The sequence below is a fragment of the Streptomonospora mangrovi genome, assembly GCF_027604915.1.
Lineage (GTDB): Bacteria > Actinomycetota > Actinomycetes > Streptosporangiales > Streptosporangiaceae > Streptomonospora > Streptomonospora mangrovi.
Window position 1 is genome coordinate 1 of the sequence record NZ_JAJAQC010000016.1, and the last position, 57671, is coordinate 57671.

48 protein-coding genes (1 of these 48 running past the window's edge) are annotated in these 57671 nt (G+C 73.7%); 27 read left to right on the forward strand and 21 right to left on the reverse strand.

Annotated elements, in window-relative coordinates; translation table 11 throughout:
• The 8 genes from cobT to LG943_RS11190 form a co-directional block, all read left to right on the forward strand.
• On the forward strand, positions 1 to 2149 hold a 2149-nt coding region (gene cobT / locus LG943_RS11155; RefSeq protein ID WP_270072170.1), incomplete at its 5' end, for a nicotinate-nucleotide--dimethylbenzimidazole phosphoribosyltransferase.
• A gap of 236 nt (positions 2150 to 2385) precedes the next feature.
• Positions 2386 to 3675 carry a uroporphyrinogen-III C-methyltransferase gene (cobA, locus tag LG943_RS11160; RefSeq protein WP_270072273.1) on the forward strand — a complete coding sequence of 430 codons (1290 nt, stop codon included), beginning with the start codon at positions 2386 to 2388 and terminating at the stop codon, positions 3673 to 3675.
• Between the two features lie 32 nt (positions 3676 to 3707).
• A complete protein-coding gene (locus tag LG943_RS11165; RefSeq protein ID WP_270072171.1) occupies positions 3708 to 5525 on the forward strand; it encodes a GTPase in 1818 nt (605 codons plus the stop codon).
• The gene (locus LG943_RS11170; protein ID WP_270072172.1) at positions 5522 to 7969 is read left to right on the forward strand and encodes a GTPase; all 2448 of its coding nucleotides are present in this window, start codon (positions 5522 to 5524) and stop codon (positions 7967 to 7969) included. The genes LG943_RS11165 and LG943_RS11170 overlap by 4 nt, the downstream gene beginning before the upstream one ends.
• Positions 7970 to 8602: 633 nt before the next feature.
• Positions 8603 to 10045 carry a sensor domain-containing diguanylate cyclase gene (locus LG943_RS11175; protein WP_270072173.1) on the forward strand — a complete coding sequence of 481 codons (1443 nt, stop codon included), beginning with the start codon at positions 8603 to 8605 and terminating at the stop codon, positions 10043 to 10045.
• A 78-nt stretch (positions 10046 to 10123) separates the two neighbouring features.
• Complete coding sequence (locus LG943_RS11180) at positions 10124 to 11197, forward strand: DUF4192 domain-containing protein (protein WP_270072174.1); 1074 nt, start codon at positions 10124 to 10126, stop codon at positions 11195 to 11197.
• Positions 11198 to 11292: 95 nt separating this feature from the next.
• Positions 11293 to 12957 carry an energy-dependent translational throttle protein EttA gene (gene ettA, locus LG943_RS11185; protein WP_270072175.1) on the forward strand — a complete coding sequence of 555 codons (1665 nt, stop codon included), beginning with the start codon at positions 11293 to 11295 and terminating at the stop codon, positions 12955 to 12957.
• Between the two features lie 145 nt (positions 12958 to 13102).
• On the forward strand, positions 13103 to 13564 hold the full coding sequence (locus tag LG943_RS11190; RefSeq protein WP_270072176.1) for a globin: 462 nt from the start codon (positions 13103 to 13105) through the stop codon (positions 13562 to 13564).
• 30 nt (positions 13565 to 13594) lie between these two features.
• Here the strand turns inward: LG943_RS11190 and LG943_RS11195 are convergent, their stop codons facing one another.
• Positions 13595 to 14875, reverse strand: a complete 1281-nt coding sequence (locus LG943_RS11195) for a hypothetical protein (RefSeq protein ID WP_270072177.1) — start codon at positions 14873 to 14875, stop codon at positions 13595 to 13597.
• 145 nt (positions 14876 to 15020) lie between these two features.
• On the opposite strand from LG943_RS11195, the gene LG943_RS11200 reads away from it, so the two are divergent.
• Entirely contained in the window at positions 15021 to 15749 is a 729-nt protein-coding gene (locus tag LG943_RS11200; RefSeq protein ID WP_270072178.1) for a TetR/AcrR family transcriptional regulator C-terminal domain-containing protein, read from the forward strand.
• A 62-nt stretch (positions 15750 to 15811) separates the two neighbouring features.
• Here the strand turns inward: LG943_RS11200 and LG943_RS11205 are convergent, their stop codons facing one another.
• The 8 genes from LG943_RS11205 to LG943_RS11240 form a co-directional block, all read right to left on the reverse strand.
• Entirely contained in the window at positions 15812 to 17143 is a 1332-nt protein-coding gene (locus LG943_RS11205) for an MFS transporter (RefSeq protein WP_270072179.1), read from the reverse strand.
• Positions 17144 to 17197: 54 nt separating this feature from the next.
• On the reverse strand, positions 17198 to 17407 hold the full coding sequence (locus LG943_RS11210) for a hypothetical protein (protein WP_270072180.1): 210 nt from the start codon (positions 17405 to 17407) through the stop codon (positions 17198 to 17200).
• Positions 17408 to 17444: 37 nt separating this feature from the next.
• Entirely contained in the window at positions 17445 to 17909 is a 465-nt protein-coding gene (locus tag LG943_RS11215) for an acyl-CoA thioesterase (protein ID WP_270072181.1), read from the reverse strand.
• Positions 17910 to 18037: 128 nt separating this feature from the next.
• Positions 18038 to 18511 carry a hypothetical protein gene (locus tag LG943_RS11220; protein ID WP_270072182.1) on the reverse strand — a complete coding sequence of 158 codons (474 nt, stop codon included), beginning with the start codon at positions 18509 to 18511 and terminating at the stop codon, positions 18038 to 18040.
• 30 nt (positions 18512 to 18541) lie between these two features.
• Positions 18542 to 19015 carry a hypothetical protein gene (locus tag LG943_RS11225; protein ID WP_270072183.1) on the reverse strand — a complete coding sequence of 158 codons (474 nt, stop codon included), beginning with the start codon at positions 19013 to 19015 and terminating at the stop codon, positions 18542 to 18544.
• A 30-nt stretch (positions 19016 to 19045) separates the two neighbouring features.
• Positions 19046 to 19519: a hypothetical protein gene (locus LG943_RS11230; RefSeq protein WP_270072184.1), complete on the reverse strand. Its 474-nt coding sequence runs from the start codon at positions 19517 to 19519 to the stop codon at positions 19046 to 19048.
• Positions 19520 to 19543: 24 nt separating this feature from the next.
• Entirely contained in the window at positions 19544 to 22123 is a 2580-nt protein-coding gene (locus LG943_RS11235; RefSeq protein WP_270072185.1) for a DNA/RNA non-specific endonuclease, read from the reverse strand.
• A 259-nt stretch (positions 22124 to 22382) separates the two neighbouring features.
• Positions 22383 to 24479, reverse strand: a complete 2097-nt coding sequence (locus LG943_RS11240) for a prolyl oligopeptidase family serine peptidase (RefSeq protein ID WP_270072186.1) — start codon at positions 24477 to 24479, stop codon at positions 22383 to 22385.
• 344 nt (positions 24480 to 24823) lie between these two features.
• Between LG943_RS11240 and LG943_RS11245 the strand changes: the two genes are divergently transcribed.
• Positions 24824 to 25324 carry an HNH endonuclease gene (locus tag LG943_RS11245; RefSeq protein ID WP_270072274.1) on the forward strand — a complete coding sequence of 167 codons (501 nt, stop codon included), beginning with the start codon at positions 24824 to 24826 and terminating at the stop codon, positions 25322 to 25324.
• 79 nt (positions 25325 to 25403) lie between these two features.
• Positions 25404 to 25607 (forward strand): FmdB family zinc ribbon protein, encoded by a 204-nt coding sequence (locus LG943_RS11250; protein WP_270072187.1) that lies wholly within the window; start codon positions 25404 to 25406, stop codon positions 25605 to 25607.
• Positions 25608 to 25676: 69 nt separating this feature from the next.
• Here LG943_RS11250 and ilvD read toward each other — a convergent pair whose 3' ends face one another.
• Positions 25677 to 27539 carry a dihydroxy-acid dehydratase gene (gene ilvD, locus LG943_RS11255; protein WP_270072188.1) on the reverse strand — a complete coding sequence of 621 codons (1863 nt, stop codon included), beginning with the start codon at positions 27537 to 27539 and terminating at the stop codon, positions 25677 to 25679.
• A 258-nt stretch (positions 27540 to 27797) separates the two neighbouring features.
• Positions 27798 to 28442 (reverse strand): nuclease-related domain-containing protein, encoded by a 645-nt coding sequence (locus tag LG943_RS11260; protein ID WP_270072189.1) that lies wholly within the window; start codon positions 28440 to 28442, stop codon positions 27798 to 27800.
• 362 nt (positions 28443 to 28804) lie between these two features.
• On the opposite strand from LG943_RS11260, the gene LG943_RS11265 reads away from it, so the two are divergent.
• Complete coding sequence (locus LG943_RS11265; RefSeq protein WP_270072190.1) at positions 28805 to 30229, forward strand: amidase; 1425 nt, start codon at positions 28805 to 28807, stop codon at positions 30227 to 30229.
• On the opposite strand, the gene LG943_RS11270 is transcribed toward LG943_RS11265, so the two are convergent.
• Positions 30150 to 31550 carry an MFS transporter gene (locus LG943_RS11270; protein ID WP_270072191.1) on the reverse strand — a complete coding sequence of 467 codons (1401 nt, stop codon included), beginning with the start codon at positions 31548 to 31550 and terminating at the stop codon, positions 30150 to 30152. The genes LG943_RS11265 and LG943_RS11270 overlap by 80 nt on opposite strands.
• 348 nt (positions 31551 to 31898) lie before the next feature.
• Between LG943_RS11270 and malQ the strand changes: the two genes are divergently transcribed.
• Complete coding sequence (gene malQ / locus LG943_RS11275; RefSeq protein ID WP_270072192.1) at positions 31899 to 34106, forward strand: 4-alpha-glucanotransferase; 2208 nt, start codon at positions 31899 to 31901, stop codon at positions 34104 to 34106.
• 64 nt (positions 34107 to 34170) lie between these two features.
• On the opposite strand, the gene LG943_RS11280 is transcribed toward malQ, so the two are convergent.
• Positions 34171 to 34377, reverse strand: a complete 207-nt coding sequence (locus tag LG943_RS11280) for a hypothetical protein (protein WP_270072193.1) — start codon at positions 34375 to 34377, stop codon at positions 34171 to 34173.
• Positions 34378 to 34578: 201 nt separating this feature from the next.
• Positions 34579 to 37125: an aminopeptidase N gene (gene pepN, locus LG943_RS11285; protein ID WP_270072194.1), complete on the reverse strand. Its 2547-nt coding sequence runs from the start codon at positions 37123 to 37125 to the stop codon at positions 34579 to 34581.
• Between the two features lie 280 nt (positions 37126 to 37405).
• Here pepN and LG943_RS11290 point away from each other — a divergent pair, with 280 nt between their 5' ends.
• The 5 genes from LG943_RS11290 (at position 37406) to LG943_RS11310 (ending at position 40820) form a co-directional block, all read left to right on the forward strand.
• On the forward strand, positions 37406 to 38050 hold the full coding sequence (locus tag LG943_RS11290) for a mycothiol-dependent nitroreductase Rv2466c family protein (RefSeq protein ID WP_270072195.1): 645 nt from the start codon (positions 37406 to 37408) through the stop codon (positions 38048 to 38050).
• Between the two features lie 111 nt (positions 38051 to 38161).
• The gene (locus LG943_RS11295) at positions 38162 to 38320 is read left to right on the forward strand and encodes a hypothetical protein (protein ID WP_270072196.1); all 159 of its coding nucleotides are present in this window, start codon (positions 38162 to 38164) and stop codon (positions 38318 to 38320) included.
• A gap of 262 nt (positions 38321 to 38582) precedes the next feature.
• Positions 38583 to 40004, forward strand: coding sequence for an aldehyde dehydrogenase family protein (locus tag LG943_RS11300; protein ID WP_270072197.1), 1422 nt, complete (start codon positions 38583 to 38585; stop codon positions 40002 to 40004).
• Positions 40005 to 40107: 103 nt separating this feature from the next.
• Positions 40108 to 40260 carry a hypothetical protein gene (locus LG943_RS11305; RefSeq protein ID WP_270072198.1) on the forward strand — a complete coding sequence of 51 codons (153 nt, stop codon included), beginning with the start codon at positions 40108 to 40110 and terminating at the stop codon, positions 40258 to 40260.
• 92 nt (positions 40261 to 40352) lie between these two features.
• The gene (locus LG943_RS11310) at positions 40353 to 40820 is read left to right on the forward strand and encodes a ribose-5-phosphate isomerase (protein ID WP_270072199.1); all 468 of its coding nucleotides are present in this window, start codon (positions 40353 to 40355) and stop codon (positions 40818 to 40820) included.
• Between the two features lie 408 nt (positions 40821 to 41228).
• Here LG943_RS11310 and LG943_RS11315 read toward each other — a convergent pair whose 3' ends face one another.
• On the reverse strand, positions 41229 to 42428 hold the full coding sequence (locus tag LG943_RS11315) for a GNAT family N-acetyltransferase (RefSeq protein ID WP_270072200.1): 1200 nt from the start codon (positions 42426 to 42428) through the stop codon (positions 41229 to 41231).
• Between the two features lie 372 nt (positions 42429 to 42800).
• Here LG943_RS11315 and LG943_RS11320 point away from each other — a divergent pair, with 372 nt between their 5' ends.
• From LG943_RS11320 to LG943_RS11335, 4 genes are all read left to right on the forward strand, one after another.
• Positions 42801 to 43904, forward strand: a complete 1104-nt coding sequence (locus LG943_RS11320) for a PP2C family protein-serine/threonine phosphatase (RefSeq protein WP_270072201.1) — start codon at positions 42801 to 42803, stop codon at positions 43902 to 43904.
• A 141-nt stretch (positions 43905 to 44045) separates the two neighbouring features.
• On the forward strand, positions 44046 to 45392 hold the full coding sequence (gene mgtE / locus LG943_RS11325) for a magnesium transporter (protein WP_270072275.1): 1347 nt from the start codon (positions 44046 to 44048) through the stop codon (positions 45390 to 45392).
• A gap of 137 nt (positions 45393 to 45529) precedes the next feature.
• Positions 45530 to 45745, forward strand: coding sequence for an antitoxin (locus LG943_RS11330; RefSeq protein ID WP_408648584.1), 216 nt, complete (start codon positions 45530 to 45532; stop codon positions 45743 to 45745).
• A gap of 84 nt (positions 45746 to 45829) precedes the next feature.
• On the forward strand, positions 45830 to 46663 hold the full coding sequence (locus LG943_RS11335) for a M23 family metallopeptidase (protein ID WP_333486356.1): 834 nt from the start codon (positions 45830 to 45832) through the stop codon (positions 46661 to 46663).
• Here LG943_RS11335 and LG943_RS11340 read toward each other — a convergent pair whose 3' ends face one another.
• Complete coding sequence (locus LG943_RS11340) at positions 46664 to 47482, reverse strand: ABC transporter ATP-binding protein (RefSeq protein ID WP_270072203.1); 819 nt, start codon at positions 47480 to 47482, stop codon at positions 46664 to 46666. It abuts the gene before it with no gap.
• Between the two features lie 158 nt (positions 47483 to 47640).
• Between LG943_RS11340 and LG943_RS11345 the strand changes: the two genes are divergently transcribed.
• Positions 47641 to 48279 (forward strand): (2Fe-2S) ferredoxin domain-containing protein, encoded by a 639-nt coding sequence (locus tag LG943_RS11345; protein ID WP_270072204.1) that lies wholly within the window; start codon positions 47641 to 47643, stop codon positions 48277 to 48279.
• Between the two features lie 162 nt (positions 48280 to 48441).
• On the opposite strand, the gene LG943_RS11350 is transcribed toward LG943_RS11345, so the two are convergent.
• The 4 genes from LG943_RS11350 to LG943_RS11365 form a co-directional block, all read right to left on the reverse strand.
• Positions 48442 to 50082 carry an MDR family MFS transporter gene (locus tag LG943_RS11350; protein ID WP_270072205.1) on the reverse strand — a complete coding sequence of 547 codons (1641 nt, stop codon included), beginning with the start codon at positions 50080 to 50082 and terminating at the stop codon, positions 48442 to 48444.
• Between the two features lie 71 nt (positions 50083 to 50153).
• Positions 50154 to 50810: a TetR/AcrR family transcriptional regulator gene (locus LG943_RS11355; RefSeq protein ID WP_270072206.1), complete on the reverse strand. Its 657-nt coding sequence runs from the start codon at positions 50808 to 50810 to the stop codon at positions 50154 to 50156.
• Positions 50811 to 51064: 254 nt separating this feature from the next.
• Positions 51065 to 52972, reverse strand: a complete 1908-nt coding sequence (locus LG943_RS11360; protein WP_270072277.1) for an ABC transporter ATP-binding protein — start codon at positions 52970 to 52972, stop codon at positions 51065 to 51067.
• A 299-nt stretch (positions 52973 to 53271) separates the two neighbouring features.
• Complete coding sequence (locus LG943_RS11365) at positions 53272 to 53769, reverse strand: adenylyltransferase/cytidyltransferase family protein (RefSeq protein ID WP_270072207.1); 498 nt, start codon at positions 53767 to 53769, stop codon at positions 53272 to 53274.
• A gap of 167 nt (positions 53770 to 53936) precedes the next feature.
• Between LG943_RS11365 and LG943_RS11370 the strand changes: the two genes are divergently transcribed.
• Entirely contained in the window at positions 53937 to 54407 is a 471-nt protein-coding gene (locus tag LG943_RS11370; protein WP_270072208.1) for a DNA-binding protein, read from the forward strand.
• 833 nt (positions 54408 to 55240) lie between these two features.
• On the opposite strand, the gene LG943_RS11375 is transcribed toward LG943_RS11370, so the two are convergent.
• Entirely contained in the window at positions 55241 to 55657 is a 417-nt protein-coding gene (locus tag LG943_RS11375; RefSeq protein WP_270072278.1) for an ATP-binding protein, read from the reverse strand.
• A 156-nt stretch (positions 55658 to 55813) separates the two neighbouring features.
• Between LG943_RS11375 and LG943_RS11380 the strand changes: the two genes are divergently transcribed.
• The 3 genes from LG943_RS11380 to LG943_RS11390 form a co-directional block, all read left to right on the forward strand.
• A complete protein-coding gene (locus tag LG943_RS11380; RefSeq protein WP_270072209.1) occupies positions 55814 to 56122 on the forward strand; it encodes a putative quinol monooxygenase in 309 nt (102 codons plus the stop codon).
• The gene (locus LG943_RS11385) at positions 56119 to 57327 is read left to right on the forward strand and encodes a helix-turn-helix domain-containing protein (RefSeq protein ID WP_270072210.1); all 1209 of its coding nucleotides are present in this window, start codon (positions 56119 to 56121) and stop codon (positions 57325 to 57327) included. Before LG943_RS11380 ends, LG943_RS11385 begins: the two co-directional genes overlap by 4 nt.
• Before the next feature lie 150 nt (positions 57328 to 57477).
• A protein-coding gene (locus LG943_RS11390; RefSeq protein ID WP_270072211.1) for a plasmid replication, integration and excision activator crosses the window boundary here: on the forward strand, positions 57478 to 57671 show its start. The gene runs 223 nt beyond the window's last position; only the first 194 of its 417 coding nucleotides appear in the window; its start codon is at positions 57478 to 57480; the stop codon falls past the right edge of the window.

The following is a 57671-nucleotide window of genomic DNA, read 5'->3' on the forward strand; positions in this document are numbered from 1 at the left end:
GCGCCCCGCCGCCCGCGAGTCGCGCCCGGCGGCGCCCGCCGCGCCGCCGGAGTACCCCCCGCCCGCCGCGGCACCGGCGCCCGCGCCCGCTTCGGCGCAGGCCGCGCCCGCCCGCCCGGCGGCGCCCGAGTACCCGCCGCCGACCGCCCGGCCCGCCGACCCCGAACCGGCCGCCCCCGAGGCGCCCGAGCCCGAGGTGCGGGCCCCCGCCGACGCCGACACCGCCGCCCCGGCGCCCGACACCGAGCGCCCCACTCCGACCCCGACCCTGACCCCGAGCGAAGACGGTTCTCCTGTGAACGCGCACGCAGCCGCCGCCCAGCCCGAGCACCCCGACCACGGCCCCGACACGGCCGGCGACCAGGCCGCCCCCGCGCCCGCCGAACCCGCCCGCACCGCCGAGCGGCCCGGCGCCGCCGCCGAGCACGCCTACGACGAGGCCGAGCGCGCCGCCGTCTACCGCGCCATCCGCGACCGCCGCGACGTGCGCGTGGGCTTCCGCGCCGACCCCGTTCCCGACGACGTGCTCACCCGGGTCCTCGACGCCGCCCACCGCGCCCCCTCGGTCGGCTACTCCCAGCCCTGGGACTTCATCGTCGTCCACGACGAGGACCTGCGCGCCCGCGTGCACGAGCTGGTGCGCGTCCAGCGCGACGAGTACGCCCGCGCCCTGCCCGGCGCCCGCGCCCAGGCGTTCTCCGGCCTCAAGGTCGAGGCCATCCTCGACACCCCGGTCAACGTCGTGGTCACCGTCGACCCCACCCGCGGCGGGCGCCACACCCTGGGCCGCCACGCCCAGCCCCGCACCCCCGGCTACTCCGCCGCCCTGGCCGTGGAGAACCTGTGGCTGGCCGCCCGCTCCGAGGGCCTTGGCGTGGGCTGGGTCAGCTTCTTCGACGAGCGCGAACTCGCCCGCGCCCTGGACCTGCCGCCCCACCTGGAGGTCGTGGCCTACCTGTGCGTCGGCTACGTCGAGGACTTCCCGCCCGAGCCCGAGCTGTCCATGAGCGGCTGGGCCCGCCGCCGCCCCCTCTCCTGGGCCGTCCACCGCGACCACTACGGGCGCCGCGGCCTGCCCGGCGAGGACGCCACCAGCCTGCTGGACGAGACCGTCAGCGCCATCACCCCCCTCAACCAGCGCGCGCTGAAGGAGGCCGAGGAGCGCCAGGCCGCCATGACCAAGCCGGCCGGGTCCCTGGGCGTCCTGGAGGAGGTCTCGGTGCGCCTGGCCGGCCTGGCCGGGGAGTGCCCCCCGCCCGTGCCCGAGCCCGCCGCCGTGGCGGTCTTCGCCGGCGACCACGGCGTGCACGCCCAGGGCGTGAGCGGCTGGCCCCAGGAGGTCACCGCGCAGATGGTGCACAACTTCCTGCGCGGCGGCGCGGTCGTCAACGCCTTCGCCGAGCAGGTGGGCGCCGAGGTCACCGTCGTCGACGTCGGCGTGGCCGCCGACCTGCCCGCCGTGCCCGGTCTGCTGCCGCGCCGGATCGCGCCCGGCACCGCCGACATCACCCAGGGCCCGGCCATGACCCGCACCCAGGCCGACTACGCGGTGGAGGCCGGCATCGAGGCCGCCCGCGACCTCGTCTCGGCCGGCAACCGCTGCCTGGTCACCGGGGACATGGGCATCGCCAACACCACGCCGGCGGCCGCGCTCATCGCCGCCTTCACCGGCGCCGACCCCGCCGAGGTCACCGGGCGCGGCACCGGCGCCGACGACGCCATGCTGGAGCGCAAGATCGAGACGGTCCGCCGGGCGCTGGCGGTCAACGACATCGACACCGCCGACCCCGTCGGCGTCCTCGCCGCCGTGGGCGGGTTCGAGCACGCCGCCCTCACCGGGTTCATTTTGGGCGCCGCCGCGCTGCGGGTGCCCGTCCTGCTCGACGGGGTGAGCGCCGGGGCCGCCGCCGTGGTCGCCGCCGCCATCGAGCCGCGCGCGCTCAACGCCTGCTTCGCCGGCCACCGCTCCGCCGAGCCCGGCCACGCCGCCGCGCTGCGCCACGTGGGCCTGCGCCCCCTCATCGACCTGGAGATGCGGCTGGGCGAGGGCTCGGGCGCGCTCCTGGCGCTGCCGCTGCTCCAGGGGTCGGTGCGGGCGCTGCGCGACGTGGCCACGTTCGGGTCCGCCGGGGTGAGCGAACGGTACTGACCGGCTCCCCGTAGAGTTGTGCGCGGCCCGCCGTGCACGGCGACGGGGGGCCGGGGCGCGCCGGTGGCGACCGCGGTGCGCACGTGCCCCCCGTTTGACACGGTATTTTGGGTTTCGCCGTCGGCACACCGCGCTACGCGGCGAACGCGGCCCGCATCCCCCGCACAACACCCGCCAACGAACGCACGCTCGCGGATACGGAGGCAGCCTCGGTGACGTATCTCCTCGGCCTGCGGATGGAGGGGCGCGCGGCCCTGGTCGTCGGCGGCGGCCGGGTCGCCCAGCGGCGCGTCCCCGTGCTGCTGGAGTCCGGCGCCGACGTCACCCTCGTCGCCCCCGAGGCCACCGCCACCCTGGAGGGCCTGGCCGCCGCCGGGCGCCTGACCTGGCTGCGCCGCGCCTACACCCCCGGCGACATCCGCGACGGCGCCCTGGGCCGCTTCTGGCTGGTGCACGCCGCCACCGACTCCGCCGAGGTCAACGCCGCCGTGGCGGCCGAGGCCGAGGCCGAGCGCGTGTGGTGCGTGCGCGCCGACGACCGCCACGCCTCGGCCGCCTGGACACCGGCCAGCGGCGGCGCCGCCGGCGTCACCGTGGGGGTGGTCGCCAACGGCGACCCGCGCCGCGCCGCCGGCCTGCGCGACGCCGTCCTGGACGGGCTCTCCGACGGCACCCTCGACGCCCGCCGGGGCCGCGAGCGCCACCACGGCGTGGCCCTGGTCGGCGGCGGGCCCGGCGACCCCGGGCTGATCACCGTGCGCGGCCGCCAGCTCCTGGCCCAGGCCGACGTCGTGGTGGTCGACCGGCTGGCCCCCACCTCCCTGCTGGACCGCCTGCCCGCCGACGTCGAGATCGTCGACGCCGCCAAGATCCCCTACGGCCGGTCGATGACCCAGGAGGACATCAACCGCGTCCTCGTCGACCGCGCCCGCCAGGGCAAGTTCGTCGTGCGGCTCAAGGGCGGCGACTCCTTCCTGTTCGGCCGCGGCGGCGAGGAGGCCGCGGCCTGCGCCGCCGCCGGCGTGCCCGTCACCGTCGTGCCCGGCATCACCAGCGCGCTGGCCGCGCCCGCCGCCGCCGGCATCCCCGTCACCCACCGGGGCGTGGCCCAGGACGTCCACGTGGTCTCCGGCCACGTGGCCCCCGGCGACCCCCGCTCCACGGTCGACTGGGCCGCCCTGGCCGCCGGCGGGGGCACCGTCGTGGCGCTGATGGCGGTGGAGCGCCTCGCCGCCATCGCCGACGCGCTGATCGCCCACGGCCGCTCGCCCGACACCCCGGTGGCCGCGGTGCAGGACGCCACCCTCCCCACCCAGCGCACCGTCCGCGCGACCCTGGGCACCGCCGGGCGCGCCGTCCGCGACTCCGCGATCCGGCCGCCCGCCGTGATCGTGATCGGAGAAGTGGTCAACCTGGCCGGGGAACTTGACATACTTCAGACGGGGCGTGAAGGGCCGGGGGCGCGGGGCGCCGCCTCCGCCGATCCCGCCGTCGGCGACCCACCCGAGGGGAACCGGGTCTTGTGACCGCGACGACCGATGAGAAGGGCGGAAGCGCTATGTCCCGGCCGCCTGCGATGCCGGAAGCCACAGGGGCGGGCCAGCACGGGCCCACAGCGGCCGACCGGTCCGAGCCCAGACCGGGCCGCCACGAGCGCGCCGACCCGTCCGCGCCGCAGCGGCGGGGCCGGGCCAAGCACCGGGGGGCCTCCAGCGACACCCGGTTCGAGAAGGTCCTGGAGAACCTCGGCGCGCGCATCCGCGGCCTCCAGTTCGCCGAGGGCCTGCCCGGGGCGAGCGAGGGTGCCAGCGCGCGCACCGACGTCCTGCACCAGCTCGAAGACTACGTCCTGCCGCGCGTGCGCCGCCCCGACACCCCCCTGCTCATCGCGGTCGCCGGCTCCACCGGCGCGGGCAAGTCCACCCTCGTCAACAGCCTCGTGGGCGAGCAGGTCACCACCACCGGGGTGCGCCGGCCCACCACCAACAGCCCCGTCCTGGCGTGCAACCCCGCCGACGTCGACTGGTTCAGCGAGGCGTCGTTCCTGCCCACCCTGCCGCGCGTGCGCCAGCAGGGCCTGGCCATGCCCGGCAAGGACGGCATGCTCGTGCTGGCCCCCAGCGAGTCCATGCCCGAGGGCGTCGCCCTGCTCGACACCCCCGACGTCGACTCCGCCGTCTCGGCCCACCACGAGTTCGCCGCCAAGTTCCTCGACGCCGCCGACCTGTGGGTGTTCGTCACCACCAGCCGGCGCTACGCCGACGCCCGCGTCTGGGAGTTCCTCCAGGTCGCCCGCGACCGCGACACCTCGCTGGCGGTCGTGCTCTCGCGGGTGCCCAAGAAGGGCCGCCGCCAACTGGTCGAGCACTTCGGCGCCATGCTGGAGGCCAACGGCCTGGGCGGCGCCACCCGGTTCGTCATCCCCGAGACCGACCAGATCGTCCGCGAGCGCTTCAAGGGCAACACCGTCGACCCCATCCGCGACTACCTCGCCGACGTCGCCGGCGACCTCGTGCAGCGCGACCGCGTGTCGCTGCGCACCTTCATCGGGGTCATCGACAGCTTCCGCACCCGCGTGCCCGACCTCGCCAAGCAGGTCGAGGTGCAGGTCGAGATCCGCCGCGCCCTGGAGTCGGCGGTGCAGTCGGCCTACGAGTCCGCCGGCGCCGAGGTCGACACCGCCCTCAGCGACGGCTCCCTGCTCAGCGGCAACCTGCTGGCCCGCTGGCACGACATCGCCGCCAGCGGCGAACTCGTCCGCATGCTGCGCTCGCGCGGCAAGCGCAAACCGCGCGGCGGCGGCGACGCGCGCGACCGCGTGCAGGCGCTGGAGACCGCGGTGCGCGACAGCCTGGAGTCGCTGGTGCTGACCTCGGCCGAGCGCGCCGTGGAACGCGTCGCCGACCGCTGGTCCGACATCCCCGGCGGCCAGGACCTCGCCGACCGCGCCGGCGGGCGGCGCCTGCCCGAGTCCTTCGGCCCCCGCACCCGCGACGCCGTCGCCGCCTGGCAGCACACCGTCGGCGAGATGATCGCCGCCGACGGCGCCACAAAGCGCTCGGTGGCCCGCGTGGCCGACTTCGACAAGCAGGCGTTCACCCTCGTGCTCATCGTCGAACTGCTCGGCTTCGACGCCGCACCGGGCGGCGCCGGCGCCCGGACGTCACCGAACCGTTTGCTCAAGGGTGTGTTCGGCGCCGATTCCCTGCGTAACATTGGCAACAGGGCGCGCAACGACCTTCGGCAGCGCATCGGCACCCTGCTGTATGAGGAGCGCACCCGCTTCACCGACACCCTGGCAGCGGTCAAGCTGCCCGACGAATCCGATGCCGTCCAGCTCTACCAGGCGACATACAACCTTGAGATTGCGCGATGACGACTCAGTGGAACCCCGCTCACGCTGACGAGGAACCGGAGGCGGCGGGGAACCAGGCGGCCGACCGCCCCGCACCCCAGCCCGCCGCGGACACCCGCCGCGCGCAGGCGGGCTGGACCGGCTACGTCGTGCCCGAGGCCGACCGGCTGAACGCCGGGTGGGCGCCGCCCGCCGGCGACACCTGGCCCGCCCGCCGCCCGGTGGGGCCGCCGGCCGACTCCTACCCCGCGCTGCGGCGCGCGGTGGACCTCCAGTCGGGGGTGGCCGCCGCGGGCATCGTCCCGCCCGAGTCCGCCGGGCCCAGCGTGCCCGCCGCCCCGCCCGCCCCCGCCGCCCGCCCCGATCCGGCCGAGCCCGCCCCGCCGGAGCGCCCGGCCGACACCGCGCCCCAGCGCGACCCCGGGTCCGCCGCCCCCGCCGGCCGGCCCGAACCCGCCCCCCGCAGCACCCCCGGCCGCCACGCCGCGCCGCCGCGCGGCGCCGCCCGCCGCCGCGACGACGACGACCCCGACGACGACCGCCTCGCCGCCTGGGTGGGCAGCCTCGCCGAGGTCGACGAAGCCGGCATGATCGCCGGCCGCCGCACCGGCCCCATCCCCGTGGTCGGCGCCGCCGCCGACACCCCGCGCGGCGCGGAGTCCGGCCCCGAGCCCGCGCCCGAGGCCCCCGCCGACCCGCCGGCCGACCCCGCCCCGCGGCCGGCGGCCGACCCCGAGCCGGCACCGGCCCCGGCCGCCTCCGCCGGCCCCGCCGACTACGACTCCTACGCCGCCGCCGACGACGACGAGTACGAGCCCACCACCGGCGAGTGGTGGCAGCCCATGCCGGCCACCACCCGCGAGGAGCTGATCACCCGCCTGGACGCGCTGTCGGCGCTGGTGGGCATCGGGCACGACGACTTCGAGCGCGAGCTGATCGAGGACGCCCACCACCTGCTCAACCACGCCGGAGCCCGGCTGCGGCTCTCGGCCGACCACACCGTGGTGGCGCTGGCCGGCGGCACCGGCAGCGGCAAGTCCTCGCTGTTCAACGCGCTGTGCGGGCTGGAGTTCTCCCGCGTGGGCATCACCCGGCCCACCACCTCCTCCGCCCACGCGTGCGTCTGGGGCAACGAGGGCGCCGAGGGCCTGCTGAGCTGGCTGGGCGTGCCGCGCCGCAACCGCCACTCCCGCACCAGCGAACTCGACCGCGCCGGCTCGGAGCTGTCCGGGCTGATCCTGCTGGACCTGCCCGACCACGACTCCGTGCGCGCCATGCACACCGCCGAGGCCGACCGCCTCATCGGCGCCTGCGACCTCATCGTGTGGGTCCTGGACCCCCAGAAGTACGCCGACGCCGCCGTGCACCACCGCTACCTCGCCGAGATGTCGGGCTACGGCGCCGTCACCGTGGCCGTCCTCAACCAGGTCGACCGGGTCGAGCCCGACGAACTCGAGGAGCTGCTGACCGACCTCCGGCGGCTGCTGGAGACCGAGTCCGGGGTGCAGACCCGGGTGCTGACCACCTCCACCGTCACCGGCCAGGGCATCCGCCAGTTGCGGACGCTGCTCGCCGACACCGTCGGCCAGCGCCGCGCGCTCATCGACCGGCTGGTCGCCGACCTCGACCGCGTCGTGGTCGGCTTCGAGCGCTACCACGGCGACGCGGGCGCCGCCGACATCGACCCCGTCCTGCCCGAGCGGGTGCGCGCCCGCCTGGTCGACGACCTGGTGGCGGCGGGTGGCGTCGCCGCGATCGCCGACACCGCCGAAGCCGTCTACGAGCAGCGCGGCGCCAAGCGCGTGGGGTGGCCGCTGGGCCGCTGGGTCCGCGGGCTGCGGCGCGACCCGCTGCGCGCGGTGGGCGCCGACCTCGGCGGCGAGGGCGCCGACCCCGCGCCGGTCGAGCCGCACGCCGCCGGCATCGACAAGGCGGCCGTGGCCGTGGCCGACCACGCCGCCGGGTCGCTGCCCTGGCCCTGGCCGCGCCGGGTGCGGGCCGCCGCGCGCGGCGGCCTGGACGTCCTGCCGCGCGAGCTGAGCCAGGCGGTGGCCGCCACCGTCCCCTCGGCCGATGACACCCCCGCCTGGTGGAACGCCGTGCGGGTGCTCCAGTACCTGCTGACCGTGGTCTCGGGCGCCGGGCTGGTGTGGCTGGTCGCGCTGCTGGTGAGCTGGCTGGGCGGCGGCCTCACCGGGCTGCCGGTGCTGGACGACCCCCGGTTCCTCGGCCTGGCCGCGGCGGTGGTGGTGGCCACACCGCTGGTGGGGTGGCTGATCGGCAACGGGTGCGTCAACCTGGTGTCGGTCGCGGCGGCGCAGCGGCGCGAGCGCATCGAGCAGCGCTCGGCCCAGCGCGCCCGCGAGATCGCCGAGCAGCGGATCCTGGCCCCCGTGGAGCAGGAACTCGCCCGCTACCGGGAGTCCTGCGAGGCGCTGGCCACCGCGCGCGGTCCGCGCCGCTGAGGGCGGTGCGCCGGCCCGCGGGGCGCGGCGGGCACACGCGAAGGGCGGTGGGCCGGGGTTCCTCCCCGGTCCGCCGCCCTTGTTCGTGTGCGTCCGACGCCTTGCCGCGCGGTTGGGCGGCGAAGGCGGGTGACGTGCCAGACGTGCTGGCCGTGCTGGTCGAGGGCCGCCGGCGGCCGGGGGCAGGCGATCCGGGAACCGCTCGCCCCGGCGGTCGGCACCGCGCCTAGACCCACTGGATACCGGAGGACATGGCCCCTCCTACTGGTCGCGACCACGCGGCCGGAGCGCCGGCGCGCGCCCGAGCCGCCCTGCCGGCCGTGGCGGGTGTACCACCCGAACGAGTCTGCCGGCGGCCGACCCGCCGGGGTCGGGACACCGCGCCGCGCCGCCGCCGGTGCCGCGGGCGCGGACTCGGCCGCCGGCCGGGCGCGTCAGTGGACACCAGCACACTTCAATCTAGCTGTTTCCCTCTACCACTGCACAATCAGCGATTAAAATATCACTGACTGTAATCCAAAGACGATCCTGTCGCCGGCACCCGACACGCCGAAACGGACGCGCGATCGGCCGCCGGGCGTCGACCGATCCGTGTCGGGCGGGATGCCCTGATCGCGAGCGGGGGAGATCCACGTGGCGGTGGCCGAGCAAGGGGTGGCTGAGCGGCGGCGGCCGTGGACCCTGTGGTGGAGGGACTGGCCGGTGTTCGCCCAGCCGCGCCGCCTGGTGGTCTTCATGGGCGTGGTCCTGACCTGCGCCGCCCTCATGGGCGTGTGGTCGGGCGTGCTGACCCCCATCCGCGGCGACGAACTCGCCACCTTCGCCGCCCTGGCGATCTGCGCGGGGCTGTGCGTGGAGGCCATGCGCCGCCTGGGCACCCCCGCCGGGCTCACCCGCGACCTGCTGGGGGCGTGGTGGTTCCCCACCCTGCTCCTGCTGCCGCCCATGTACTCCCTGATCCTGCCGGTGCCGGTCTACCTGCTGCTCCAGTTCCGCATCCGGCGCACGGTCATCCACCGGCGGCTGTTCAACGCCGCCTCGGTGGCGGTGTCGGGCTTCGTCGCCTCCCTGCTGTTCCACAGCGCGCTGGTCGACGGCACCGCCTCGGCCCTGCGCGTGCCCATGGCCGTCACCGAGCACCACATCACCTCGGTCGAGGGCGCGTCGCTGGCGGCCCTGTGCTGCGCCGTGTTCACCGTCGTCAACACCCTCATCGTGGCGGTCGCGGTGCACCTCAGCTCCTCCGAGGCCCCCTGGCGGCAGATGCTCTTCGACCGCGAGGCCCTGACCGTCGACTGCGTGGAGCTGTGCGTGGGCGTCACCGCCGCCGTCCTCACCGGCCTGTCGCCCGCGCTGCTGGCCCTGGCGCTGCCGCCGGCGATGCTCCTCCAGCGCAGCCTGCTGTTCCAGCAGTTGCAGACCGCCGCGCGCACCGACCCCAAGACCGGCCTGCTCAACGCCAGCACCTGGGAGGCCGAGGCCGCGGCCGAACTCGCCCGCGCCCGCCAGAGCGGCCGGGCGGCGGCGCTGCTGATCATCGACATCGACCACTTCAAGGCCGTCAACGACACCTACGGCCACCTGTTCGGCGACCACGTGCTGCTGGGCGTGGCCACCACCATCGGGGCGCAGTTGCGCAAGTCCGACGTCATCGGGCGGTTCGGCGGCGAGGAGTTCGTGGTGCTGCTGCCCGACTCCGACATGGCCGAGGCGTGCCGCGCGGCCGAGCGGCTGCGCATGCGGATCGGGCGCATGGCGCTGAGCGCCAACGGCGACGACGTCCGCATCACCGTCTCGCTGGGGGTGGCGGTCCTCAACGTCCACGGCGACGACCTGGTCGACCTTCTCGCGGCGGCCGACCTCGCGCTGTACCGGGCCAAGGGCGCGGGCCGCAACCGGGTGTGCCTGCCGGTCCTGACCCGCTCCGCGGTGCCCGCCCGCCAGCCCGGTCCGGCCGTGGCCGAGGTCCCGCCGGAGCCCTCGGTGGTCCGCCACGTCCCCCGGCCCCGCGCCACCGAGGGCGGACGGCCCGACGCCCCGAGCGGTTCGGGCGCAGCCAGCGGCCAGGAGCCCTGACCGCTCCGCAGCGCCGGGTTATCCACATCCCGCCAGGTTGCCGTTGCTCCGCGTGATCAAATTGATCACGCTGGGTGCATGGAACCCAACCGTCCGCGGCTCCCGGCCCCCGGGCCCACCGCCCCCCTCGCCCCCGCCGTCCTCACCCTCTCCAGCCCCGCCGACATCGTCGCCGCCGTCCCCTACCTCCTCGGCTACCACCCCGCCGACACCCTCGTCGTGCTGGGCCTGCGCGGCGGCACCCCGCGCCTGCACACCCTCTTCCGCTGCGACCTGGGCGAACACGTCCTGGGGCATCCGCTTGAGGCCGCCCGCCACCTCGTCACCGGGCTGCGGGCCGACCACTGCGGCACCGCGCTGATCGTGGGTTACGGCCCCGCCGCCGACATCACCCGCTGCGTCGACGCCCTGCGCCGCCGCGCGGCCGAGGCCGGTATCGCCGTGGGCGAGGCGCTGCGGGTCGCCGACGGCCGCTACTGGTCCTACGTGTGCGACTCACCCGGCTGCTGCCCGCCCGAGGGCGTGCCCGTCGACCCCTCCGCCTCGGCGGTGTCGGCCGCCGCAGTCGCCAACGGCCTCAGCGCCTGGCAGAGCCTGAACCGCATCCGCGCCTACCTCGCGCCGCTGGACGACCCCGCCCGCGCGCCCATGCGCGCCGCCACCCGCCGCGCCGAACGCCGGGGCCGGCGGCTGCGCGCGGCCTCGCCCGGCCGCGACTCCTTCGGCCCCCGGTTCCGGGTGCGGGGCGCCCGGGTGGTGCGGGCCGCCGTCGCGGCGGCGCTGCGGGGCGACCTCCCGCGCGCCCCCGACCACCTGGCGTGGCTGGGCGTGCTGCTGGCGTGCGTGCGGGTGCGCGACGACGCCTGGGTGCGCATCGGCCCCGGCACGGCCGACCCCCACGTGGAGCTGTGGCGGCAGGTGCTGCGCCACGTCGACCCCGCGTACCGGCCCGCGCCCGGGTGCCTGCTGGCGGTGGCGGCCTGGGCCCGGGGCGACATCGCGCTGGCCGACGCCGCCCTCGACCTCGTGCGCGCGGCCGACCCCCGCTACCCCCTGGCCGAACTCCTGTGCCAGGCGCTGCGGGCCGGGCTGCCCTGGCAGGGCGTCCCCGCCGAGCGCCTGGCGGCCGCCTGGCCCCGGGACCGGCCGTGAGCCCCGCGGTCGGCGCCGCGGCGCCCGCCGGCCCGGCCGGGGGCCGCTACCGCGCATGGCCGGGGCACCTGCGCCCACACCCTAGGCTTGGAGGCATGCCGGAGTACATCTACAGCTTGCGAAACGTGCGCAAGGCGCACGGCGACAAGGTCGTGCTTGACGACGTCTCGGGGCAGTTCCTGCTCGGGGCGAAGATCGGCGTGGTGGGGCCGAACGGCGCGGGTAAGTCCACGCTGCTGAAGCTCATGGCCGGGGTCGAGCAGCCGTCGAACGGAGACGCCCGCCTCATGCCGGGCTTCAGCGTCGGCCTGCTCGCCCAGGAACCGCGCCTCGACCCCGAGAAGACCGTCCTCCAGAACGTCGAGGACGGCGTTGCCGAGACCAAGGCGATGCTCCAGCAGTTCAACGACATCGCCGAGAAGATGGCCACCGACTACTCCGACGACCTGCTCGCCGAGATGGGCAAGCTCCAGGAGCAGCTCGACCACCGCAACGCCTGGGATCTGGACAGCCAGCTCGCCCAGGCCATGGACGCCCTGCGCTGCCCGCCGCCCGACTCCGACGTCACCACCCTCTCCGGTGGCGAGAAGCGCCGCGTGGCGCTGTGCAAGCTCCTGCTGGAGCAGCCCGACCTCCTCCTGCTGGACGAGCCCACCAACCACCTCGACGCCGAGAGCGTGCAGTGGCTGGAGACCCACCTCGAGGGCTACCCGGGCACGATCATCGCGATCACCCACGACCGCTACTTCCTCGACAACGTGGCGACCTGGATCCTCGAACTCGACCGCGGCAAGCTCTACCCCTACGAGGGCAACTACACCACCTACCTCGACACCAAGGCCGCCCGCCTCAAGGTCGAGGGCCAGAAGGACGTCAAGCGGCAGAAGCGCCTGGCCGACGAACTGGAGTGGGTGCGCTCCAACGCCAAGGCCCGCCAGACCAAGAGCCGTGCCCGCCTCCAGCGCTACGAGGAGATGGCGGCCGAGGCGGCCAAGACCCGCAAGCTGGACTTCGAGGAGATCCAGATCCCGCCGGGTCCGCGCCTGGGCACCACCGTGGTCGAGGTCAAGAACCTCACCAAGGGCTTCGACGACCGCGTGCTGATCGAGGACCTGTCGTTCTCCCTGCCGCCCAACGGCATCGTCGGCGTCATCGGCCCCAACGGCGTCGGCAAGACCACGCTGTTCAAGATGATCGTGGGCGAGGAGCAGCCCGACTCCGGCACCATCAACGTCGGCGACACCGTGAAGATCTCCTACGTCGACCAGTACCGGGGCCGCATCGACGACAAGAAGAACGTCTGGGAGGTCGTCTCCGACGGCGAGAGCTTCATCCAGGTCGGCAACGTCGAGATCCCCAGTCGCGCCTACGTGGCGGCGTTCGGGTTCAAGGGCTCCGACCAGCAGAAGCCGAGCGGCGTGCTCTCCGGCGGCGAGCGCAACCGGGTGAACCTCGCGCTCACCCTCAAGCAGGGCGGCAACCTCCTGCTGCTGGACGAGCCCACCAACGACCTCGACGTCGACACCCTGGGCTCGCTGGAGAACGCGCTGCTGGACTTCCCCGGCTGCGCCGTGATCACCAGCCACGACCGCTGGTTCCTGGACCGGGTCGCCACCCACATCCTGGCCTGGGAGGGCGGCGCGAACTGGTTCTGGTTCGAGGGCAACTTCGAGTCCTACGAGAAGAACAAGGTGGAGCGCCTCGGCGCCGAGGCCGCCCGCCCGCACGCGGTCACCCACCGCAAGCTCACCCGCGACTGACCCCCGCGGTCTCCGGCACACCGCCGCGCGGGCCGGCGCACCCCCTCCGGGATGCGCCGGCCCGCGCGTCAGGCGGCCAGGCATCGGCGAAGGCGCCGGTGCCGCTCGCGCGCGCGGGCGGCACCGCATAAGCTGACGGGCGACTATGACTTCCCCGCGCGAAGACCAGCAGACGTTCTACGACGCCGTGGGCGGAGAGGACACCTTCGTCCGCCTCGTGCGCCGCTTCTACGAGGGCGTGGCCGCCGACCCGGTCCTGCGTCCCCTCTACCCCGAGGAGGACCTCGGCCCGGCCGAGGACCGGCTGCGCCTGTTCCTCATGCAGTACTGGGGCGGTCCCCGCACCTACAGCGAGCAGCGCGGCCACCCGCGCCTGCGCATGCGGCACTTCCCGTTCCGCATCGGCTCGCGCGAACGCGACCACTGGTTGGCGCACATGCGCGCCGCCGTGGACGACCTCGCGCTGCCCGAGCCGCTGGACCGCCAACTGTGGGAGTACCTGGTCTATGCCGCGCACAGCATGGTGAACGCGCCCGACGACCTCCCTCCGGCGCAGGACTCCGCCGACCTGCCGGTGCAGCCCCCGCCGGAGAACCCCTCGTCCTGACCGCTGGCCGCCCCGACCCGCCCCCGGCCGCTAGCGTGCGCCGGGCGCGGGGTGCAGCGGGGAGTCCGCCGGCAGCAGGTCCACCGGCAGCAGTTGCTCGGTGAGCAACCGCCGCACCCGCCGCGCCCGGTCGGGGCCCGCCAGCCACGGCGCCACGATCCGCCGGCCCAGGTCGTAGCCCAGCACGTAGGTGCCCATGGCGGGGGCGCGCACCAGCGCCAGCGCCGCCGCAAGCCCGGCCTCGTCCAGCAGCGCCCAGCGGGTGAGGTAGGCGGCGACCTCGTCCTCGCCGCGCCCCTCGGCCGCCATCAGCGCGGCGTTGGCCCACACCCCCCACAGGACGTTCTTCGCCCGGTGGACCGCCGCCAGGTCGCAGTCGTCGGGGGCGGCCCCGGCCTCGGCGGGGAGGTGGTCGCACAGCCACCGCTGGGCGTCGTCGCCGGGGAACACCAGCTCCTGGGCGTGCAGGCCGAGCCCCTCGCTGAGGACGAACGACGGCGAGACCATGAACCGCACGCGGTGGTCGAGCAGGCCGCGCCGCTCCACCAGGTGCGACTCCTTGAGCATCGACTCCGCGATGTGCCCCGGATAGACCTCGTGGCTGACCAGGTAGAGCAGGTCGGCCAGGTTGAACGGCACCGAGGTGTTGACGAACAGCGTGCCGCGCGCGCCCCCGGCGTAGTGCCCGGCGCCCTGGAAGCCGCCCTCGGTGACCAGGCGAACCTCGACCGACGCGCCGGCGGGCAGCGCGGCGAACGCGGCCTCGGTGCGCCTGCGGCACTCCGCCACCGCGCGGTCCAGCAGGTCCGGCAGCAGGTCGGTGCGCCGCAGCGCGTGCCGGTCCTGCCAGGCGTGCAGCCGCCCGGCCAGCGTGCCGCCGGTGCGCGGCAGCGCGGCGTCCAGCAGGCCGTGCGCCGCCGCGAAGTCGGACTCGGGCCGGGGGACCGGCTCCACGCCCAGGCAGTCGCGCGCGTGGTCGCCGGGCGCGGCCCGCCGCCCGGCGAGCGCCCGCGCCACCGCCCGCATGGCGCGGACCTGCGCGCCCAGGTAGGCCGCGCGCGGCGGGCCGAACGGGATCTCGCCGAGCAGGCGCCCGGCGTCCTCGGCGAGCCGCGCGGGGTCGGGCGGGGGCTCGGCGGCCGCCGCCGCGCGCCACTTCTCGGGGCCGCGGTAGATCAGCACGGTGGCGCCCCCGCCCTCGGTGGCGAGCCGGTCGATGCGCAGCGCCGTCAGCGCGTATTCGCGCAGCCACCGGTCGGCCGCGCCGCCGGCGTCGTGCGCGCTCTCCGCCGGGGCGTCCAGGTCTGCCATGATCCCTCTCCTCTCCGCCGGTTCTGCCGGTACAGCCGGTGCGGCCGGATCGACGGGCCACCCGGCCGGCGGTTACGTTAGCCGTACGGTTTTCCGTACAGCGCACGGGCGCACAGCAGGCGGCCGGACCGGGATGGAGGACTGCATGGCGGCGGGCGGTGGAGCGGCCGGGGAGCCGGGCGGGGTGTGGCTGCGCGCCGAGGGCGGGCGGCCCCGCCGGGAGCGGCTGTCGCGCGAGCGGATCGTCGCCGCGGCGATCGGCCTGCTGGACGCCGAAGGGGTGGCCGGGTTCTCCATGCGCCGCCTGGCGGCGCGGCTGGCGGCCGGCACCATGTCGCTGTACGAGTACGTCAGCGGCAAGGAGGACGTCCTCGACCTCGCCCTTGACGAGGTGCTCGGCGAGATCCGCCCGGCCGCCGCCGGTACCCCGTGGCGCGCGGCCGTCACCGCCCAGGCCGTCCAGAGCCGCCAAGTGATGCTGCGCCACCCGTGGGTGCCGGCGCTGGTGGGCACCCGGCCCCTGCTGGGACCCAACGCGCTGGCCTCCTCCGAGCGCTTCCACGCCGCCCTGGCCGCCACCGGCCTGGACGACCGCCGGGTCGCGGCGGCGGTCAGCGCCGTGACCGGCTACGTCGACGGCTACGTTGTCAAGGAGGCCCTGTGGCGGGCGCGCCACCGCGACCCGGCGGCAGAGGCCGACCTGCGCGGCCGCGTCTGGGCGCACATCGGCGAACACGCCGACACCTACCCCGCGCTGGGGCTCTACGCCCGGCTGGCCGCCGAGGGCCAGACCGACTTCGACACCCAGTTCCGCATCGGCCTGGACCTCGTGCTCGACGGCGTCGAGGCCCAGATCCGCGCCGGCGGCACCTGAGCGGGGAGGGCGGCCGGCGCCGTCCGAGGCGGGGCGGAACAGGGACAGGACCCGGGGCGGGATCAAAGCGGGGGAGGGCCGGCAGCCCGGTCGCGGGGGACGGCCAGCACCGCCGCCGCGCAGAAGGCCGCCGCCACCGCGAAGACCGTGTGCAGGCCCAGTCCGGTGATCACCAGGCCCATCAGCAGCGGCGTGGCGGTGGTGCTCACCGCCTGCAAGGAGTTCTGCGCCGCCATCGCCCGCCCGGCCCAGGCCAGCCCGGCGGTCTCGGCGACGGCGGTGAAGGTCAGCCCGTTGTGGCTCATCGACAGCACCAGGCAGGCCAGCAGCAGCGGCACCGCCGCCCCCGGCAGCACCGCCGAGGAGGCCGTGAGCCCCAGCAGCGCCGCCCCCGACACCAGCGCCACGGTGCGCACCGGCCGCAGCCGACTGCCCAGCCGGTCCGACCACAGGCCCAGCAGCAGCCGGCTCAGCGCGCCGGGCACCTGCGTGGCCGCGATGACGGCCCCGGCGGTGGGCGCGCTCCAGCCGTGCTCGGACACCAGGTAGACCAGCGCGTAGGTCATCACCGTGAACTGCGGTACGCCCAGCAGCATGCTGACCCCGTGCACCCGCCAGATCGCGGCATGCCGGTAGGGCGAGGCCCCCCGGCGCGCGCCGCCCGGCGCGCCCGGAGCCCGGGGAACGGAGTCAGCGTGTCCGGCCGGGGTGCCAGCGGCGGTGCCGGGCTCCGGACTCGGGGACACGGGTCCCGGCTCAGGAGTCCGGGATTGGGAGCCGGGCGGCCCCGGCTCGCCCGGCTCGCGCCGTTCGCCGGACTCGCGCGGCTCGGCGTCGGGTGCGCCCGCGTACAGCAGCACCGGGGGCACCATGGCAACGGCCAGCGCCGCCGGCAGCAGCATCGCCGCGACGAACCCCCAGTGCTCGGCCACCAGCGGCATCAGCGCGGCCGACGCCCCGATTCCCAGCGGCTGGGCGGCCTGCCGTATCCCCATGGCGAGCCCGCGCTGGCGCGCCGAGAACCACGCCAGCACCAGCCGCCCACTGGCCGCGTTCACCGGCCCGCCCGCCGCTCCGACCAGCGTGAGGACCGCACCCGCGCCCCACGGGCCGTCGACGACGCCGAGCAGCAGCAGCGCCAGCGCGGTCAGGACCAGGCTCGCGGCCATGGTGAAGCGCTCACCGTAGCGGTCGATCACCACCCCCCACCCGAACAAGGTGGCCAGCAGCCCCAGACTGGGCAGCCCGGCGAGGGTCCCGGCCTCGGCGATGGTCAGCCCGTAGGCGGCCCGCAGTTCAGGCAGGACGAAGGGCACCCCGAACAGCGCGGAAACACTCGCGATCTGCGCGGCGATTCCGATACAGAGGATGACCCAACGTCTGTGCTCGCCCACCCGGCCAGGGTAGTCACCGGCGTTGACCAGGGTCGCGGGCAGGGCGGGTCACCGCTACGCCTCGAAGTAGCGCACGTAGGCGTTGCCCTTCGTCTTCCAGTACTCGAACACGCGCTCGTCGGAGTAGCCCAGCTTCGCGCGCAGGCGCGGAACCGCCTTGACCATCTGCGCATCGTCCGTGGTGAGGGAGCCGTCGTCGTGCAGCGTCAGGAACGGCCACGTCTCGCGCGTGCGCCGGTCCTGCATGTACAGCACTCGGGGCATGTCTCCTCCCCGCGCCGGTCCGCGCGGCGGTGCCGGGTCAGGCGGAGCCGGACGGCTCCAGGTGGGCGGTGAGGAAGGCCCGCTCGTCGCCGCTGAGGCGCCGGGGCGCCTGCTTGGCGGTGTCGTAGCCGACGAGCACGCTCATGGCGCGGGCGTAGACGTGGTCGTCGTCGCGAATCTCATAGGCCAGGCGGAAGCTGGCGGTGCGGACCTCGGTCACCCACGTCTCGACCCGCACGGGGTCGCGGCGGAGCAGGATCGGCTTGAGGTAGTCGATCTCGTGCCGGGCCACGACCAGCCCGCCCAGCCGGGTGTGCGACTCCGCGGGGACGTCCCACCGCAGGAACGCGATGCGGGCGTCCTCAAGGTAGGTGAGCATCCGGACGTTGTTGACGTGGTTGAGCGGATCCAGGTCGGCGAACCGCACGTGCGCCCAGTAGACGTGCCGCCCCGACTCCCGCCCCTGCACCCGGGCGCCCTCGGCCGTGGTGACTGCCTCCACCTGGAACCCCTCCCCTTCACAACGCGGACGGCACCACGCTACCGGCCGCGCCCCGAACGGGGTTCGGGAAGCCCAGGCCCAACGGAGCGACCCCGCTCACACCGGGAGCGACGGGCCCGGCGGCGGGGTCAGTTCTCGTCGGCCTTCGCGACGGCTTCGGCCTCCAGTGCGGCGGCGAGCCGGCGGCGCAGCCAGTCGGGTGTGGAGTCACTGTCCCGGGGATAGGCGCGGGAGTCCACGAGGAAATCGTAGTCGTGAGCCGGGATTGAGAATGAGGGTTCCTCGTCGTGGCTGTAGTGAACCGTGAACCGCCCCGGGCGGGTAAGGATGTAGACAGCCTTGAACCACGTGCCCTTGCCCGGTGAGTACATCCCGTCCCGCAACTCCGTCATCTTCGCGATGGCAGCGGGCGGCGTTGACACTGACGTTGACTGTTCGTCGTCCAGCACGGCGGTCGTCTTCGTGGAACAGAAGTCCAGCAATGCGTCGCAGCGCAAAGTGACCTTGTTCCAGTTCCGCGGCGCTGCTTTGGCTAGAGCCCGGCCGACCTCGCGGAGGATGGCCTCCTGCTGCGCGGGAGTGAGGCGACCACGGGCGCTCATGGGGCTACCTGTCTTATGAACGGGGCGCAGTCAATGGTCATTGTCCTTCGCGACGGCCTCGGCCTCCAGCGCGGCGGCGAGCCGTCGGCGCAGCCAGCCGGGGGTGGCGTCGCTGTCCCTCGGGTACGCGCGCGAGTCCACGAGGAAGTCGTAGTCGTTGACCGGTATAGAAAACGAGGGCTCGTCGGTGTAGTTGTAGTCGATTGTGTACCGCCCTGGTTGCATGACCCGGTAGATCGCTGTGTACCAGGTGCCTTTGCCCGGCGTGTACATACCAGTTCGGAGCCGTCCCATCTTCACCGCTGCCTCGGTGGGGACGGACACGCTCGTTGAGGTGCCGTCGTCCAGCACAGCAGTGGCCTCGGTGGACCGGAACTCGACAAGTGCGTCACAGCGCAAGGTCACCTCGCTCCAGTTCCGCGGCGCGGCCTTGGCGAGTGCTTGTCCGATCTCGCGGAGTAGGGATTCTTGCTGTGACGGAGTGAGGCGGTCGCGGGCACTCATGGGGCTACCTGTCTTATAAACGGGTCGCGGTCATTTGTCGTTGGCCTTCGCGACGGCCTCGGCTTCCAAAGCGGCGGCGAGTCGACGGCGTAGCCAGTCGGGTGTGGACGCGCTGTCCCGGGGATAGGCGCGGGAATCCCTGAGGAAGTCGTGGTCGTAAGCCGGGATCGGGAACGAGGGTTCTTCGTCGTAGCTGTAGTGAGCCTTGAACCGACCTGGGCGTGTAACCCTGCAGACCGCTCTGTACCACGTTCCCTTGCCAGGTGTGTACATTCCGGCCCGCAACTTCCCAAGCTTGACCGCGACTTCAACAGGAGTGGACATCTGTTCCGTACTGCCATCATCCAAAACGGCGGTGGCCTCCGTGGTACTGAAATCGAACAGGGCGTCACACTCCAATCTCAATTCTTCCCAGTTTCGCGGCGCCGCTTTTACCAGGGCGCGGCCAATCTCACGAAGCAGGGAGTTCTGCTGCGCGGAGGTGAGGTGGTCGTGGTGTCTCATGGGGCTACCTGCTCTTACGGGCGTTCACTGCCAGTTCGGAATATTTGGGTACCTAAGAGGGCGGGGGTACCTGACTCCGTTGACCTCCCACTCTACGAAAATATCGGTGGGCGGGGGATGCAGCACTCTTCCGTTTGGAGCGGTCAGCGTCGGCATGTTTGGATCGTACACATTGGTGATACGGACCTTGATCTCCGGCTTCGGATCCTGGCGCAGGAGGCGGACCCACTCCTCCTCAAGCCTGCGGAAACTGCCGTCGATACCGGGCAGGTGCGTCCGCTTCTGGTTGACCGTCTCCAGCATCGGGACCACATTGAGGCGTTCCCCACCACCGCCGAACTCGCTGGCGCCCGCCATGTGCCCGCCGTTCCACTCGACGTCCTCGTAGAGCGGAAGCTCGCCGGGGTTGGGCGGGCGCCCGTGCCTGGCCGTGAACTGCTCGGTGAGGTACTCGTTGTAGACCCGGTAGTAGTCGCGGCCCTCCCAGCCGATGGCCCGCTGCTGGGTGTCGTTGCGGGCATTGCTGTCCAGTTCAAGGACGCCCTCCATTGACTCCGTTCGGCCCAGGTGATCGGTGCGGTAGGTGTACCGGTCGTCGACTACGTAGGTGGCGTTCGGCCGGGGGTTCGTCAGTTCGGGGTTCTGCGCGCTGTCTCGATCCGTACGCGTGTGGACCTCGATGACCTCGCCCTTGTCGTTGGTGATAAACACCTCGGCGTGGCCGTTCTCGTAGTCGGCGTCACTCGCGTGGTTCTCCCGATAGTCCCGCAGTTCGTAGCGGGTGTTCGGGTCGAGTCGGCCGCTGTCGCCGAAGCGCTTTCCCTCCTCCGGCCACAGGGGACTGTCTGGGTCGAGCCTTTCCAGCGCGGGCGGCCGAGGTGGGGCGTCCTCACCCTCTTCGCCGTCCCCGCTGCCATCGTCGTCAGGGAGGTCGAAGTCGACCTCGGCGTCCTCGTTCCGTTCGTCCTCAGGAGACCCATTCGGGTCCTCCTGGGCCGGGTTCGCCCGGTCTGCCGGGTCGCCCTCGGGAGCGCCCTCCGGGCGCTGCCCCTCGGGGATGTCGGGTTCCTCGTCCGGTAGGCCGGGATCGTCGTCCCCCGGGCCGCCGGAACCGTCTCTGCCGCCGGTCCCGCCCCCGCCTCCGCCGGACGGGTCGGGACTCGCGACCGTCTCCGACCCCGAACCGGTCCGGGTGCCGCCGGACGGCGGCGGGTCGGTCGGGGTGGTGGTGGGTGGGCGGGTGGGGGAGTCCGAGGGGGTCGGGGTGGACGAGGGCGGGGTGTCGGGGCCGTCGGCGTTGGCCTCGATGTCGGGGGCGCCCACCAGTGCGGGTTGGCGGCGCCAGCCGGCGGCCTCCTCCAGGGCGGCCTCCAGGCCGATCTCGTCGGCGCGGATGTCCAGCACCTCGTTGATGCGCTGCTGGAGTTCGCTCGTGGTGGGGGCGTCCTGGCCGTTGATCCGGCTCAGGTCGAACTCCGTGCCGGTGCGGGTGAACTCCGGGCCGTCCCCGCCGCTGCCGTCGCCGTTGCGACCGGGTCCCAGGTCGCCGAGATTGCCCAGGGTGCGCACGATCCGCGTGCCCCGCCAGGCCATCAGCGGGACGCCCACGATCGCCCCGGCACCGGTGGCGGTCAGGGCCGCGCCGCCCACGATGCTGCCGATGTTGACGAGTCCCTGGGTGATCACGTAACCCGGCCGGTCGTCCCACTCCCGCCACGGGACCATGGAGTGGGCGATCTCCGTCCATGCAGTGCGGGCCGTGGAGAGGCTCCACTCGCCGTCGTGGTAGCCCGCGAGCATTCCGACACCGGCCAGCGTGTCGCCCCAGGCGGTGGTGGCGTTGTCCCACATGGTCCCGGGATCGATCGTCCAGTCGCCCTGGCCGTCGTGGAAGCCGAACATCCCCAGGGTGTCCTGCACCGAGCCCCAGGTCAGGTCCACCAGCGCCGAGCCGACGTCCTCGTACCAGGGGGCGTCGTGCTCCTGGGGGACCGCCCAGGGAGTGGCGACGTCCTCGGGAGGGCGGGTGTAGCCGTAGGCGACCTCGTTGCGGCCCAGGTTGGGTTGGGAGTCGGGGTCGGTGGCGACGAACCGGGTGCCGCCGAACAGGGCGGTGATGGCGTTGGCGCAGGTGCGCTCGGCGGCCATGAAGTCGTTCTGGACCTTGATCAGGTCGTTGTTGAGGGTGCTGAGCTCCTCGACCTTGTCCTCGTCCTTGCGCCAGTCGTCATTGCCGTCGATGTGAGCCTGCATGGCGACGGCGTCGGCCTTGAGGCGGTGCCAGCGCTCCAGGATGGGGCGCACTTCGGCGGCGAACTGGATGAGGGCGTCGCCGGCGGCGGTGGCCGCGTCGTCGATCTCCCCGCCCCAGGTGGGGACCTCGTCCACGGCGCTCAGCAGGGTGTCGGCTTCGGGCGCGGAGTAGATGCCGCTGAGGCCGTTCCACCCGGTCTTGATGTCGTCGCCGATCTCGGCGATGTCGCCGCCGGTGCCCTTGAGGGCGCGCCCGGCCTCTTCGACGTCGTCGGGCTGCACCGGGGGAATCGCGATCGCGGAAGGGTCGATTCCGTCCGAAAGACCCGGGGGAAGGTCGTCCTCGCCCATTCCTGTCACCTCGTCGGCGTTTCACCCAGAGTGGAACGCCAGACACTTTAGCGACGCTTTGCTTGTACTGAAGGGTGATTTGACCTGTTTGTGACTGGTGGTAATTCGGGCCGGACCGAAAAACGAATCCGCCCTGCGGAGTTCTCGCATGTAACAGGCGAAAAAGACAACGCGGCGGGCGCCGGTGCCGTGACCGGGAGTGGTCACGGCGAAACCGGCGCCCGCCGCATTGCGTCGCCGACCGCCTCGGGGCGGCCGGTCAGTCCTCCGCCACCTCCAGGCCGGTGTGGTGGGCCAGGAACGCCAGTTGGTCGGCGCTCAGCCGGACCGTGCGGCTGACCGACCGGGCGCTGTGGCCGACCTCCGCCTCGCGGCGCAGCAGGACGGGGCGCTCCCGCACCGGGGCCGGGGTGGCGTGCTGCATGGCCGCGCACATCTTGCGGGCGTGCAGGGGGTCGACCCGGGTGTCGTTGTCGAAAACCGTGAAGAGCGTCGCCGGGTAGCGCACACCCTCACGCACGTTGTGGTACGGCGAGTACGCCAGGAGCCACCCCAGCGCCTCAGGATCCTCGGCGCTGCCGTACTCCACGTTCCACAGTTCGCCCAGCCCGAACCGCTCGTAGCGCACCATGTCCAGCAGCGGTGCCGAGCACACGGCCGCCGCGAACAGGTCGGGCCGCTGCGTGATCACCGCGCCCACCAGCAGGCCGCCGTTGCTGCCGCCCATCACCGCCAGTCGCCCGGGCGTGGTGCGGCCGGTGGCCACCAGGTGCTCGGCCGCCGCGACGCAGTCGTCGAACACGTTCTGCTTGTCGCCCAGCATCCCGCCGCGGTGCCACTCCTCGCCCTCCTCCAGGCCGCCGCGCAGGTTGGCCACCGCGTAGACGCCGCCCGAGCGCACCCAGGCCAGCGCGGTCGCGGAGTAGTCGGGCGTCATCGAGATCGAGAACCCGCCGTAGCCGTAGAGGATGGCCGGGCGCGGCCGGACCTCCCCGGGGGGCGACACCACCAGCATCCGCACCGGCGTGCCGTCGCGCGAGGTGAAGGTGACCTGCTCGGTGCGCACCTCGGGCACCTCCGGCGCGCCCGGCGCCGACGCCCACAGCGCCACCTCGCCCGTGCGGGCGTCGTAGCGGTACACCGCCCCCGGTGTGGTGCTGTCGCTGTAGCGGAACCACGCCTCGTGGCCGCCCTCGGGGCGCGCCGCCACCCCGCCGATCGAGCCGATGCCGGGCATCTCCACCGAGCCCGTGCGCCGGCCGTCCGCCAGCGCGTGCACGCTGACCTCGCTCACGGCGTGGCGCCGCCACGACACAAGCAGCCGGGGCTCGGCCAGTCCGGGGCCGTCCAGCACGGCGTAGCCGCCGAACACCGCGTCGGGGTCGGCCGCCACCAGCGTGGTCCAGTGCTCGTAGCCGGGCGTGCGCGGGTCGGCCACGCACAGCCGCCCGCGCGGGGCGTCGCGGTCGGTCACCAGGTACAGCCGGCCGTCGCGCCCCACGTGCGGGGCGACCTCGGCGTCCACGCCCTCCTGCACGACGCTGAAGCGGGGCCGCTCCGGCCCCGACTCCGCCAGGTCGGCGATCCAGGCGTCGTTGCGCGAGGAGGTGCCCTTGGTGGCGGTGAGCACCAGCCACCGGCCGTCGCGGCTGACCCCCACCCCGTAGTACTCGGTCTTGTCGCGGCCCTCGCCGAACACCAGCACGTCGTCGTCGGGCGAGGTGCCCACCCGGTGCAGGTAGACCCGCCGGTGGTACTGCTCCTCGCCCTCGGGCACCGCGCCGGGCGCCAGCCGGCGCACGTAGTAGAACGCCTCGCCGCCGGGCAGCCAGGCCACCGGGGAGTAGCGGCAGCGGTCGATGGGGCCGTCCACCACCTCGCCGGTGGCGATGTCCATGACCCGCAGCAGCGACTCCTCGTCGCCGCCCTCGGAGACCTGGTAGGCCAGCAGCCGCCCCTCGTGGTCGGGCCGCCAGGAGTCCAGGGTGGTGCCGCCGGTGGGGTCGAGCGCCACCGGGTCGATCAGCGGGCGCTCGACGCCGCCGGGCTCGGCCAGGTAGAGCACCCCGTGCTCCTGCTCGGGCGCACGCCGCATGAACAGGTACCGCTCGCCCCGCCACACCGGCACCTGGACCGTGCCGGCGCCCAGCAGCGCCTGGACCCGCCGGCCCAGCTCCTCGCGCCCGCTCCAGCGCGCCGACTCCTCCGCGAACAGCGTGTCCTGGGCGTCGGACCACTCCTTGGTCCGGGGCGAGCGCGGGTCCTCCAGCCAGCGGTAGGGGTCGTCGACCAGGTGGCCGTGCAGGTCCTCCCGGCAGTGCACGCGCTCGGCGGCGGGGTAGCGAGGTTCAGGCATGACCAGAACTCTATCCGGCGGTCCCGGCGCGCCTCGGCGCCGCCGCCGGGGCCGCCGACGATCATGAGTTTCCCGCCGGTTTTCGCTGCCTACGCATAATTAGGGTGGCGGCGGAGCCGGTCGACCAAGCAAACTGAATGCGGGACGTTACTCGGCGGGAACCACCCACGGGAGGTCCGTGTGGCAACGCGAACAGTGCCGGTCGTCGTGCGACCGGTTGACAAGGAGGTCTCCTGGCTGGCCGATCGGCTGGCCGGGGATGAGACACGGCCGAGCGCTACGCCGGTCCGGGAGACGCCGTGAGCACCGCGCGCAGTACGGAGGGCGACACAATCCACCGCCACGTGCTGCTGCTCAACGCCAGCTACGAGCCGCTGACCACGCTGCCCATGCGCCGCGCGATCCTGCTGGTGCTGCGCGAGAAGGCCGAGGTCGTGCACGGCGACTCCGCCGGCAAGGCGCTGCACTCCGCGACCACCGCGCTGTCGGTGCCCTCGGTGATCCGGCTGCGCCGCTACATCAGAGTGCCCTACCGGCGCCGGGTGCCGCTGACACGGGTGGCCCTCATGCGCCGCGACGCCCACCGCTGCGCCTACTGCGGGAAGCGGGCCGAGACCATCGACCATGTCATCCCGCGCAGCCGCGGCGGCGGACACGTCTGGGAGAACGTCGTGGCCTCGTGCAAGACGTGCAACCACCGCAAGGCCGACCGCCTGCTCGACGAACTGGGCTGGACGCTGAACGTCACCCCGACCGTCCCGCGCGGCCTGCACTGGCGGCTCATCAACGGTGAGAGCCACGGCGACCCCCAGTGGGCGCCCTACATGGCGCGGGTGGCGGCCTAGCGGCCCCGCCCCCGGCACGGCCGGGCGCCCGGAGGCGGACTCCACGTCCCATCCGCCTCCGGGCGCCTATTCTTGTGCCATGCCTCGTTACGACTACCGGTGCCGCGAGTGCGGCGACACCTTCGAGCTGTCGCGCCCCATGGCGGAGTCCGACGCCCCGGCCGTCTGCCCCGGCGGCCACGACGACACCGTCAAGCTGCTGTCGACCGTGGCCGTGGGCGGGATGGCCGCCGCGCCCGCGCCCGCCGGGGGCGGCTGCTGCGGCGGGGGCTGCTGCGGCTGACCCGAGCCCCGCACCCCGCCCGCCCGGCCCGGCGCCCGGGGCACCGGCCGGACGGGCGGCGCGGGTCTGCTAGCGCTCCACCTGCGACACGTCGCGGGCCGCGCCGGTGGAGGCCGAGGTCGCCATGGCGGCGTAGGCGCGCAGCGCCGCCGACACCGGCCGCTGCCGGTCGCGCGGGCGGAACCCGCCCAGCTCCGCCAGCAGGGCGGTGCGGCGGGCGTCCAGTTCGTCGTCGGGCACGTCCAGGCGCAGCACCCGGTTGGGGATGTCGATCACCACGGTGTCGCCGTCGCGCACCAGCGCGATGTCGCCGCCCTGGGCCGCCTCGGGCGAGGCGTGGCCGATGGACAGCCCCGAGGTGCCGCCGGAGAACCGGCCGTCGGTGACCAGCGCGCACGCCTTGCCCAGGCCGCGGCCCTTGAGGAAGCTGGTGGGGTAGAGCATCTCCTGCATGCCCGGGCCGCCCTTGGGGCCCTCGTAGCGGATGACGACCACGTCGCCCGGCTCCACCCGCTTGCTGAGGATGCCGTCCACGGCGTCCTCCTGGCTCTCGAACACCTTGGCCGGGCCGGTGAAGGTGTACAGCTCCTCGTCGACCCCGGCGGTCTTGACGATCGCGCCCTCGGGGGCGAGGTTGCCGTAGAGCACCGCCAGGCCGCCGTCGGCGGTGTAGGCGTGGGCGACGTCGCGGATGCAGCCCTCGGCGCGGTCGGTGTCCAGCGACTCCCACCGGGTGTCCTGGGAGTACGCCTGGGTGGTGCGCCGGCCGCCGGGCGCGGCGTGGAACAGCTCCCGGGCCTCCTCGGTGCAGGTGTCGGCGGCGATGTCCCACTTCGCGAGGTACTCGCCCAGCGTGGCGCCGTGGACGGTGGGCACCGAGGTGTCCAGCAGCCCGCCGCGCGCCAGTTCGCCCAGGATGGCGGGGATCCCGCCCGCCCGGTGGACGTCCTCGATGTGGTACTTGTCGGTGTTGGGCGCGACCTTGCACAGGCACGGCACCCGGCGCGACAGCTCGTCGATCTCGGGCAGGCCGTACTTCACGCCGGCCTCGGTGGCCGCCGCCAGCAGGTGCAGGATGGTGTTGGTGGAGCCGCCCATGGCGACGTCCAGCGCCATGGCGTTGGCGAACGCGGCGGGGGTGGCGATCGAAAGCGGCAGGACCGAGGAGTCGTCCTCGTCGTAGTAGCGCCGGGCGACCTCGACCACCGTGCGGCCGGCGTCCTCGTACAGCCGCTTGCGCGCGACATGGGTGGCCAGGACCGTGCCGTTGCCCGGCAGCGCCAGGCCCATGGCCTCGGTCAGGCAGTTCATGGAGTTGGCGGTGAACATGCCCGAGCAGGAGCCGCAGGTGGGGCAGGCCGCCTCCTCGATGGCGTCCAGTTCGTCCTGGGACACCGACTCGTCGGCCGAGGCGATCATGGAGTCGATCAGGTCGAGCTTGCGCACCGTGGTGGCGCTGCCGTTGACGACGGTGACCTTGCCGGCCTCCATCGGCCCGCCCGAGACGAACACGGTGGGGATGTTCAGCCGCATGGCCGCCAGCAGCATGCCCGGGGTGATCTTGTCGCAGTTGGAGACGCACACCAGGGCGTCGGCGCAGTGGGCGTTGACCATGTACTCCACCGCGTCGGCGATCAGCTCGCGGCTGGGCAGGGAGTAGAGCATGCCGCCGTGGCCCATGGCGATGCCGTCGTCCACGGCGATGGTGTTGAACTCGCGCGGCACCCCGCCGGCCTCGCGCACCGCGCCGGCCACCACGTCGGCGACCTCGCGGAGGTGCACGTGGCCGGGGACGAACTGGGTGAAGCTGTTGGCGATGGCCACGATGGGCTTGCCGAAGTCCTCGCGTTCGACACCGGAGGCGCGCATAAGGGCGCGCGCGCCCGCCATGTTCCTGCCGTGGGTGACCGTTCGTGAGCGCAGCGCGGGCATGGGGTGCTCCCATCGACGCCGGGAGGCGTGGAAGACGTGTGGTTCTCGTTCGATGGTAGCGCCGCGCCGGACCTGTTGATGTCTCGACTCGAAAGACCGGGTGTCCGAATAATGAGATGGGCGGCGGTGGGGCCGCCCATCGCCTGGACGGGGGAGGGGCTGAAAATGGTGCGGCGGCCCGGGACCGGGCCGCGCGCCGAGGGTGTCGGGAGTCGGGGAGCCGGGAGGGGGCGGGGCCCCGCGGCAGCCTGGTGCCGCCTAGTACCGGGCCGGCAGCACCTCCTCGGCCGCCTTGTAGATCTCCTCGATCTCCTTCTCGCTGAGGTTCTGGGACTTGCCGCTGCGCAGCCACTTGCGGACCTTGGTGCCGGTGATGACGTCGACACCGCGCAGGTTGTGGCTGTCCCAGGGCATGCTCGGGCCGTAGATGGCCAGCGACGCCCGGATGTCGATCTCGCGGCCGATGCGCTCGCTGATCAGCTTCTGGGCGGTGCGGGCCTCCTCAAGCGCCTCGTCGATGCGCTCGTTCTTGGAGAACTTGCCGTGGTAGAGCTTCTCGAGCTTGTTGCGCAGGGGCAGCCGCTTGTCCCACGACTCGGAGTCGATGGCGAACGCGCCGCGCCGCCCCACAACGAAGTGGTCGATCTGGCCGTTGCCGCCGGGGATCCCGCGCGCGTGCAGCACGCGGTAGCCCAGGCGCTTCATCAGGCGCAGTTGCGCCTCGGTGCGGCGCTGGGCGGCGTTGGGCTTGCGCCAGCGCGGAACCTCGGAGTAGCGGCGCGAGGCGTGGACGACGAACGCGACGAGGGTGCCGATCCCCAGGGTGGCGCCGATCCGCCAGTCGGCCGTGAGCAGGCCGGCCGCCACGCCGACCGCCGCGGCCACCGCGCCGCGGACCAGCATGCGCCGCCCCGTGGCCGAGGTCAGTGCGCCGTATGTTTTTCGGGCTGCTCCATTGGAGCCCTGGGGACCGCGCGAATTCGCGGTGCGGGAGGTACTGAAGGGCGAGCCGCCGCGTTTCTGCTGCTGGGCAGTATCGGCGGGGGCGCCGTTGACTCTGCTTGCCGATTGCACGCTGGAAAGAGTAGTTCGATCCATATGCGAGTCCTAGTACATTGAATCTCACACTTTACTTGCCCGCCATAAATGGCGTTCTCACGTGTCCACAGGGTTGCCCGGGGGGAAGACATATCTTCTCCAGGGTTCTCTAGAGAGATCCCCCTCGCGGGCCGGTCTGACACCCGTTTGGGTTACGCTTCCTGCCCATGGCCGAGATTCACGACCTCACGGCGGTCCAGCAGGCCGCGGCCGTGCGGCGGCGCGAACTCTCCCCGGTGGAGATCACCGAGCACTACCTCGACCGCGTCGCCCGCCTGGACCGCAAGGTCGGGGCGTTCATCACCGTGGCCGCCGACTCCGCCCGCGCCCAGGCCCGCGCCGCCGAGCGCGAGGCGCTCTCGGCCACCCCGGGCGAGCCGCCGCCGCTGCTGGGCGTGCCCGTGCCCGTCAAGGACCTCGAACCCGTCGCCGGCCTGCGCCACACCTCCGGCTCGGCCGTCCACGCCGACCGCGTCGCCGACGCCGACTGCGACGTCGTGGCCGAGCTGCGCGCCGCCGGCGCCGTGTTCACCGGCAAGACCAACACCCCCGAGTTCGGCCTGCCCTGCCACACCGAGAACGACATCGCCCCGCCCGCCCGCACCCCCTGGGACCCCACCCGCTCGGCCGGCGGCTCCAGCGGCGGCGCCGCGGCGGCGGTGGCCGCCGGGTTCGCGCCGGTGGCCCACGCCAGCGACGGCGGCGGCTCCATCCGGATCCCGGCGAGCGCCTGCGGCCTGTTCGGGCTCAAGCCCACGCGCGGCCGGGTGACGTCCGGCCCGTTCAAACCCGACTTCATCGGGCTGTCCACCGCCGGCCCCATCGCCCGCACGGTCGCCGACGCCGCGCTGATCCTCGACATCGTCTCCGTCAACCGCCCCGGCGACTACTACACCGCGCCGCCGCTGCCCGCCGGCGAGACGTTCCTGGGCTACGCGCTGCGCGACCCCGGCCGGCTGCGCATCGCCCGCTACGACACCGCGCCGGTGCCCGGCCTGCGGCTCGACCCCGAGGTCACCGCCGCCTACGAGGCCGCCACCAAGCTGCTCATCGACCTCGGCCACGACGTCGAGGACATCGACCCGCCCTACGGCGCCGACACGGTCGAGGACTTCAACCTGGTGTGGGCGGCCATGGCGGCGGCCACCCCGGTGCGGCCCGAGGACGAGCACCTGCTGCGCCCCCTCACCCGGTGGCTGCGCGGGCGGGCCGCGGACTCCTCCGTCGGCGCCTACATGGCGGCCACCGCGCGGATCCAGGGCGCCGTGCGGGCGGCGCTGCCGCGGACCCTGCCCTACGACGCCGTGCTCACCCCCACCCTGGCGCTGCCGCCGGTGCCGGTGGGCCACTTCGGCACCGACCCCGAGGAGGAGTTCCGCCGGATGACGGCCTTCACGCCGTTCACGGCGCTGGCCAACATCACCGGCCAGCCCTCGGTCAGCGTGCCGCTGCACTGGAGCGCCGAGGGCCTGCCGATCGGCACCATGCTCACCGGGCGGCCGGGCGGGGAGCCTACTCTGCTGGCCCTGTCGGCCCAGTTGGAGGCGGCGCGCCCGTGGGCGGGCCACCGGCCGCCGGTCTGGGCGGAGTAGCGGGGCCGGAGGAGTCCGGCGGGCCGGGGGCCTCCGCGCGCTCCCCGGGTTCCGCGCGCTCCGCCGGCTCCCCGGGCTGCGCGCCGTCCGGGCCGCCGGGCGCGCCGCGCCGCAGGGCCAGCGCCACCAGCGCCGCGACCAGCGCCGCCGCCGCGGCACCGGCGGCACCGGCCGCCGCGCCGCCGAGGTCGATCAGCCAGCCGGTCATCGGCGCCGCCACCGAGATTCCGCCGGTGATCGCCGAGGACAGCCAGCCGTATGCTTCGCCGCGCCGGTGCGCCGGCGCCATCTCGCCCACGCGCTCGGTGACGGCGGCGATGGTGGGCGCGATTCCCAGCCCGGCGGCGAACAGCACCGGCGTGATCAGCCACGGCGAGGGCAGGTGCAGCACGGGCGGCAGCAGCGGCACCAGCAGCACCACGCCCGCCGCCGCGGCGAACGCCCGCCGCGCCAGGCGCGGCCGGCCCGGGAACGTGCCCGCCAGCAGCCCGCCCACGGCCGAACCGGCGGCGTAGACCGCCATCAGCGCACCCGCGTAGCCGGGCGTGCCCAGCTCCCGCGACCAGGCCACCGAGGTCAGGTCCACGCCGCCCAGTCCGGCCACCAGCAACGCCGACATCACCAGGATCAGCAGGATCTGGGCGTCCAGCAGCAGGGAGCGCCGGGCCGGGGCGGGCCCGCCGGTGCCGGCGGCGGGGGGTTCGGGCGCCGACAGCCCGGCGCGGCGCAGCGCCCAGGCGAACCCCGAGGCGCCCACCACCGAGAGCACCGCCATGACGGCCACGCCCGCGCGCCCGTTGGTCAGCCCCACCACGGCCGCCGCCAGCAGGGGGCCGACGATGAACAGCAGTTCCTGGAAGGTGGCCTCGGCGGCGTACATGGTCTGGCGGGTGGGGCCGGCGGTCAGGCGCGGCCAGACGGCGCGGGCGATCTGGTTGGCCGGCGGCAGGAACAGGCCGGTGGCCAGGGCCAGCGGCAGCGCCGCCCACCACAGCGCGCCCGGCAGCAGGGCCAGCACGGCCAGGCCCGCGCCGTAGACCAGCGCCGAGGAGGTGAGCAGGCGGTCCTTGGCGCGCAGGTCGGACATGCGGCCCCGGATCGGCCCGGCCAGGGCCGTGCCCACGGTGAGGCCGCCGGCCACCAGGCCGGCCACGGCGTAGGAGCCGGTCCACCCGGCCACCAGGAAGGTGACGGCGATCGGCAGGCCGCCGATGTGCACGCGCGCGAACAGCGACCAGAACAGCAGCGCGGGGACGTGGGGGACCGCGAAGAGGCGGCGGTAGGAGCCGAGGGCCGACCGCACCGGGCCGGCGGGCGGCACCGGCGGCGCCGCGAGGTGGTCGGGCGCGGGAGGCGCCGGGGGAGTCGGGACCGCCGGAAGGGCCGGGGGTGCCGGGGGTGGCGGAGGCCCTGCGGGCGCCGGGGGCGGTGCCTGGCCGCCCGGTGCGCCGGGCGGCGCCGGTCGGTCCGGTCGCGTGGGTGGGGCGGGCTCCGCCGGTTCCGCTGAGTGCATCGACCGAATCGTACATACCGGCTCGGAATATGAATAAGGGATATTTCCGGTTTAGCCGATGGGGGTCGGCCCGAAACGCATGTTCCGGGACCGGTGACACGGCAAGGGCATGGCGCACCCGCCACGGAACGTCCCCGTACGGCATTATCAGTATCTGTGAGTGATGCGGACCTGGCCCGGCTGGCCGAAGAGTACGGTGTCGCGACGACCTACGAGGACTGGCGCGGCCGCCGCGTGCCCGTCGCCGTCGACACACTCCGCCACGTGCTGGGGTCCCTCGGCGTCGACGCGTCGGCCCCCCGCGCGGCCCTGGAGGCCCACTGGGCCGACCAGGCCACCCGTCTGCTGCCGCCCTGCGTGGTCACCCGCGCCGGGCGCACCCCCCAGATCCCGCTGCCCGACGGCTCCCGCTGCTGGGTCGAGAAGGCGGGTGGCGGCTGGGCCGAACCCGGCCCCCAACTCCCGCTGGGCACCCACACCCTCCACGTCGAACACGGCACCGTGCGCCAGCAGGCGCCCCTTCTGGTGGTGCCCGACCGCCTGGCGCCCGTCGCCGCCGACCGCCGCGTCTGGGGGCTGATGGCGCAGCTCTACTCGGTGCGCTCCCGCGCCTCCTGGGGCATGGGCGACCTGCGCGACCTCGCCGAACTCGCCGACTGGAGCGCACGCGACCTCGGCGCCGACTTCGCCATCGTCAACCCGCTGCACGCCACCGAGCCCGTCACCCCCATCGAGCCCTCGCCCTACCTGCCGGTCAGCCGCCGCTACGCCGGCGCGCTGTCCATCCGCATCGAGGACATCCCCGAGTACGCCGCCCTGGAGCCCACCCAGCGCGAGACCATCCAGCGCCTGGCCCGGCCGCTGCGCGAACACGCCCGCACCGCCGACCTGCTCGACCGCGACGCCATCTGGGAGGCCAAGCGGACGGCCCTGGGCATGCTGTTCTCGGTGCCGCGCCCGCCCGCGCGCGAGGCCGCCTTCCAGGCGTACCTGGAGCGCGAGGGCGCCTCGCTGGTGGAGTTCGCCACCTGGTGCGCGCTGGCCGAGGAGCACGGGCGCGACTACCGCGCCTGGCCCTTCGAGCTGCGCGACGTCCGCGCCGACGCCGTGGGCACCGAGGCGCTGCGCCACTGGCCCGCCGTGGAGTTCCACCGGTGGCTCCAGTGGATCCTCGACGAGCAGCTCGCGGCGGCGCAGGCGGGCACCCGCGCCGCCGGGATGTCGATCGGCATCGTCCACGACCTCGCCATCGGCGTGCAGCCGGGCGGCGCCGACGCCTGGATGTTCGGCGACGCCATCGCGCCGGGCGTGAGCGTGGGCGCGCCGCCCGACGAGTTCAACCAGCAGGGCCAGGACTGGGGGCAGCCGCCGTGGCACCCGGTGCGGCTGGCCGAGCTGGGCTACGGCCCCTTCCGGCAGGTCCTGGGGCAGATCCTGCGCCACTCCGGCGGCGTGCGCATGGACCACATCATGGGGCTGTTCCGGCTGTGGTGGGTGCCCGAGGGCGCGTCCCCGGCGGAGGGCACCTACGTGCGCTACGACCACGAGGGCATGGTCGGCAGCCTGCTGCTGGCCGCCCAGGCGCACGAGGCCGCCGTCATCGGCGAGGACCTGGGCACCGTCGAGCCGTGGGTGCGCGACCACCTCGGCGAGCGCGGCGTGCTGGGCACCTCGGTGCTGTGGTTCGAGCGCCGCGACGACGGCAGCCCCCGCCGCCCCGAGGAGTGGCGCGCCGACTGCCTGGCCACGGTCGCCACCCACGACCTCCCGCCGGTGGCCTCCTACCTCTCCGCCGAGCACGTCGAGCTGCGCGACCGGCTGGGGCTGCTCAACCGCCCGGCCGCCGAGGAGCGCGCCGACGCCGAGGCGGCCGTGGCCGCCTGGCGCGACCGCCTGGTGGGCCTGGGGCTGCTGGATCCCGACGTGGACCCGCTCTCCGAGCCCGCGACGGTCGTGACGGCCCTGCACGCCTACCTGGCCCAGACCCCGGCCCGCCTCATCGGGGTGGCCCTGACCGACGTGGTCGGCGACCGCCGCATGCAGAACCAGCCGGGGACCAGCGACGCCTACCCCAACTGGCGCATCCCGCTGACCAGCGCCGAGGGCGAACCCGTCCTGCTGGACGAGCTGATCGCCGACCCCCGCCTGGCCGAGACCGCCCGCCGCGTCCTGCGGCCGCTGACCGACCCCGCCTACCGGGGCCCGGGGGCGGGGAGCGCAGCCGGGGAAGCCCTCTCAACGGATCCCGGCTCCGCCACCTCCGCCACCTCCGACGGTCCGGCCGGCTCCCCCGGCTCCGCCGCGGGAGCCCCGGAGCCGCGGTCGCGGTTGGACTCGGAACTGGAGACCGGCCTGGAGATGTAGCACCGGGCGCGCGGTCGACGGGGCGAGCCGGGCGCTTGGCGGGCGTTCGACGATCCGCCCGTCGTCATCCCTCAGGGCGGCGCCCGACGGTGATCAGGATGACGGCGACCACCAGTGAAGCAATGACCGCCCCGTGGACCACGGCCCAGAGCACCGCCTGGTCGTAGACGACGTGGACCCGCGTGCGGCGGAGGAACTCGGCGGACACCCCATGCCCGCACCAGGCCGGGCCGTCGAACAGCAGCACCCGCACGGCACAGAACTCCCGCACGACAGGCCCCGGGCCGGGGGGGGGGGGCCGCGGGGGCCCCCCCCCCCGCGGGGGGGGGCGGGCCCCCCCCCCGCCCCCCCCCCCCCCGGCCGCCGGGGGGGGGGGCGCCCCCCCCCCCCCCCCCCCCCCCCCCGGCCCGGGGGTGTCAGCGGCCCAAGGACCAGGGCGCTACCGCGCCACCGGTGCTGCCCGCCCTACCGCCTACCGCGCCGCCTCGGCGTCGCGGCGGCGGGCCCGCAACGCGCGGCGGACGCCCGCCTCGCCCTCCACCAGGAGGCGGCGCAGGGCCGGCGCGGGGGAGCGGTCGGCGATGTAGGACTCGGTGCGCGTGATGGTCTCCTCCTCGATGAGGTGGGCGGGGTAGGCCATCTCCGCGAACGTCTGGGCGAACTCGCCGGTCCAGTCGCGCCACGCCGCCTCAAGCTGGGCGAAGTAGCGGTCGACGTAGGGCCGGTACAGCTCGGCCTGCCCCGGCTCGGTGAACCCGGCCAGGGTCGCCCGGAACTCGGCGTTGGCCATGCTCCCCGAGACGATGCGGTCCCACGCCTGGGCCTTGGCCTCCGGCGTGGGGATCGCCGCGCGGCAGCCCGCCGCCTGGCGCTCGCCCGTGGCGGTGGGGTCGAGGTCCAGTTCGGCAGCGATCTCCTTCTCGTCGGCGCGCCCGGCCGCCACCAGCCTGCGCAGCAGGGTCCAGCGCAGGTCGGTGTCGATGGTCAGCCCGTCGACCGTGATGGCGCCGTCGTAGAGCCCCTGGAGCAGCGACAGGTGCTCGTTGCTCACGGCGGAGTCGGCGAAGCCGTGGGCGTAGGCGAGTTGGAGGTCGCCGCCCGGCTCGGCGGCGGTCAGCAGGTCGCGCAGGCGCCCGGCCACCAGGTCGAAACCGGTCGCGCGCCACTCCGGGTCGGTGTAGTTGTACAGCGCCGAGACGGCCTGGCGCAGCAGCATCTGCACCACCGCCACGTCGCTGACCCCGCCGATGCCCGACACCACGAGCTTGACGTAGTCGCGGGCCGCCATCTCGGCGTCGCGGGTCATGTCCCAGGCGGCGGCGAAGCACAGCGCGCGCGGCAGCGACTCGGCGATCTCGCCCGCGCCCTCCACCACGGTGCGCAGCGACCGCTCGTCCAGCCGGATCTTGGTGAAGGTGAGGTCGTCGTCGTTGATCAGCACCAGGTCGGGCTGGGCCTGGCCGACCAGTCGCGGGACCTCGGTGCGCGGGCCCGACACGTCCAGCTCGACCCGCTCGCGCCGCACGATGCCCTTGTCGGTGCGGTCGTAGAGGCCGATCGCCAGCCGGTGCGAGCGCAGGGTCGGGTGGTCCTCGGCCGCCTCCTGGAGCACCGCGAAGGAGGTGAACGCACCGTCCGCGCCGACCTCGAACTCCGGGCGCATCGTGTTGACGCCGGCGGTCTCCAGCCACTCCCGCGACCACGCCGACAGGTCGCGCCCGGAGGCCGCCTCCAGGTGGCGCAGCAGGTCCGCCAGTTCGGTGTTGCCCCACTTGTGCTCGGCGAAGTAGGCCCGCACCCCGGCGAAGAACGCCTCCACGCCCACGTAGGCCACCAGTTGCTTGAGCACCGAGGCGCCCTTGGCGTAGGTGATGCCGTCGAAGTTGACCTCCACCGCCTGCATGTCGGGGATGTCGGCGGCGATGGGGTGGGTGGAGGGGAGCTGGTCCTGGCGCAGCGCCCACGCCTTCTCGATGTTGGCGAAGGTGGTCCAGGCGTCGGTCCACTTGGTGGCGTGCGCCTGGCAGTACACGCTGGCGAAGGTCGCGAACGACTCGTTCAGCCACAGGTCGTCCCACCAGCGCATGGTGACCAGGTCGCCGAACCACATGTGCGCCATCTCGTGCAGGATGGTCTCGGCGCGGCGCTCGTAGCGGGCGTCGGTGACCCGCGACCGGAAGACGTAGTCCTCCAGGAAGGTCACCGCGCCGGCGTTCTCCATCGCCCCGGCGTTGAACTCCGGAACGAAGAGCTGGTCGTACTTGCCGAACGGATACCGCAGCCCGAACAGCTCGTGGTAGAAGTCGAAGCCCTGCTTGGTGACCTCCAGGATCGCGTCGGCGTCGAGGTGCTCGGCCAGCGAGGCCCGGCAGTAGACGCCCAGCGGGATCCCGTCGTGCTCGTCGCGGACCACGTGGTAGGGGCCGGCGATCAGCGCGGTGACGTAGGTCGACATCCGCTCGGTCGCGGGGAAGTGCCAGCGCGACTTCGGCCCGGCCGGGTCCTCCACCACCGCGCCCGACACGTCGGGGGCGCTGTTGGAGACCACCTGGAAGTCGGCGGGCGCGAACACCGTCAGATCGAACGTCGCCTTGAGGTCGGGCTGGTCGAAGCACGCGTACATCCGGTGCGCGTCGGCCGTCTCGAACTGGGTGTAGAGGTAGGTGGAGCCGTCGACCGGGTCGACGAACCGGTGCAGACCCTCGCCGGTGCGCATGTAGGCGCAGTCGGCCAGCACCCGCAGCTCGTTGCGCGCCTTGAGGCCGGGCAGCCGGATGCGGCCGCCGTCGAACACCTCGGCCGGGTCGAGTTCCTCGCCGTTGAGCACCACGGCGGACACCGAGGGCGCCACCAGGTCGATGAACGTCTCGGCGCCGGGCTCGGCGCACTCGAACTCCACCACCGTCTGCGAGGGGAAGGTCTGGTCGCCCGCCGTGAGGTCGAGTTCCACGGTGTAGGAGCCCACGCTGAGGATGCGCGCGCGTTCGCGCGCCTCGTCGCGTGTCAGGTTGCCCGCCACGTCGCTCCCTTCGGGCCGGCGTCCTCGTCGGCCTCAGTCGCTGTCGTCCCCCCGCGAGCAGCCGCGTCGCCGCCGGGACCTGCGCAGGGGGGTGCAATGCCTGCCGGGTCCGATCCTGCCACGCCGGGCGCCGGAATGCGGAACCCGGCGCGAAGGTTGCAGCAGGGTGCGGGCCCGGCCCCAGGCCGCGGCAGGCCGGCGGTGGAGGCCGCCGCGCCGCCGCGCGCGCCCCCGGCGCGGCCGCGGCGGCACCCAGGCGAGCAGCGAAAAGGAGACACACGTGAGTGGTGGCGAGGAGCGGGACGGCACCGTCCCCGTCGACTTCTGGTTCGACCCGGTGTGCCCGTGGGCGTGGATGGCCTCGCGGTGGCTGCTGGAGGTCGAGAAGGTGCGGCCGATCACCCCGCGCTGGCACGTGATGAGCCTCAGCGTCCTCAACGAGGGGCGCGACCTGCCCGACGACTACCGCGCGCTGCTGGACGACGCGTGGGGGCCGGTACGGGTGGCCATCGCGGCCGAGGAGCGGCACGGGTCCGAGGTTCTGGGCCCCCTCTACACGGCACTGGGCACCCGCCTGCACAATCGGAAGGAGCCGCGCTCCGACGACACCGTCCGGGCGGCGCTGCGCGAGGCGGGGCTCCCCGAGGACCTCGCCGAGGCGGCCCGCACCGACGCGTTCGACGAGGCGCTGCGCCGCTCCCACCACGACGGCATGGACCGCGTGGGCTACGAGGTCGGCACGCCCGTCATCTCCGTTGAAGGCGTGTCGTTCTTCGGCCCGGTGGTCTCGCCCGCACCCAAGGGCGAGGCGGCGGCCCGGCTGTGGGACGGTGTGCGGCTGGTCGCCGGCACCGACGGGTTCTTCGAACTCAAGCGCAGCCGGACCCGCGAACCCGTCTTCGACGACGAGGCCGGGCGGCCCTGACCGCGTTCACCCGGCACGGCGCGCGGGTGCACCGGGCCGGAGGGTGCAGGGGGCGCGGGGGCGGCCACCGGCACGAACGGGCAGGCAGAGCACGCTAGGAAGGCGGCAGCGATGAGCGGACCCGAGGACGACCGCCCGGTCGACCTCTTCGAGGACGGGCTGGAGATCCTGCCCGACACCACCAGTGACGAGCGCGGCCCGGGCTGGGGCGACCCCGACCGCGACGACAACATCGACCGGCTGCTGGAGGAGCGCCCTCCGCACTGGTAGCCCGGTGTCGGGGGCGGTCCGCGCGGCGGGCCGCCCCCGCCCGCCGTCCGGCGGGCCGCCACCCGTCCGCTGCGCCGCTCCACGGCCGGCCGCCCCCACCTCGTTCCCACGGGTCCGCCCCCGCCGGGTCCCGGCGGGGGCGGACCCCTCAAGCGGATTCCCCCCGTCCCGCCCCGCGCGGCCGCCCCGACCCGGTGTCCCGGTCGGCCCGGTTCCGGCATTCGGCGGAGTAATAGAATCCCGTTCTGGGAACGTGGTCACCATGCGATCCCTTTACCTCAACGGCACCTGGACCGAGTCGGCGTCCGCCACCGCCATCGACGTCGTCAACCCCGCCACGGAGGAGGTCGTCGACTCCGTCCCGGCGGGCGACCCCGCCGACGTCGACCGCGCGGTCTCCGCGGCCCGGGCCGCCTTCCCCGCGTGGTCCGCCCTGCCCTACCCCGAGCGCCGCGCCGTCCTGGCCCGCGCCCTGGAGCTGCTGCAACAGCGCTCCGCCGACATCGCCGCCGCCATCGCCACCGACATGGGCGCCCCCCTGCGCTTCGCCACCGGCGTGCAGACCGGGTTCCCCCTGCTGATGTTCCAGACCTTCCTGGACCTCCTCGACACCCACCACGAGCGGCTGTTCGGCGGCGAACCGGTCGGCGACTCCATCATCGTCCGCGAGCCCTTCGGCGTCGTCGGCGCCATCACCCCCTGGAACTACCCCCTCCACCAGATCGTGCTGAAGGCCGTGCCGGCCATGGCCGTGGGCAACACCGTCGTGCTCAAGCCCACCGAGGTCGCCCCGCTCGCCGCCTACGCCCTCACCGAGGCACTGCACGACGCGGGGCTGCCGCCGGGGGTGTTCAACCTCGTCTCGGGCACCGGCCCGGTCGTCGGCGAGGCCATCGCCGCCCACCCCGGGGTGGACATGGTCTCCTTCACCGGCTCGGGCCGCGCCGGCAAGCGCGTCGCCGAGGTCGCCGCCGCCACCGTCAAGAAGGTCGCCCTGGAACTCGGCGGCAAGTCGCCCAACGTGATCCTGCCCGACGCCGACCTCACCGCCGCCGTGGCCGCCGGGGTCGCCGACGTCATGCGCAACACCGGGCAGAGCTGCAACGCGCTGACCCGCATGCTCGTGCACCGCGACCACTACGCGCGCGCCCGGGAACTCGCGGCCGAGGCCGCCGCGAAGTTCGAGCCCGGCGACCCCTTCGAGGAGGGCGTCCGCATGGGGCCGCTCGTCTCGCGCACCCAGTTGGACCGGGTGCGCGACTACATCGACACCGGAGTCAAGGAGGGCGCCCGCATCGTGGTGGGCGGCGCCGAGCCCCCCGCCGGCCGCGAGCGCGGCTACTACGTGCGCCCCACCGTCTTCGCCGACGTCGACAACGGCATGCGCATCGCCCGCGAGGAGATCTTCGGCCCCGTCGTCGCGCTCATCCCCTACGACACCGAGGACGAGGCCGTGGCCGTGGCCAACGACACCGACTACGGCCTGGCCGCCGCCGTGTGGTCGGGCGACTCCGACCGCGCGCTGCGCGTGGCCCGGCGCCTGCGCGCCGGCCAGGTGCAGGTCAACGGCGCCCGCACGCAGCCCCTGCTGCCCTTCGGCGGCTACAAGCAGTCGGGTGTGGGCCGCGAGTGGGGCCTGCACGGCATCGAGGAGTTCTGCGAGACCAAGGGCATCCAGCGCTAGCGCCGCCCCGGCGCGGGCCGGGCGCCGGCGTATGGCAGGATCGGCGTGCAGAGGTGCGGGTTCGCCCCGCGCCGTGTCCGTACCCCGATACCCGAGGTGTGAGTTGAGCAAGCCGACGGAGTCCAAGGCCGGCCCGCTGAGCAAGGACATCAAGGCCATCGTCCTGGTGAACGTCATCGCGGTGCTGTCGCTGGCCCTGTTCGCCGCCATGGGGATGGCCATCGCCTCGATCGCCACCGGCGTCCCGCTCATCTAGCGGCCGGGCCGCACCGGCCCCGCCGAATTCCGTTACGCCCGCCCCCGGTGCTGCGCGCCGGGGGCGGGCTCGTGCCATGGGAAACTAACGACGTGCGTGTCTACCTGGGATCCGACCATGCCGGATTCGATCTCAAAGAACATCTGGTGACCTGGCTCAAGGAGCAGGGCCACGAGGTCGTCGACGCCGGCCCCGCCGCGCTCGACCCCGCCGACGACTACCCACCCTTCGTGCTGCGCGCCGCCGAGGGCGTCGCCGGCGACCCCGGTGCGCTGGGGGTGGTGCTGGGCGGCTCGGGCAACGGCGAGCAGATCGCCGCCAACAAGGTGAAGGGCGTGCGCGCGGCGCTGGCCTGGAGCGAGGAGACCGCCCGGCTGGCGCGCGAGCACAACGACGCCAACGTGCTCAGCCTGGGCGCGCGGATGCACACGGCCGAGGAGGCCACGTCGTTCGTCGCGGTCTTCCTGGCCACGCCCTACAGCGGCGAGGAGCGGCACAGCCGGCGCATCGGCATGCTGTCGCGCTACGAGGAGTCGGGCGAGCTGCCCCCGCTGCCCTAGCGTCCCGGCGCCGCCCGCGCAGCCCCCGGGACGGTCCGGGCGGCCCCAGAGGCGGTCCGGACGGGCGCCGTTGGCCGGTTCGGTCGGCCGCCGGCGCTCGATCGGCCCGCCGCCCCTCCAACCCGCCCGCCGGTGCCCGGTGGGCGGCTTTGCCGTGCGGTGCATCCGGCCCGGCCCGGCGGATCCGCGGCGCTGCCGGTGCGCGGATCCGCCGGGTCCGGTGAGCGCGCGGCGCGGCGGCTGTGCGGCGGTGCGCTCGCGCCCCGCAGCGGCCGGCCGACGCCGTTCACGCTCTGCCGTGACGGTAATACGGATCGGCGGAGCTGAGAACCCCGCGATCCGCCGGCGCGGTGCGGGGCGCGCGCCACCGCGCCCGCCCCGCCCGCGCCGGTCTCCGGCGTGCGCGGCCTAGAAGACGTTGCCGCAGTAGGGCAGGTCGGCGCGGTGCAGGGCGGTGTCCAGCCGCTGGACCGCGCCCGGCGCGGCCTCGCTGAGCAACCCGGCCGCCAGGTAGCCGCCGAGCCGGGTGCCGCCCAGGTAGGCGGCGCCCAGGTGGGCGGCGTCCAACCGGATGTCGGGCTCCTGGTCGGTGGGCCGGCAGCGCGCGGCGGCGGTGTCGGCGGTCAGCCGCCACCGGCCGGCGTTCCACGGGCAGTGGCGGTCGGCGACCTCCAGCACCACGTCCACCGCCGCCGCGTAGGAGCGCCGCTCCAGCGCGGCGGGGAGGTCCACCAACCGGATCCACAGGTTCTCGATGTGCCGGCGGCGCGCCCGGAAGGGGTCGGCCAGCAGGTGGAACAGCGGGTCGTCGAGCGCCGCCATGTCGCAGGTCACCGAGGTCACCAGGTCGCGGGTCAGCACGTGCTCCCACAGCAGGGTGTGCGCGGCCGGCGCGGTGGCGTAGACCTCCTCGACCCGCAGCGCGGAGTCGGCGGTGCCGTGGTCGTCCCACACCTGCCGGGTGCGGTAGAGCACGTAGCCCAGCGGGCCGGCGTCGTCCTCGGCCACGGCGCACTTGAGGTCGCTGAACGGGTTGCCCGGCGGGTTGTGCAGCACCCGGGTCCACCACGCCTCGGTGCGCTGGAACTCGCCGACGCGCTGCGGCGCCGCCGCCTGGTGCACCACGGAGATCTCCTTGCGGGCCTCGGCGGCGTCGAGCAGCCGCAGACGCAGCGCGGGGTCGCGCGGGGCGTCGGGGCGCAGCGCGGTCTCGCGCGTGGGCAGGGTGAAGGACACGGCGGAGGCCGCCGGGCCGTAGCCGAACCGGCCGTAGATCGCGCCCTCGCTGGCGAACAGCGCCGCGACGTCCTCGCCGCGCTCGCGGATGTCGGCGAACTGGCGGCGCATCAGCGCGCTGAGGACGCCGCGCCGCCGGTAGGTGGGCCACACCCCCACCGCCGAGACGCCGGAGACCCGGCGCGCGCCGCCGGGCAGGGTCATGGTGAGGGGCAGCGCGGTGGTGTTGCCCACCGGCTGCGCGCCGTCGAAGACCGTCAGGGTGCGGTCGAGGTGGGTGAGTTCGCGGTAGGACTCGGCGTCGGACTTGCCGCCGAGCAGGGCCTCGCCGACGAGGCGGACGACGGCGGGGAACTCGGATTCGTCGGGCACCCGCGGGTGCCACCGCGAGGTCGGCCCGGGGTCCGCGCCGGCGGCCCCGTCTGCGGAAATGGACATGGTCCGTGCCTACCACCCCGGCGCGCGGCGGCGCGAGCGGTTTTTCTGGCCCCGGCGGGTTGCGCCCTGTCCGAAGACCGGGTTGACGACCGTCCGCGGCTGTGAATTTGCCGGGATTCCGTCCCGGGCGCCCGTCTGGACTGACGAGCACCCGATTCTCGGCACATACTGGATCATGCGGAGTTCGACGCGATTTTCGGTGCGTGTGCAGGCACGATATCGGCTCGGCCGATACACGGGGCCCGAGGGGAGGCACCCCGCGGGCCGCGTGCCCGCCCCTGCCGCGCGCGCTACAGTGCGGGCACGATGAACGCCACGCCGACCGCCCGACTCCTGCGCCGCGCGCGCTCGCTGTGGCAGCGCGCGGCCGCGCTGCTGCGGCGCAAGGTGCTGTTCCGCTACCGCCTGGTATTGATCACGCTGGTCCTGCTGGCCGTGGGCATCGGGGTGGGCGCGGTGTGGGGCCCGCCCGGGTGGTTCCCGCCCAGCTCCGTCATCGTCACCGTGGTCGCCGGCGGGCTGCTGCTCAAGCGCAAGAGCCTGGCGTTCCTGCTCGCCGTCGACGCCGCCGTGCTGCTGTTCACCGCCTTCAGCCTGGACTTCGGCCAGGTCGGCCCGGGGCTGCTGGTCACCATCGGGGTCACCGCCGTGGTGGCCTACCTGCTGTCGGGCGTGCGCGAGCGGCTGGGCGTCCAAGGCCTCAGCGGCGAGCGCATGCTGCTGGAGTTGCGCGACCGGCTGCGCTCCCAGGGCGAGCTGCCCGAACTCCCGCCCGGCTGGCGCGGCACCTCGGTCCTGCGCCAGGCCGGCGGGTCCTCGTTCGGCGGCGACTTCGTGGTCTCCATGCGCCAGGACGACCGCCTGGAGGTGGCGGTGGTCGACGTCTCGGGCAAGGGCATGGACGCCGGCACCCGCGCGCTGCTGCTCTCGGGCGCCTTCCGCGGCCTGATCGCCGCCGTGCCCAGCGGGGAGTTCCTGTCCCGCTGCAACGACCACCTGATCCGCACCTCGCTGGGCGAGGGGTTCGTCACCGCCGTCCACCTCAGCCTGGACCTGGAGACCGGCGACTACATCCTCGCCTCGGCCGGCCACCCGCCCGCCGTGCAGTACGACACCGCCACCGGCGTCTGGAGCCCGGCCGACGCCCGCGGCATGGTGCTGGGCGTGCTGCCCGAGACCGCCTACACCCCGGTCAAGGGGCGGCTGCGGCCCGGCGACGCCATCATGCTCTACACCGACGGCCTCATCGAGACCCCGGGCGAGGACCTCGACTCCGGCGTCGAGCACCTGCTGAAGGCGGCCGAGTCCGCCGCCGCAAAGGGATTCGACCAGGGCGCCGTGGCGATCGTCGACTCCCTCAGCAAGGGCAAGAACGACGACACCGCCCTCGTTGTGATCTGGCGCGACTGACCCCTCGGGCGCGGCGCGGCGTGCCGGGGCCGCCGCCGGGGCCGGTAGGGTCGTCATGTTCCCCGGGCAGACGAGAGGTGCCTCGTTGCCGTGTCCAGAGGCCCCCGCGCCCCATACGCGATCGACAAGGGGGTGCTCAGCATGGCCGACGACGACGAGCGCGAGATCGAACTCACCTCGCTGGTCGAACGCAACGACCTCACCGGGATCCGGCTGTGGCTGGCCGAGCACCAGCCCTACGAGATCGCCGACGAGCTGTCGCGCATGGACGTCCACCTCGCCCTGGTGCCCTTCCGGCTGCTGGACAAGGACCGCGAGCTGGAGGTCTTCGAGGAGCTGGACCCCCACCACCAGCACCAGATCCTGCTGGGACTGCGCGACTCGGCGTTTCGGGCGCTGCTGGAGGAGATGGACCCCGACGACCGCGCGCGGCTGATCGGGGAGGCCCCGGCCAAGATCGCGACCCGGGCGCTGGCCGGGCTCAGCCCGGCCGAGCGCAAGATGACCGCCGCGCTGCTGGGCTACCCCGAGGGCGCGGTTGGCCGGTACATGACCCCCGAGACCGTCATCCTGCACCGCGACCTCACCGTGGGCCGGGCGCTGGAGGTGGTGCGGGCCAAGGGCGCCGACGCCGAGACCGTCTACACCCTGCCGGTCGTGGACGACGGCCGCCGCCTGGCCGGCACGGTCCAGCTCAGCGACCTGGTGGTCAGCGACGACTCCGAGCTGATCAAGGACATCGTGGACGTCCTGGTGCCCCGGGTGCGCGCCACCGAGCCCGCCGAGGACGCCGCGCGGCTGATGCAGCAGGCCAACCTGGTGGCGCTGCCGGTGGTGGACTCCGAGGAGCGGTTCGTGGGGCTGCTCACCTTCGACGACGCCCTGGAGCTGATCGAGGCCGCCGACACCGAGGACATCGCCCGCCAGTCCGGCGCGAGCCCGGTCTCGGGCCACTACGTCGCCGCCGGGGTGGTGCGCCTGGCCCGCGCCCGGTCGGTGTGGCTGCTGCTGCTGATCGTCGCCGCCACCCTCACCGTCAACGTGATGCAGGTCTACGAGGCCACCCTGGAGCAGGTCACGGCGCTGGCGCTGTTCGTGCCGATGCTCACCGGCACCGGCGGCAACGTCGGCTCCCAGTCGGCCACCGCCATCGTGCGCGCCCTGGCCGTGGGTGAGGTGCGGCTGCGCGACCTGCCCAAGGTGGCGTGGAAGGAGTCGCGGGTCGGCGTGCTGCTGGGGCTCATGCTGGCCTCCGTGGCGCTGGTGGTGGGCACGGCGCTGGTGGGGCCGCTCATCGCCGCCGTGGTGGCGGTGTCGGTGATCGCCATCTGCACGTGGGCGGCCGTCATCGGCAGCACCATGCCCATCCTCGCCCGGCGGGTGGGGGTGGACCCGGCCGTGGTGTCGGCGCCGCTGGTGTCGACCCTGGTCGACGCCACCGGCCTGCTGATCTACTTCTCCATCGCCCGGCTGGTCCTGGGCATCTGAGCGTTCGGAGGCCGTGCGCCGCCGCGCGTGTGTCGCTTTACGCGACCGTGGTGCCACACTTCGGAGTATCCCGCGGTCGGGGCGGGTATGCCCAGACGACCGACGAACGTCGTCGCTGCGAGCAGGAGGTGGAAGGCATGGGTGCCTTCGACAAGTTCAAGGACGCGGCCGGGGACCACGGCGACCAGGTCGCCAAGGGCGTCGACAAGGCCGAGGAGTTCGCCAAGGACCGCACCGGCGGCAAGTACGACGACAAGATCGACAAGGCCGGCGACTCCGCCACCGAGTACCTGCGCCGCCAGGCCCAGCAGGACCGCGCCCGGGGCGGCTCCGGCGACGGCCAGGGCACCTGACCCCGGGCACCGCCCGACCACCGGGGCGGCCGCGGACCGGGGGCACGGTCCGCGGCCGCCCTTCGCGTGGGCCATGATGGGGGCGTGCCCTTTGCCGCGCCGCCCGCCCGCGCCCGCCGCCTGCCCCCGGTACCGGTCCTGCTGGCGCGGGTGCGGATGCCGCTGATGTGGGCCGGCACCCTGGCCCTGGCCTTCGGCGGGCTGGCGGGGCTGTCCTGGTGGGTGCGCGGCCCGCTGTTCGTCCTGGGCCTTGCGGTCTACCTGCGGCTGGGCCGGGTGCGGTGCGCACCCCGAACGGTCCTGCCGCCGGTGCGGGGGCGCTGGATGGCGCTGGCCGGCCCGGCCGAGGCCGTGCCCAGCCTCGGCGCGCACGCCTACGGCCAGACCTACGCCCTGGCCCTGGTGGCCGAACCCGCCGACGGCGCCCGCCCCGACGTCGCCTGGCGGCCGCTGAGCCGCCCGCCCGAGGAGTTCCCCGCCTTCGGCGAACCCGTCCACGCGCCGCTGGCCGGCACCGTGGTCACCGTGCACCGGCGCGGGCGCGACCACCGCAGCCGCACGTCGTGGCCGTGGCTGGTGGCGATGGTCGCCGAGACCGCGCTGCGCGAGCTGCGCGGCCCCGCCGGGCTGCTGGGCAACCACGTCGTCATCGCCGCCGACGAGGGCGGCTACCTCCTGCTGGGCCACCTGCGGCGCGGCTCGGTCGTGGTCGCGCCGGGGGAGCGGGTGGCGGCCGGGCAGATCGTCGCCGCCTGCGGCAGCTCGGGTAGCTGCGCCGAACCGCAGTTGCGCCTCCAGCTCATGGACCACAGCCGACCGCTCGTGGCGGCCGGCCTGCCCCTGCGGTTCGCACCGGACTCCTTCGCCGGCCCCCACCGCGACGGCGTACCGCGCGCCTGGCGGCCGTTCACCGCCTGATCAGGCTCCGGGCGCGGCGGTGCGCGCGCTCCAGCGGCCCCCGCGGCGCTCGATCTCGATGGGATGGTCGAAGCACGCCGTGACGAGCTTGGTGGTGAGCGTGGCCGCGGCCTCGCCGGCCGCCACGACCTGCCCGCCGCGCAGCAGCATGGCGTGGGTGGTGGAGGCGGGCAGCTCCTCCAGGTGGTGGGTGACCAGCACCGTGGCCAGCTCGGGGTGCTCGGCGCGCAGTTGGTCGATGCTGGTCAGCAGTTGCTCGCGGGCCGCGACGTCCAGGCCCGTGGCCGGCTCGTCGAGCAGCAGCAGGCGCGGCACCGGCATCAGCGCGCGGGCGATGAGCAGCCGGCCGCGCTCGCCCTGGGACAGCGTGGGCCAGGTCTCCTCGCGCAGCGCGGTCACCCCCAGCATGGCCATGAGGCGGTCGGCGCGCGCCTCCTCCTCAGGGGCGGGCCGCCAGCGCGGCGGGATCTCGATGCTGCCGGTGGCGCCGGTGAGCACGATCTCGCGGCCGCGCAGCGCGGAGCGCAGGTCGTGGCGCGGGTTGACGTGGCCGATGAAGCGGCGCAGTTCGCGGATGTCGGTGCGGCCCAGCCGGCGGCCCAGGATCTCCACGGTGCCGCGCGTGGGGTGCCGCACGGCGCCCAGGAGGCTGAGCAGGGTGCTCTTGCCCGCGCCGTTGGGGCCAAGAAGCGCCCAGTGCTCACCCGGGCGCACCACCAGGCTCACCTGGTCGAGGAGGGTCTTGCCCGACCGGACGAGATCGACGCGGTCGGCGCTGAGCAGGGGGGAGGCCGCGGCCTCCGCGGAATCGGAAATCACGGCGTCCACGGTAGCGCCACGCGGCCGAGGGCCGCGCCGCGCAGGGCGACATAGCAGGTCACAGCGGTGCGAGGCGGTGGATACCGTTGGAGGGGCGGCGGACGGGCGGCCGCTCGGCCGCCGCCGCGCCGCCCGAGACCGGAGGAGGCCCCGACCCCGTGGAGCCCGCAGGACGCCCGTGCCGGCTGGTGGTGTGCCGCGGCTGCTGCTGCGGCACCCGCAAGAAGGTGCCCGGGGTGGACCACGCGGCGCAGTTGGCGCGGCTGCGCGGCCTGCGCGACGGCCGGGGCCGCGACGTCCCGGTGCGCACCAGCACCTGCCTGGGCATCTGCTTCCAGGCCAACGTGGTGGTGGTCCAGCCCTCCGGGGAGGGGCGGGCGCGCGGCGGGCGCCCGGTGTGGCTGGGGGAGTTCACCGAGGACCGCCTGGTCGACGACCTCCAGGAGTGGATCGCCGAGGGCGGCCCCGGCGCCGCGCCGCTGCCCGAGCGGCTGGCCGGCCACCTCACCTCCAAGGACGCCAAGAAGCCGAAGAAGGCGAAGAAGAAGGCCAAGGACAAGAAGTCCAAGAAGCTGAAGAAGGCGCGCGAGGCCGAACAGGAGCGCCTGCGCGACGACGCGCGGCCGGGATCCGCCGCGCCCGCCGGCACGCGGGCGGACGGGACGGACCCGAAGGCCACGAAAGCCAAGAAGAAGGACACGAAGGCCAAGAAGAAGGCCAAGCGGGACAAGAAAGAGGACAAGAAGGCCAAGCGCGGGAAGAAGGCCGAGCGACGCGAGAAGAAGGACCGCCGGTAGTCCGGCGGTCCTTCCTCTTCCGGTGCGGCCGGCGGCCGCATGAGCCGCCGGGAGAACGGTGTGCGGCGGCCGCGTGCCCCGGGCCGCCGCACACCCAGCGGTCCGCGGCGCCCCCGGCCGGGCGAAGCCGGGCCGCCGCGGACCTGCTCCCGCGGGGGCGGGCTAGTCGGCCACCCCGGCCGGCGCGGCGGGCCGGTCCTGGGCGGCGTCGGCCTCGGCGTCGGCCGCGTTCTCCCCGAGGCGGGTGGCCAGCGGGCGCTCGGTGATGAAGAACGTCAGCGCGAACCCGACCAGCACGATCGGCACCGCGTAGACGAAGATCGGCGGCAGCGCCTGGGCGAACGCCTGCACCAGGAAGTCGCGGACCTGCGGCGGCAGCGCGGCCAGCATCTCGGGGGTCAGGGAGCTGAGGCCGGCCTCGCCGCCCTCGAACTGCATGCCCTGCGCGGCGCCGGCCGGAAGCCCGGCCACCTGGTCGTTGAGGCGGCTGACGAAGACCGACCCGAAGACCGCGATACCGAACGACGCGCCGATCTGGCGGAAGTAGTTCGTGGCCGAGGTGGCGGTGCCCAGGTGGCGCGGCGGCGCGGAGTTCTGCACGATGAGCACCAGGTTCTGCATCACCATGCCCACGCCCAGGCCCAGCACCAGCATGCCCGTCGCGTTGAACAGGTAGCTGGAGTCGGCGTCCATCCGCGACAGCAGGAGCAGGCCGAGCATGATCACGGCGGTGCCCACGATCGGCCACACCTTGTAGCGCCCGGTGCTGCTGATCAGCCGACCGGTGGTGATGGTGGCGGCGAGCATGCCGACCACCATCGGGATCATCCGCAGCCCCGACTCGGTGGCGCTGGCCCCGTTGACCATCTGGAAGAAGGTCGGCAGGTAGGACACGGTCGAGAACATCGCGATGCCCACGGTGATGCCCACCAGCGAGGTCAGCACGAAGTCGCGGTCGCGGAACAGGCTCAGCGGGATGACCGGCTCGGCGGCGAACCGCTCGGCCACCACGAACAGCACCGCGGCGACCACGGCGGCGGCCCCCAGCCCGAGGATGACCGGGCTGGTCCAGTCGTACTCGGTGCCGCCCCAACTGGTGACCAGCACCAGGCAGACGCTGGCCGCGGCCAGCAGGAGCGTGCCCAGGTAGTCCAGGCGCGGGCGCGGGCCCTGGGGGCGGGGCAGGTTCAGCGCCACGGTGACGACCAGCAGCGACAGCGCGCCCAGGGGCAGGTTGATGTAGAAGATCCACCGCCACGACAGGTGGTCGGTGAACAGCCCGCCCAGCAGCGGCCCGGCGACCGAGGCCAGGCCGAACACGCCGCCGATCAGGCCCATGTACCGGCCCCGCTGGCGGGGCGGCACGATGTCGGCCACGATGGCCTGCGCGCTGATCATCAGCCCGCCGCCGCCGATGCCCTGGAGCGCGCGGAACAGGATGAGCTGCGTCATGTCCTGCGCGGCGCCGGAGAGCACCGAACCCAGCAGGAAGGTGACGATGGCGAACTGGAAGACGATCTTGCGGCCGAACAGGTCGCCGGCCTTGCCGTAGATCGGCATGCCGACCGTTGCCGCCAGCATGTAGGCGGTGACCACCCACGACAGTTGCTCAAGGCCGTGGAGTTCGCCCACGATGGTGGGCAGCGCCGTGGAGACGATGGTCTGGTCGAGGGCCCCCAGCAGCATCGTCAGCATCACGCCGACGAAGACCCAGCGGACCCGGCGGCGCGGCAGCGGGCCCGAGGAGTCGGCGGCCGCGGGTGCGGGTTCGGGTAACGGCGTTTGCGCGCGGGTGGACGTCATGGATGACTGCTCGCTTCCCCTGATCGGAACACGCGCCGAGCGGGAGCGGCCGCGTGTACTGGTGGCCCGCCTCAGCGGGCCGTGTCGAATGTCTGCCGCAGGGCGTCGAACGCCTCGTCGAGCAGGTCGCGGAGTTCGGCGATCTCCGCGGCCCGCGCGCCTTCGGCGCCCGCGCCCTCTGCGGTGTCCCCGTGGTGGTGCAGGTGGCGCAGGGCGAACCGCAGCGCGGTCATGCCCAGCGCGGCGACGATCTGCGGGCGGATGGCCTCGGGTTCCTCGCCCAGCCGGGCGGCCACCCCCGCGACGACCTCCCGCTCGGTGGCGGCGAAGGTGGCCATCATGCGCGTGACCAGGTGGGATTCACGCAGCATGAGCTGCTTGCGGGCCAGGAAGTCGGTGAAGGTGTAGCCCAGCTCCTCCGCGCTCAGGTCGAGCATGGGGGAGAGGATGAAGTGCTTGAGGTCGTCCAGCAGGTCGCCGGTGGGGCCGTTGGCCACGAAGACCGCGGTGGCGTCCGCCGTGGGCCGGGGCGGACCGTCGCCGATGATCGCCTCCTCCTTGGAGGAGAAGTAGTTGAAGAACGTCCGCGTGGACACGTTCGCCGCGGCGGCGATGTCGTCCACGGTGACGTTCTCCGAGCCGTGCTCGATGGCCAGCCGCAGCGCCTCGTGCTGGAGGGTGCGGCGGGTGGCCAGTTTCTTGCGCTCGCGCAGTCCCATGGGCTCCATGCCATCACCCCCGTCGACCGTCCGGTACCTGCCTTGGGTTAGATCATTGCACTCCATGAAAAAATGCACCAAACGAATTAATGCGTGACATGAATCTCTTCACGGTGTGCAACGAGTGAAGTTCGGTGTGTCGCCGTCGCCGGCGGCGGAGGAGGGGACAGGGTGGCCGCGGTCGGGGCCGCACACACAGCGGCGCCGGGCGCGAAGGGCCGGGCGCGTGCGCGCCCCGCCGATCGCACCCGGCGCCGCCGGGATCAGGCGCCGACCTCGGCCGACGGAGTGCGCCGGGCCGTCCCGCGCTCGCGCTCCTGGGCGGCGAACTGGGTGCGGTAGAGCGCGGTGTAGAGCCCGCCGGCCGCCAGGAGTTCGTCGTGGGTGCCGCGCTCCAGGATGCGGCCGTCCTCCAGCACCAGGATCTGGTCGGCCTCGCGGACGGTGGCCAGCCGGTGCGCGATCACCAGCGAGGTGCGGCCCTCCAGCGCGGTGCGCAGCGCCTCCTGCACCGCGGCCTCGGACTCGGAGTCCAGGTGCGCCGTGGCCTCGTCCAGCACCACCACGCGCGGCGCCTTCAGCAGCAGCCGGGCGATGGCCAGGCGCTGCTTCTCGCCGCCCGACAGGCGGTAGCCGCGGTCGCCGACCATGGTGTCGAGGCCGTCGGGCAGGCTCTCCAGCAGGGACTGGAGCTGGGCGGCGCGCATGGCCTCGACCAGTTCGTCGTCGGTGGCGTCGGGCCGGGCGTAGCGGAGGTTGGCGCCCACGGTGTCGTGGAAGAGTTGGGCGTCCTGGGTGACCACGCCCACCGCGTCGCGCACCGCCTGGGCCTTGGCGTCGCGCAGGTCCACCCCGCCGATCCGCACCGCGCCCTCGACCGGGTCGTACAGGCGCGACACCAGGTGGGTCAGCGTGGTCTTGCCCGCGCCCGAGGGGCCGACCAGGGCGACCAGTTGCCCGGGGGGCGCCGTGAACGAGACGTCGCTGAGCACCTGGGTGTCGTCGGCGGTCTCCGCCTGCGGGGTCAGCTCCAGGGACTCCAGCGACGCCTCGGCGGCGGTGGGGTAGCGGAACGACACGGCGTCGAAGCTCACCTCCAGCGGGCCGTCGGGGAGGTCGCGGGCGTCGGGGCGCTCGTCGATCATCGGCTTGAGGTCGAGGACCTCGAACACCCGGTCGAAGCTGACCAGCGCGGTCATGACCTCCACGTGCACGTTGGACAGCGCCGTGATGGGCGCGTAGAGGCGGGTGAGCAGCGTGGTCATGGCCACGAGGGTGCCCAGCTCGAACGCGTCGCCCACGACCAGGGTGCCGCCCACGCCGTAGACCACGGCGGTGGCCAGCGAGGTGATCAGCCCGATCATGGTGAACAGCAGCCCGCCGAACACGGCCTGGGAGACGCCGATGTCGCGGACGCGGGCCGCGCGGTCGGCGAAGCCCTCGGCCTCCTCGTCGGGGCGGCCGTAGAGCTTCACCAGCATCGCGCCGCCGACGTTGAACCGCTCGGTCATCAGCGAACTCATGTCGGCGTTGACGTTCATGCCGTCGCGGGAGATGTTGGCGACCTTGCGGCCGATGAACTTGGCGGGCAGCACGAACAGCGGCACCAGCGCCAGCGCGATGAGGGTGATCTGCCAGGAGAGCACCGCCATGGTGGTGACCACGGCGACCACGCTGATCAGGTTGGACACCACCGACTGGAGCACCGAGGTGATGGCGCGCTGGGCGCCCACGACGTCGGTGTTGAGCCGGCTGATGAGCGAGCCGGTCTGGGTGCGGGTGAAGAACGCGAGCGGCATGCGCTGCACGTGCCGGAACACCTGGGTGCGCAGCAGGTAGATGACGCCCTCGCCGATGCGCGAGGACAGCCACCGCCCGGTGAGCCCCAGCCCGGCCTCGACCACCGCGAGCAGGCCCACCGCGCCCGCGAGCAGGGCGATGAGCTGGGTGTCGCGGTGGGCGACGCCCTGGTCGATGATGGTCTTGAGCAGCAGCGGGTTGGCGATGACGATCCCCGCGCTGACCGAGGTCGTGACCAGGAACAGCAGGATCGCGCGCCAGTGCGGCCGGGCGTAGCCGACGATGCGGCGCACGGTCCCCGGCGTGAGGCTGGTCCTGCGGGCGCTGCCGTCGTTGACCAGCGACCGGTAGATGGGCGGACCGCCCGACATCATCATCGCGCCACCCCGTTCCGGTGAATGTGCTCGGACCGCTCAGGCACTGGCATAACCCCTCCCGTTCGGATGCCTCAACACCTCCGCCCGGCACCTGCTTCCCCGGGGGGCTCCCGCAGGCGGCTTCCACGCCCAGAGCGAAATCGCGGCGTTCGCACAACGAAAGGGTCACGGCGACGCGAGTACAGCGAACCACGCCCCAGTGACAATCCACCGGACCCGCACGGGGGCAGCCCGGAGCGCGCGGAAAGCACCCGGACAAAGGTCGCGACCGCCGCCCGGGCCGGCGGGACGCGTCAGAGGGAGCGGGCCAGCCGGTTCAGCGCCGCGCTCGTGGAGCGGCCTTCGGTCAGGGGCAGCACCCACGCGTCGGCCCCCAGCGCCTCGGCGCCCCGCCGCTTCTCCTCGGTGTAGGGGTCGCCCGTGGTGAAGGCCAGCGCCGCCATGCCCAGCGGGCGCAGCAGGTCGGCGTAGGAGTCCCAGTCGGCGACCTCGGCCGGCCCGGAGATGATGAAGACGCCGTCGACGCACCGAAGGGCCGCCAGCATCTCGGCGCGCTCCTCGGCCGGGTTCACCGGGCGGGTCGGCCCCTTCCAGCCGCTCACGCGGGCGTCGTCCTCGACGCCCACGACCAGGGGGGCGTGGCGGCCGCGCACGTCGGAGAGGAAGCGCACGTGGCCGACGTGGAGGACGTCGAAGGCCCCGGTGACCACCACGGGGGCGGCCGGGGACTCGGGCCGCGCGTACCAGCGCATCGTCAGAGGTGGCAGGTGCAGCGGATCAGGACTCGTCATCACTCACCTTCACAACCGGCCCGCGTCGCTCGGTCGGCCGCCGTCCGGCCGCACGCACAACATATCCGCCGGGCTCGACCGTTCCGCAGCGCACGCCGTGTCGTTCAACACATTCCGTATTGAACAAACCGTTTGCAATGAATCGTTCAACGACGCACACTGTCCTCATGCCCGAGAACCAGCAGCCCTCGCCCGAGGGCCACCAGGCCCGCCCCACCGGCCCCGACGACCCCTTCACCCCGCCCGACCCCGACACCGCGCGGCGGCACCGGGAGTACGCCGCCCTGCACCGCATCACCGAGCGCCACGCGGCCGGCGACGCCCGCCGCCGCTGGGACGAGGGCGGCCTGTTCCTGGAGCCCTTCGACGCCGTCCGCCGCGTCCACGACCTCGCCGCCGGCTCGGCCCTGCCCGAACCCGGCGAACCCCCGCTCGACACCGCCGACATCAGTGCCGCGCTCACCCTCACCCCGCGCATGCGCGCCGACATCGACGCCCTGGAGTCGGGCCTGCTGGCCATGGCCCGCGGCCGCGAGATGACCTGGCAGGAAATCGCCTTCGGCCTCGGCCTGGGCACCCCCCAGGCCGCCCGCCAACGCCACGAACGCCTCAGCACCCGCACCCCGTCCGCGGAGTGACGGCGGCGCCCCCAAAGCGAGAAAGCCCCCGTCGAGGAGGCCCAGCGGCAGACGGCCGAGGCGCGCACCCACCGCCGCAGGGGTCACGGAAGGATGACGGATTCCGGACCCTCCACCCACCCCTCGGCGCGCGGTCGGGCGGCGGTGGTGGGGGCAGTCCGAAGGGGAGGCCACAAGAAAGGAAGCCCAAAGCGAAAGGGCCGGGGCCGGTTCACACCGGCCGCCCGGCCCTTCGTGCTGTGGAGCGGGCGACGGGAATCGAACCCGCACGGCCAGCTTGGAAGGTCGCGCGTGGCGTAGCGGTCTTTGCCAAGCTCTTCTCACCTGCGACGGAAGCACCCACGGCGGACGCTGTTGCCCGTGGCTTCCTTTCGATCACCGTCCTGTGTGGCACGAGTGTGGCACGTCCTGACGATGCGGCGAGAGGGTGGCGGGGGTCGGAGTCGGCCTCAGTCTGAAAGGGCTTCCTTGGCCACTACACGGCCACCCGAGGGGTGAGAAACCACGGTCCCGGTCCGAGGCGCTTGGTCGCGCCGGGGCCGGCACCCCAGACAGTGAGGGTCGCGCGACCAAGTGCCTCGGGACCGTGGGCGCCAGGAACCACAGCCGGTTCGCCTGGAGAGGCTTCGGCGCTTCGTATCGGATCGTCCCGGCGACGGCGCGACCCACAGCCGACGGACGGCCTCAAGGCGACGGACGCTTCCGCGGCCCCGGCGGCCGACCGCGCGCTCGGGACCGGGCGGCAGCCCGCAGCCCGAGCGGCGGGCGGCACGCCGGGAGCGACGGCGCGAAGCGCCGTCGCCTTGATCCCATACAGCCCAATTCGGCAATGCCTAGTGGCAGCGCACGACTCCCCATGTCATCCGTTCGGCCGGGCCGCCTTGGCTTCCCCAGCTCTCGGTGAGACGGTCGACCAAGTGCAGGCCGCGCCCCCTCTCCGTGTCGAGTGGTGGCGCGGCGATGTAGGGCACGTGGGAGGCGCTGCCCGCGTCATGGACGGTGATGAGCGCGCCCTCGGCGGTGTGCTCCAGCATGACGAGGAAGCCGGTTGTCCAGTTGCCGGACTCGGTGTGCTGGAGGGCGTTGCTGGCAAGCTCGCTCGCAACGAGGATGGCCGCGTCCGGCTCGGCGCAGTACTGGAGGCGGTTGGCGACGAACCGGCGGACATCGCCGACGGACGAAGGGTGACCGGGGAACCAGCGGAGGGCCGCCACCTGTCCTCGATTAGGGCCGTTCGGGTGCAGAGACATAGGGCTCACCTCGGTGAGATCAACAGCTCACGAGACACTGAGCTGCATGTCTAGTACTATTAGTACGGCTACCGTACATTAGGTGTCTGGTACTTGCACTACGTTCGCAAGACAATTAGTGCGACAAGTGATGTCGAAGTGAGTTGAGGAGTCCCCATGTTCGGACTTGCCGTGCGATTCACGCTCAAGGACGAGGACAGCGCTTCGGGCTTTGATGTCCTGGTGGGGGAGACGCTGCCCCACATCCGCGAGAGTGAGCCGGGCACGCTCGTCTACGCCGTTCACCAGGTCGAAGGCAAGCCGCTGGAGCGGTACTTCTACGAGCTGTACCGCGACCCCGCCGCGTTCGACGAGCACGAGGAACAGCCCCACGTCAAGCGGTTCCTTGAGGCGCGCGGTGCGTTCCTCGACTCCGTCGAGGTCGACTTCCTTTCACTCCAGGGGGCAAAGGGGGTCGCAGGGTGAGCAATGACTACCAAAAGGCTCTAGGCCGAAAAATCGCGCAGCACAGAAAGCGGCGCGGCCTCTCACAGCGCGAATTCGCCCGTCTGGTCGAGCGCTCGGAAGCCTGGGTCTCGCAGGTGGAGCGTGGCGTTCGCCGGATTGATCGCATGTCGGTCCTGGAGACTGTCGCCGATGCGCTGGAGGTCCCGCTTTCGGAGCTGGCCGCCGAAGCGCCCATTGTCGCCTCGGCCGCCGAGGAGGCGCCCGGCAGCAGTCGCCTTCGGTTGGTCCTGAGTCGGGCGCATGCGCTGACGGCGATGCTCAGCGCCGGGGGCGAACCGCCGGATGTCGACGCGCTGGGCCGCAAGGTCGAGCACGTGTGGGAGTTGACCCATACCAGCCGCTACCTGGACCTGACGGAAGCGCTCGAGCCGCTGATTCCCGAGTTGGAGGCGGCGGCGCGCTCGGTGCCCAACGGACAGCGGGTTCCGCTGTTCCGCCTGCTCAACAGCGCCTATCAGGCGTGCTCTTCGGCGTTGACCAAGCTCGGGGAGTACGAGGCGGCCTGGATCGCGGCCGATCGGTCGATCACGGCGGCCGAACGCGCCGATGATCCGCTGTTGATGGCCGCCGGTGAGTTCCGGTTGTGCCTGACGTTCCAGGGTGCGGGCTACTACGAACAGGTCGAGGCGACCGCCGGCACGTCCTGTGAGGCGCTGTCGCGTCTGGCCGACAAGGGCGACCCCGAAGCCATGTCCCTGTTTGGCGCCCTCACTCTGCAACGGGCGGTTGCCGCAGCTCGGCGCAACGACGCCACGGCCGCCTATCGCAACGTGGCCCATGCGCGCTCGGTGGCGGACCGCCTGGGCGGTGACCGCAACGACTACAACACCGAGTTCGGGCCGACCAACGTGTCCCTCCACGAGGTCGCCGTGGCCGTGGAACTGGGAGATGCCGGGGTGGCGCTGCGGGCGGCCGAAGGTGTCGACGCGTCCGGCCTTTCGCCTGAGCGGCAGGGGCGCTTCCTCATCGATGTCGCGCGGGCTCACCTTCAGCGGCGCAACGCCGACAGGGCGGTCTCGACGCTGGAGAAGGCGGAGGCGATCACGCCTGAGCAGGTGCGCACTCACCCGCTGGTGCGCCAGGCGCTCGGAGACCTTCTGACCATTCAGGACCCTGCCGGACCGGCTCTCCAGGGGCTGGCGAGGAGGGCGGGCGTACTTTGAGTACGAACTAGTACTACAACTACTAGACAGAATTAAAAGTACGGGTTAGCGTGTGGGCTATCGCCGATGACCTTCCAACCCTGGAAGCGGCGACGGCCCACACGCTTTCGTATGTCCGGCCCGGTCACCGGGCCGTAGAGAGGTCCAACCATGGCGATTCAGGGTGCGCTGCCGATCGAGTTCGGGACGGTGTTCCCCTACGGCGCCTTCGCGCTGGGCGTCGAAGCGCTGATCGACTTTGAGACCAAGCGCCCGCAGCTGGACAAGGCCACGGGGCTGCCGCTGTGGGCGGTGGACGTGATCGACGCCGACCCGGACGCGCGGGGCAAGGCCAAGTCGGTGAA

Coding starts and splice junctions, on each gene's coding strand:
- LG943_RS11195 (WP_270072177.1), bottom strand. CDS start 14,875: ATGGCAGACCTGGACGCCCCGGCGGAGAGCGCGCACGACGCCGGCGGC.
- LG943_RS11370 (WP_270072208.1), top strand. CDS start 53,937: ATGCCCGAGAACCAGCAGCCCTCGCCCGAGGGCCACCAGGCCCGCCCC.
- LG943_RS11380 (WP_270072209.1), top strand. CDS start 55,814: ATGTTCGGACTTGCCGTGCGATTCACGCTCAAGGACGAGGACAGCGCT.
- LG943_RS11300 (WP_270072197.1), top strand. CDS start 38,583: ATGCGATCCCTTTACCTCAACGGCACCTGGACCGAGTCGGCGTCCGCC.
- cobA (WP_270072273.1), top strand. CDS start 2,386: ATGGAGGGGCGCGCGGCCCTGGTCGTCGGCGGCGGCCGGGTCGCCCAG.
- LG943_RS11165 (WP_270072171.1), top strand. CDS start 3,708: ATGTCCCGGCCGCCTGCGATGCCGGAAGCCACAGGGGCGGGCCAGCAC.
- LG943_RS11260 (WP_270072189.1), bottom strand. CDS start 28,442: ATGCTGGTCCGCGGCGCGGTGGCCGCGGCGGTCGGCGTGGCGGCCGGC.
- LG943_RS11200 (WP_270072178.1), top strand. CDS start 15,021: ATGGCGGCGGGCGGTGGAGCGGCCGGGGAGCCGGGCGGGGTGTGGCTG.
- LG943_RS11360 (WP_270072277.1), bottom strand. CDS start 52,972: ATGTCGGGCGGTCCGCCCATCTACCGGTCGCTGGTCAACGACGGCAGC.
- LG943_RS11330 (WP_408648584.1), top strand. CDS start 45,530: ATGGGTGCCTTCGACAAGTTCAAGGACGCGGCCGGGGACCACGGCGAC.
- ettA (WP_270072175.1), top strand. CDS start 11,293: ATGCCGGAGTACATCTACAGCTTGCGAAACGTGCGCAAGGCGCACGGC.
- LG943_RS11170 (WP_270072172.1), top strand. CDS start 5,522: ATGACGACTCAGTGGAACCCCGCTCACGCTGACGAGGAACCGGAGGCG.
- LG943_RS11250 (WP_270072187.1), top strand. CDS start 25,404: ATGCCTCGTTACGACTACCGGTGCCGCGAGTGCGGCGACACCTTCGAG.
- LG943_RS11365 (WP_270072207.1), bottom strand. CDS start 53,769: ATGACGAGTCCTGATCCGCTGCACCTGCCACCTCTGACGATGCGCTGG.
- LG943_RS11350 (WP_270072205.1), bottom strand. CDS start 50,082: ATGACGTCCACCCGCGCGCAAACGCCGTTACCCGAACCCGCACCCGCG.
- LG943_RS11355 (WP_270072206.1), bottom strand. CDS start 50,810: ATGGAGCCCATGGGACTGCGCGAGCGCAAGAAACTGGCCACCCGCCGC.
- LG943_RS11230 (WP_270072184.1), bottom strand. CDS start 19,519: ATGAGACACCACGACCACCTCACCTCCGCGCAGCAGAACTCCCTGCTT.
- LG943_RS11210 (WP_270072180.1), bottom strand. CDS start 17,407: ATGCCCCGAGTGCTGTACATGCAGGACCGGCGCACGCGCGAGACGTGG.
- mgtE (WP_270072275.1), top strand. CDS start 44,046: ATGGCCGACGACGACGAGCGCGAGATCGAACTCACCTCGCTGGTCGAA.
- ilvD (WP_270072188.1), bottom strand. CDS start 27,539: ATGCCCGCGCTGCGCTCACGAACGGTCACCCACGGCAGGAACATGGCG.
- LG943_RS11190 (WP_270072176.1), top strand. CDS start 13,103: ATGACTTCCCCGCGCGAAGACCAGCAGACGTTCTACGACGCCGTGGGC.
- LG943_RS11220 (WP_270072182.1), bottom strand. CDS start 18,511: ATGAGCGCCCGTGGTCGCCTCACTCCCGCGCAGCAGGAGGCCATCCTC.
- LG943_RS11240 (WP_270072186.1), bottom strand. CDS start 24,479: ATGCCTGAACCTCGCTACCCCGCCGCCGAGCGCGTGCACTGCCGGGAG.
- LG943_RS11180 (WP_270072174.1), top strand. CDS start 10,124: ATGGAACCCAACCGTCCGCGGCTCCCGGCCCCCGGGCCCACCGCCCCC.
- LG943_RS11295 (WP_270072196.1), top strand. CDS start 38,162: ATGAGCGGACCCGAGGACGACCGCCCGGTCGACCTCTTCGAGGACGGG.
- LG943_RS11235 (WP_270072185.1), bottom strand. CDS start 22,123: ATGGGCGAGGACGACCTTCCCCCGGGTCTTTCGGACGGAATCGACCCT.
- LG943_RS11265 (WP_270072190.1), top strand. CDS start 28,805: ATGGCCGAGATTCACGACCTCACGGCGGTCCAGCAGGCCGCGGCCGTG.
- LG943_RS11375 (WP_270072278.1), bottom strand. CDS start 55,657: ATGTCTCTGCACCCGAACGGCCCTAATCGAGGACAGGTGGCGGCCCTC.
- LG943_RS11320 (WP_270072201.1), top strand. CDS start 42,801: ATGAACGCCACGCCGACCGCCCGACTCCTGCGCCGCGCGCGCTCGCTG.
- LG943_RS11225 (WP_270072183.1), bottom strand. CDS start 19,015: ATGAGTGCCCGCGACCGCCTCACTCCGTCACAGCAAGAATCCCTACTC.